The organism is Pseudomonas sp. efr-133-TYG-5, assembly GCF_030209175.1.
Classification (GTDB): domain Bacteria; phylum Pseudomonadota; class Gammaproteobacteria; order Pseudomonadales; family Pseudomonadaceae; genus Aquipseudomonas.
In genome coordinates this window covers 564,697-621,041 of the sequence record NZ_JARVSM010000004.1, presented here as the reverse complement: position 1 = coordinate 621,041, position 56,345 = coordinate 564,697, and the positions used below count along the sequence as shown (strand labels likewise).

Sequence of the window (56,345 nt, the reverse complement as noted above, 5' to 3'; positions counted from 1 at the left end):
GAGACCGAAGAAGAAGTGATCCGCCGCGCCAACGACACCGACTTCGGCCTGGCCGCCGGTATCGTCACCAAGGACCTGAACCGCGCACACCGCGTGATTCATCAACTGGAAGCCGGTATCTGCTGGATCAACGCCTGGGGCGAGTCCGACGCGAAAATGCCGGTGGGCGGTTACAAGCAGTCGGGCGTCGGCCGTGAGAACGGCATCAGCTCGCTGGCCAACTACACACGCATCAAATCGGTACAGGTCGAGCTGGGCGATTACGTCTCGGTTTTCTAAGCCCCGAGTCTTGTATTGCCTGCGAGGGCCTCTTCGCGGGCAAGCCCGCTCCCACAGGTTTGGAGTCGTCCCGCAAGTCTGTGGCTACTCCCAATCCTTGTGGGAGCTGGCTTGCCAGCGACTCGAGTGCGCAGCACTCGCTGAGGTCCTGCCTGACCACATCTAAAGAGGGTGCATTCAATGTCCCAAGAATTCGATTACATCATCATCGGTGCCGGCTCGGCCGGTAACACACTTGCGACCCGTCTGACTGAAGACGAAGGCGTCACCGTGCTGCTGCTCGAAGCAGGCGGCCCTGACTACCGTTTCGACTTCCGCACACAAATGCCGGCCGCCCTGGCGTTCCCGCTGCAGGGCCGTCGCTACAACTGGGCCTACGAAACCGATCCGGAGCCGCACATGGACGGTCGCCGGATGGAATGCGGTCGCGGCAAGGGCCTCGGCGGTTCCTCGCTGATCAACGGCATGTGCTACATCCGTGGCAACGCCATGGACTACGACGGCTGGGCGAAACTGCCAGGCCTGGAAGACTGGACCTATCTGGACTGCCTGCCGTACTTCCGTAAAGCGGAAACCCGCGACATCGGCCCGAACGACTACCACGGTGGCGACGGCCCGGTCAGCGTGACCACGCCGAAGGCGGGCAACAACCCACTGTTCCACGCCATGGTCGAAGCCGGCGTGCAGGCCGGTTACCCGCGCACCGAAGACTTGAACGGTTACCAGCAGGAAGGCTTCGGCCCGATGGACCGCACCGTCACGCCGAACGGCCGTCGTGCTTCCACCGCCCGTGGCTACCTCGACATCGCCAAGAAGCGTTCGACCCTGACCATCGTCACCCACGCCCTGACCGACAAGATCCTCTTCGAAGGCAAGCGTGCGGTCGGCGTGCGTTACCTGGTCGGCTCGGCCGAAGAGCGCGTTGAAGCCAAGGCACGCAAGGAAGTCCTGCTGTGCTCCGGCGCCATCGCTTCGCCGCAGATTCTGCAGCGCTCCGGTGTCGGCCCGGCAAAACTGCTGGAAAGCCTCGACATCCCGGTCGTCCACGACCTGCCGGGCGTCGGTGAAAACCTCCAGGACCACCTCGAGCTGTACCTGCAATACGCCTGCACCCAACCGGTTTCGCTGTACCCGTCGCTGCTCTGGTACAACCAGCCGGCCATCGGTGCCGAGTGGCTGTTCAACGGCACCGGCATCGGCGCCAGCAACCAGTTCGAAGCCGGCGGTTTCATCCGTACTCGCGAAGAGTTCGAATGGCCGAACATCCAGTACCACTTCCTGCCGGTGGCGATTAACTACAACGGCAGCAACGGTGTGAAAGAGCACGGGTTCCAGGCGCACATGGGTTCCATGCGTTCGCCGAGCCGTGGCCGCATCCAGGTCAAATCCAAGGATCCGCGCCAGCACCCGAGCATCCTGTTCAACTACATGGCCACCGAGCAGGACTGGCAGGAATTCCGTGACGGCATCCGCCTGACCCGGGAAATCATGCAGCAGCCTGCCCTGGACGCCTTCCGCGGCCGTGAAATCAGCCCGGGCATCGAAGTGCAAACCGATGAGCAACTGGACAAGTTCATCCGCGAGCACGCCGAAACCGCGTTCCACCCGTCCTGCTCGTGCAAGATGGGCACCGACGACATGGCGGTCGTGGATGGCGAAGGTCGCGTGCATGGCATGCAGGGCCTGCGTGTGGTCGATGCCTCGATCATGCCGATCATCACCACCGGCAACCTGAACGCGCCGACGATCATGATGGCCGAGAAAATCGCCGACAAGATCCGTGGCCGCAAGCCGCTGCCGCGCAGCACCGCCGCCTACTACGTTGCTGGCGGTGCGCCGGTGAAGGGCAAGCCGATGCGTGATGTCACGCCTGCTGCTCAGTAAGACTTGATACCGCGTCACGGCTAATCGCTGGCAAGCCAGCTCCCACAGGGTTTTGCGTCGTTCACAGATATTGTGGTCACCGAGAAACCTGTGGGAGTCTGGCTTGCCAGCGATGAGGCCCTGCAAATCTACACCTCTCTCCCTGGTTCACAGTAAATCCCCCTACACCCCCTCTTCACTTGATCCTACCCCCACGCAGGCCTACTCTAGTCCTCGCGCAATCGTTTCACCCCTCCCCGCCGAATCGCTTCGCCCCGCTACTCCATGACAAGGAGGTTTCCGAATGTTCGATTTCCACCCCCAGCTCAAGCAGCGCTTCGCTGCCTTGCGCACGGGCGCTGAATTCTTTTCCCTGCGCTATGTGCGCGAGTCCGGCCAGTACCTGTCGGTGCGCAAGAACGTTGCCGAGCCGCCGAGCCTGAGCCGCGACGAGGGGGCGATGCTGACCGTGCGGGTCAACGGTGTCGAGGCCTACGCCGCCACCAACGACCTGTCGCAGCAAGGCCTGCAGGCCGCCCTCGAGCGCGCCGAACAGCAGGCCCGGCGAATCAAGCCGTACGCCTTGCTCGACCTGCGCGACCAGGCGGTTTCCAGCGACCGCAACGATTACTTTTCACCCAATCTCGAACAACCCTTTCCGTCCCTGAGCGACTGCTTCGAGCTGCTCGGCGCGGAATCCGCCTCGGTGCCAAAGGATGAGCGCCTGGTGAACTGGGAGGTGAGCGTCGGCATCACTCACGTCGAGCAGATCTACCTGAGCAGCGCCGGGGCCGAATTGCGCCAGGCCCAGCGCTTCGTCTACCCGGGCCTGAGCGTCACCGCCTACGACGGCAGCGACAGCCAGACCCGCAGCCTCGGTCGCGAAAACTTCGGCCAGCAGGGCGGCGCGGACGTCATCAGCCGCTGCGGCCTGGTCGGCGCCGGTCCGCAGGTGGCTGACCAGGCGCTGCAATTGCTGCTTGCCCCGAACACCCCGCAAGGCGCGCGCGACCTGCTGCTGATGCCCGACCAGATGATGCTGCAGATCCATGAGTCCATCGGTCACCCGCTGGAACTGGACCGCATCCTCGGCGACGAGCGCAATTACGCCGGCACCAGCTTCGTCAAGACCAGCGACTTCGGCAGCCTGCAGTACGGCTCGCCGTTGCTCAACGTGACCTTCGATCCGGGCATCCCGGAAGAACTTGCCAGTTACGCGCATGACGACGATGGCAGTGTCGCCAGCAAGCAATTCCTGATTCGCCAGGGCCTGCTGCTGCGGCCGCTGGGTGGCGCGCTCTCGCAACACCGCGCCGGCCTCGACGGCGTGGCCAACAGCCGCGCCTGCGGCTGGAACCGCGCGCCGATCGACCGCATGGCCAACCTCAATATCGAGCCGGGCGACCAGAGCCTGGGGCAACTGGTCGAGGGCATCGAGCACGGCATCCTGATGAGCACCAATCGCTCGTGGTCGATCGACGATGCGCGCAACAAATTCCAGTTCGGCTGCGAATGGGGCCAGTTGATCGAAAACGGTGAGCTCAAGGGCGTGGTGAAAAACCCGAACTACCGGGCCATCTCTGCCCAATTCTGGAAAAGCCTGCGCGCCGTCGGCGATGCCAGTACCGTCAAGGTGCTGGGCACGCCGAACTGCGGCAAGGGCGAACCGAACCAGGTGATCCGCGTCGGCCACGCTTCGCCGGCCTGCGTATTCAGCAACGTTGATGTGTTTGGGGGAGACGCCTGATGGCTAACGTAAAGAGTCAGGCCGAGGCCTTCAAGGTACTGGTCAACTGGCTGCAGGACACCGTGCGCGAGCCGGAGCAATTCACCCTCAGCCACGCCGCCGAATCCTCCGCTTTCGTGCGCTTCAATCACGCCAGGGTGCGCCAGGCCGGGCAAGTGCAGCAGGCCAGCGTCAGCCTCAAGCTGATCAACGACGGTCGCCATGCCGACCTGCAGATCACCCTCTCGGGCGAACAGGAAACCGATCTGCAACGCCTCGCCGAAGGCTTGCAGCAACTGCGCGAAACCCTGCCGCTGCTGCCACAGGATCCGTACCTGCTGCTCAACCACAACGGCTGGCAGAGCCGGCACGTGCAGGAGCATCCGCTGCCGGACACCGAACAGGTCGTGGCGCAGATCGCCGAGGCGGCGCAAGGCCTCGATCTGGTCGGCATCTACGCCGCCGGCCCGATTGCCCGCGGTTTTGCCAGCTCTTCGGGGGCCTTCGGCTGGCACCAGGCCAACAGCTTCAACTTCGACTTCAGCCTGTTCCACGACAACGGCCAGGCCGTGAAGGCCAGTTATGCCGGGCACGACTGGAACAGCGCTGATTTCGCCCGCCGCATCCAGCAGGCGCGCGAGCAACTGGAGTTCCTCGGTCGCCCGCTGCGCACCCTGGCGCCGGGGCAGTACCGCGCCTACCTGGCACCGGCGGCGCTCGAAGAAATCATGGGCATGCTGTGCTGGGGCGGGTTTTCCGCGCAGTCGATTGCCAGCAAGAGCAGCCCGTTGCAGAAGCTGTACGCCGGCGATCAGGCGTTCAGTGCGCTGGTGTCCCTCGACGAAAAAGTCAGCGACTCGCTGAGTCCGGCGTTTTCCGGCGAAGGCTATCCACGCAGCGATCTGCGCCTGATTGTCGAAGGCAAGGCGGGCGCGCAACTGGTCGGTTCGCGCAGCGCCGCCGAGTACGGCCTGACGGCCAACGGCGCCAGCGGCGGGGAAGCGCCGAGCGCGCTGACCATGGCCGCCGGTGACTTACCGCAGGCGGATGTTCTCAAGCAGTTGGGTACCGGGTTGTACATCAGCAACCTGTGGTACCTGAACTACTCGGATCAACCGGCGGCACGCCTGACCGGCATGACCCGCTTCGCCACGTTCTGGGTGGAAAACGGCGAGATCCAGGCGCCGGTCAGCACCATGCGCTTCGACGACAGCGCCTACAGCCTGCTGGGTTCGCAACTGGAGGCCCTGACCGCCGAGCGCGAGTTGCTGCTGTCGGCGAGCACCTATAGCCAGCGCAATACCTCGTCGGCATTGCTGCCGGGGGCGCTGGTGAGCCGACTGACCTTGACCCTGTAACACCGCAAATACCTGTGGGAGCTGGCTTGCCAGCGATGAGGACATCAGATTCAACATAACTTTGTCTGAAAGTCCGCCATCGCTGGCAAGCCAGCTCCCACAGGGTAGTGTTCCGCCTGACCCACACTCTCAGAGGTTCCATGCCCAACCGCCCACCGCTCGACGCCATCACCGCCCGCTGGTTGCCGTGGGTCGTCGCCATCGCCTTCTTCATGCAGTCCCTCGACGGGACCATCCTCAACACCGCCCTGCCCGCCATGGCCCGGGACCTGGCCGAAGACCCGCTGCGCATGCAGGGCGTGGTCATCGCCTACATGCTCACCGTGGCATTGCTGATTCCGGCCTCGGGCTGGATCGCCGATCGCTTCGGCACGAAGAAAATCTTCTTCGGCGCGATCCTGCTGTTCAGTTTCGGCTCGCTGCTCTGCGCCCTGTCCAGCAGCCTGACCATGCTGGTCGGCGCGCGCATCATCCAGGGCCTCGGCGGTGCGCTGATGCTGCCGGTCGGACGCCTGGTGGTGCTGCGCGCCTATCCGCGTTCGGAACTGGTGCGGATCATGGGTTTCATCACCATCCCCGGCCTGCTCGGCCCGTTGATCGGCCCGACCATGGGCGGCTGGATGGTGCAGTACCTGACGTGGCACTGGATCTTCCTGATCAACCTGCCGGTGGGCGTCATCGGTTGCTACGCGGTATGGAAATTCATTCCCGACCTGCGCGGCAGCGAGCGCACGCGTTTCGATAGCCTGGGTTTCCTGCTGTTCGGCGCGGCGATGATCCTCATCACCATCGCCATGGAAGGCCTGGGCGAACTGCACCTGCCGCACCTGCGGGTGATGTTGCTGCTGTTCGGCGGTCTGGCCTGTCTCGCGGCGTACTGGCTGCGCGCCGGACGTGTCGAGAACCCGCTGTTCGCGCCTTCGCTGTTCAAGACCCGCACCTTCGCCGTCGGCATTATCGGCAACCTGTTCGCCCGGCTGGGCAGCGGTGCCCTGCCGTTCCTGGTGCCGTTGCTGCTGCAGGTGGCGCTGGGTTACTCGCCGTCGCAGGCGGGGATGAGCATGCTGCCGCTGGCTGGCGCGGCGATGTTCGCCAAGTGGATGGCGCGCCCGCTGATCGAACGCCTCGGCTATCGCATCGTGCTCACCGGCAACACCCTCGCGCTGGGCATCATGCTGGCGAGCATGGGCCTGGTCAGCGAGCAGACGCCGTACTGGCTGCTGCTGTGCCTGTTGGCGATTCTCGGTGCGATCAACTCGCTGCAATTCACCGCGATGAACACCGTGACCCTGATCGACCTCGACGATGCCAGCGCCAGCAGCGGCAACAGTCTGCTCTCGGTGGTGGCGCAGTTGTCGTTGAGTCTTGGGGTGGCCTGCGCCGGTGCGCTGCTGGGCGGCTTCACGGCGGAGATCGGCAACGACGGCGTGGAAACCGTGCTGGGCGCGTTCCAGCTGACCTTTGTCACGGTGGGGATCATGGCGATGCTGGCGGCGACGATTTTCTCGCAGCTGTCGAAAGAAGACGGCCGGCGCGCCAAACGTGCGCAGGAACACCCGGACGAACACATCGAGCACTGAACAAACGCCGAACTGGGGACGGCGGGTGCGGCGCGCGAGCCCGTTCCCTCGCCAGCGGTTTGATCGCCAGGTGCTGGTGATCGAGTCGCTGTTCGTCCAGAACTTTCGAGGAAAGTGGCACGGGGCTGCTACACTGCGCGACATTTTGTTTTGCAGGCCAGTCCCGTGACCACCATCGCCACCGCTTTTAATACTTTGCCGCTGTCCGCCGCCATGCTGGCTAACCTCGAATCTCTCGGTTATGCGCAGATGACGCCGATCCAGGCGCAAAGCTTGCCGGTGATCCTCAAGGGGATGGACCTGATCGCCCAGGCCAAGACCGGCAGCGGCAAGACCGCCGCGTTCGGCATCGGCCTGCTCAACCCGATCAACCCGCGCTACTTCGGTTGCCAGGCGCTGGTGATCTGCCCGACCCGCGAGCTGGCCGATCAGGTCGCCAAGGAAGTCCGGCGTCTGGCCCGTGCCGAAGACAACATCAAGGTCCTGACCCTGTGCGGCGGCGTGTCGTTCGGCCCGCAGATCGCTTCGCTGGAGCACGGCGCGCACATCATCGTCGGCACCCCGGGACGCATCCAGCAGCACCTGCGCAAGGGTTCGCTGGTGCTCGACGGCCTCAATACGCTGATCCTCGACGAAGCCGACCGCATGCTCGACATGGGCTTCTACGACGCCATCGAAGACATCATCGAGCAGACCCCGGCGCGCCGGCAGACCCTGCTGTTCTCCGCCACCTACCCGGCGGGCATCAAGCAACTGGCCTCGAAGTTCATGCGCGACCCGCAGACGGTCAAGGCCGAAGCGTTCCACGACGACACGCAGATCGAACAGCGCTTCTACGAGATTGCCCCGGAAGAACGCATGAGCGCCGTGACCAAGGTCCTGCACCACTTCCGCCCGGCCTCCTGCGTAGCGTTCTGCTTCACCAAGCAGCAAGTTCAGGAAACCGTCGATCACCTGACCGCCAAGGGCATTTCCGCGGTCGGCCTGCACGGCGACCTGGAGCAGCGTGACCGCGATCAGGTGCTGGCGATGTTCGCCAACCGCAGCACCTCGGTCCTGGTCGCCACCGACGTCGCCGCTCGCGGCCTGGACATCGATGCGCTGGACATGGTGATCAACGTCGAACTGGCCCGCGACTCGGAAATCCACATTCACCGCGTTGGCCGTACCGGGCGTGCCGGCGAGAAAGGCATCGCGGTCAGCCTGGTGGCGCCGTCCGAGGCGCATCGCGCGCAGGCCATCGAACAACTGCAGAAAGCCCCGCTGAACTGGGATCAGGTCGACAACCTCAAGTCCCAGGGCGGCGCGCCGCTGCAGCCGCCGATGAGCACGCTGTGCATCGCCGGCGGGCGCAAGGACAAAGTGCGTCCGGGCGACATTCTCGGCGCACTGACCGGCGATGCCGGCATCCCGGGCGCGCAGGTGGGCAAGATCGCGATCTTCGACTTCCAGTCGTATGTGGCGGTTGAGCGCACCGTGGTCATGCAGGCGCTGCAGCGCTTGAACAACGGCAAGATCAAGGGCCGTTCGCTGCGTGTTCGCGTCCTGTAAGCGATCTTCCAACAAAAGTTGATCGTTCCCACGCTCTGCGTGGGAATGCATCCTGTGACGCTCCGCGTCACGATTTAAAAGCGGACGCAGAGCGTCCATGGCGGCATTCCCACGCAGAGCGTGGGAACGATCTGTGTGAGGACACCGTTTTGCGCTCTACCGAAGTCGTGATCATTGGCGCCGGCGCCGCTGGCTTGATGTGTGCCCTGACCGCGGCCGGCCGCGGGCGTCAGGTGTTGCTGCTCGACCACGCCAACAAGCCCGGCAAGAAAATCCTCATGTCCGGCGGCGGTCGCTGCAATTTCACCAACATGTACACCGAGCCGAGCAATTTCCTTTCGCACAATCCGCATTTCTGCAAATCGGCCCTGGCGCGCTACACCCAGTGGGATTTCATCGGCATGGTCGGCAAGCACGGCGTGCCGTACCACGAGAAGAAACTCGGTCAGCTGTTCTGCGACAACAAGGCCAGCGACATCCTCGGCATGCTGCTCGACGAGTGCGACCAGGTCGGCGTCGAGCTGCACCTGGACACCTCGATCCAGACCATCGAGAAGGTCGACAGCGGCTACCTGCTCGACACCACCCTCGGCCAGTTGCAGTGCCAGTCGCTGGTGATCGCCACCGGCGGCCTGTCGATCCCGACGCTGGGCGCCAGCGGTTTCGGTTATCAGGTCGCCAAGCAGTTCGGTCATGAACTGCTGCCGACCCGCGCCGGGCTGGTGCCGTTCACCATCACCGACCAGCTCAAGGACTTGTGCAGCGAGCTGTCCGGCACGTCGGTGGATTGCCTGGTCAGCTGCAACGAGCAGAGCTTTCGCGAAAACATCCTGTTCACTCACCGAGGCCTCAGCGGCCCGGCGATCCTGCAGATTTCCTCGTTCTGGGAGCCCGGCGACACGGTGGAAATCAACCTGCTGCCGGATCACGACGCGGCGAGCTGGTTGCAGCAACAAGTCGCCGAGCGTCCGAACAGCGAGCTGAAAACCCTGCTCGGCGAGATTTTCACCAAGAAGATGGCCAACCTGCTGGCGGACAACTGGTTCGTTTCCAAACCGATGAAGCAGTACACCCACGCCGAACTGGCGCAGATCGCCGACAGACTCGGCAGCTGGAAAGTCGTGCCGGCCGGCACCGAGGGCTACCGCACCGCCGAAGTCACCCTCGGCGGCGTCGATACCCGCGAAGTGTCGTCCAAGACCATGGAATCGCTGAAAAGCCCGGGCCTGTATTTCGTCGGCGAAGTGCTCGACGTCACCGGCCACCTGGGCGGCTTCAACTTCCAGTGGGCGTGGGCGTCGGGTTACGCGGCGGCGCAGTACGTCTGATCCCGCTGTTCAAATTTGAAATGCAATCCCTGTGGGAGCTGGCGTGCCAGCGATGGCGGGCTGACATTCAACATGTGATGTTGGAGCTGCCGGCCTCATCGCTGGCAAGCCAGCTCCCACAGTTTTTTTGTCCAACCTGGAAATTGAGATCGGCACAATGGTCCAAAGGAACACTTTTTGCTGTCAGATGTGATCGACGCCATTGCGTCGGCGTCATTACTGGCTCAATTTAGCGGCATCGCCTCGGAAGGCCTTCGCACTTCATGTCCTCGACCTCGTTTCGTCAGTCTTTGCGGCGCCTGTGGGCGCTGGATAAATTCAGCTACAGCGTGCGGGTATTCATCGCCCTGACCGGCAGCATGGCGCTGTGCTGGTATCAGGATGAAATGGGGCTGCTGATCCCGCTGTTCCTCGGGATCATCGCAAGCGCCCTGGCCGAAACCGACGACAGTTGGCAGGGCCGCCTCAATGCCCTGGCGGTGACCCTGGTGTGTTTCAGCGTCGCCGCCCTGTCGGTGGAGCTGCTGTTCCCCTATCCCATCCTGTTCGTGATTGCCCTGGCGCTGGCCAGTTTCAGCCTGACCATGCTCGGCGCCCTCGGCGAACGCTACGGAGCGATCGCCTCGGCGACCTTGATTCTGTCGGTCTACACCATGATCGGCGTCGACCAGCGTGGCGGCGCGGTCAGCGATTTCTGGCACGAACCGATGCTGCTGGTGGCCGGCGCGGCCTGGTATGGCCTGCTGTCGGTGCTGTGGCAGGCGCTGTTTTCCAACCAGCCGGTGCAGCAGAGCCTGGCGCGGCTGTTCCGCGAACTGGGCTATTACCTGAAGCTCAAAGCCTCGCTGTTCGAGCCGATCCGTCAGCTGGATGTCGAAGCGCGACGCCTGGAACTGGCGCAGCAGAACGGTCGCGTGGTCGCCGCACTGAACAGTGCCAAGGAAATCATCCTGCACCGGGTCGGCAACGGGCGTCCCGGCTCGAAAGTCAGTCGCTATCTCAAGCTGTACTTCCTCGCCCAGGACATCCACGAACGCGCCAGCTCCTCGCACTACCCGTACAACGCCCTGGCCGAGGCGTTTTTCCACAGCGACGTACTGTTCCGCTGCCAGCGCCTGCTGCGCCAGCAGGGCAAGGCCTGTCGGGCGCTGGCCGAATCGATCCAGATGCGTCAGCCGTTCATCTACGACGCTACGTTCGCCGAAGCCCTGAGCGACCTGCACGCCTCGCTCGAACACCTGCGCATCCAGAGCAACCCGGCCTGGCGCGGCCTGCTGCGATCATTGCGCGCCCTGGCCGCCAACCTCGGCACCCTCGACCGCCTGCTCAGCGACGCCAGCAACCCCGACGCCCTCGCGGATGCCACCGACAGCAGCCTGCTCGACCGCTCGCCGCGCAACCTCAAGGACGTGTGGATGCGCCTGCGCACCCAGCTGACGCCGACGTCGCTGCTGTTCCGCCACGCCCTGCGCCTGCCGCTGGCGTTGAGCATCGGCTACGGCATGGTGCACCTGATTCACCCGTCGCAGGGCTACTGGATCATCCTCACCACGCTGTTCGTCTGCCAGCCGAACTACGGCGCCACCCGGCGCAAACTCGGTCAGCGGATCATCGGCACCGCCATCGGCCTGACCATCGCCTGGGCGCTGTTCGATCTGTTCCCGAGTCCGTTGGTGCAGTCGTGCTTCGCCATCGCCGCCGGGGTGGTGTTCTTCACCAACCGCACCACCCGCTACACCGTGGCGACCGCGGCGATCACCATCATGGTGCTGTTCTGCTTCAACCAGATCGGCGACGGCTACGGGCTGTTCCTGCCGCGCCTGTTCGATACCCTGCTCGGCAGTCTGATCGCCGGCCTGACAGTGTTGCTGTTCCTCCCGGACTGGCAGGGCCGACGCCTGAACAAAGTGCTGGCCAACACCCTGACCTGCAACAGCATCTACCTGCGCCAGATCATGCAGCAATACGCCGCTGGCAAGAGCGACGACCTCGCTTATCGCCTGGCCCGGCGCAACGCCCACAACGCCGATGCGGCGCTGTCGACCACCCTGGCGAACATGCTGATGGAGCCTGGGCATTTCCGCAAAGAAGCCGACGTGGGCTTCCGCTTCCTGGTGCTGTCGCACACGTTGCTCAGCTATTTGTCAGGCCTCGGCGCACACCGGGAAACTCAACTGCCGGCCGAGGTGCGCGAACACCTGATCGACGGCGCCGGGGTGAAACTGGCGAGCAGCATCGACGAAATCGCCCAGGGCCTGGCGAACAAGCAAGCCATTGCGATCCAGAGCGACGAGGAAGAAGCCCTGGCCAATGACCTGGAGCAGATGCCGGACGAGATCGACGAAGGCCAGCGCCTGGTGCAGACGCAACTGGCGCTGATCTGCCGCCAGCTCGGACCGTTGCGCACGCTGGCGGCGCACCTGATCAAAGACACAGCCGAAGATTGAGGGGGCCAGACAGGCCTCTTCGTCGGATCGCCGCCCGGAGCAAGCCCGCTCCCACAGGTAGCGTAATCCACATATTCTTTGTACTACACCGACACCGTGGGAGCTGGCTTGCCAGCGATGAGGCAATCAATCACACCGCAAATTCTGCATCAGCCCTTCACATCCCATGCTGCCTGAGCAGCTTGTCGTAGCTGCCGTCGGCCTTCATCGCCGCAATCGCCTTGTCGAACCCGGCGACAATCTGCGCGTGCTCCGGGTTCTTCAGGCTGACCAGAATGTGCAGGCTGTTCTCGCTCAGCGGCTTGGGCAGGAATTCCACGGCATTGCGCACCTTGGGTGATTCGCGGGACAGGTAATAGCGCGCGACAAACTCGTCTTCCAGGGTCAGCTTGACCCGGTCCGCCGCCAGCATGCGCACGGCCATGGCGAAGTTATGCACAGGCACTTTCTGCAACGCCGTGTCGCCATCGAAAGGCGCCGAGTAGGCGTAGCCGCGCACCACCGCAATGGGGTAGGTGTGCAGTTCTTCCAGGCTGTTGTATTCGATCGGCGTGTCTTTGCGCTTGATGAACCGCACGCGGTTGAGCAGGTACTCCGCGGAGAACTGCCCCAGCCGGGTGCGATCTTCGTTGTACCAGGCGTTGACCAGCACGTCGTAGCGGCCCTCGCCGACGCCGAGCAACGCCCGCGCCCACGGCACCTGCTCGTAGTCGCTGGCATAGCCGGCACGTGCCAGGGCCGTGCTGACGATATCCGTGGCCAGGCCACCATTGACCAGCGTGTCATCGGTAAAGGGCGGCCAGACGTCGAAGACCAGGCGCAATTTTTCCGCTGCAGCGCTTTGACCCAGCAACAGCAATCCGATCAAAGCGATGGCTCGATGCAGTCGCGGCATGCTTGAAAATCCTTAGCGGGCGGGCCGCCCGGCGTGTTTTCAGTCAAAACCCCAAGGCCCCTTACCGGCGAATCCCAGGCCCTAACATTAGCTCATTGAAGCCAGTGCACAGCGCTTACCAGCAGATTACACAAAGAACCCGGCGCCGCGAGAAAGGAATGATGGCATTTTGGCCTTTGTCACAGATTTCTTCGCCATACAGACATATTTGCCCCGGGCGCTTAGTATCGGGCGACGTTGTTCAAGGAGTCGGAAGATGACAATCGAGTGGGTCTGCAAACATCACAGCGATCTGGGCAAAGAGCAGCTGTACGCCATTTTGAAACTGCGCTCGGAGGTATTCGTGGTCGAACAGCGCTGCGCGTACCTGGACCCCGACGGCCAGGATCTGGACGGTGACACTTGCCATCTGATGGGTTGGGACGGTGATCAGCTGGTGGCATATCTGCGCCTGCTGGACCCGCAATCCCAGGGTGGCGACGTGGTGATCGGCCGTGTGCTGACCGCGCCGGCCGGGCGCGGCAAAGGCCTGGGCCACGCGATGATGGAACAGGCGTTGAAGCAGGCCGAGAAACACTGGCCGCAGGTGCCGATCTACCTGTCGGCGCAAGCGCATCTGCAGGGCTATTACGGGCGCTACGGGTTTGTCGTGGCGGGCGAGGAATACCTGGAGGATGACATTCCGCACATTGGCATGCGGCGCTCCTGAGCCTATCGCCTGGCTTATGATCGCGGCCCTCTCCCGCCGGGAGAGGGCTGGGGTGAGGGCAACGAGCCAAAGGCGAACTCACAACTCAGGGATACTCGAGAACAGCCTTGATCTGCCGCAGATTACGCTCGATCCAGCCCCGATCAATCGCTCCCCAGTCGCGAATCCGATAGGCGCCGGCATGGTTGCGCGCGCCCTCTTCCTGCTCGAACTCACAGACAATGTCCAGGTCGGCCAGCGCCGCAATCGTGTCCTGCGCCGTGCGCCGCGGCATGCCGGTGACTTCGGTCAGCGCCGGCACGCTCTTGGCCAGGCCGCTGTCGATCAGATAAGCCACGTACAAGCGCCGGTAAAAACTGCTCTTGGTCTTGCTCACGTCCATGCCTGCACCCTGCGTTGTTGAAAGACGTTTACTGCAGATCCCGCCACGTCAGGTACACCCGCAGATCGAACTCCACCTGGTGATACCCCGGCAGCATGTGCTCACACAATTTATAGAACGCCTTGTTGTGATCCGACTCCTTGAAGTGCGCCAGCTCATGCACCACGATCATCTTCAGAAAGTCCGGCGCCGCCTCCTTGAACAGCGACGCGATGCGAATCTCTTTCTTCGCCTTGAGCTTGCCGCCCTGCACCCGCGACACCGTGGTATGCAGACCCAGTGCGCGGTGAGTCAGGTCGAGACGGTTGTCGAACAGGACTTTGTCGATGGCCGGGGCATTGCGCAGATATTCCTGCTTGAGGTCCAGCGCGAAGGCGTACAGCGCCTTGTCGCTCTGCACATCGTGGCGGCCCGGATAGCGTTGGCTCAGGTACTCGCCCAGACGCCCTTCGGCGATCAGTTGACGCACCTGATCCTGCAATTGCGCGGGATAGGCCTGGAGGTATTTCAACGCGGTCATGGAACGGGCAGTACCAGTCATGGAGTGGCCGCCAGTGTAGCGAATTCAGGCGCTCAACGCGCCCCAGTCGAACGGCTCGGCGAAGCGCACGGCGTCTTCGGCCATCAGCGGCCGCGCCACCAGGAAACCCTGCACATACTCGCAGCCATGGGCTTGCAGCCATTGATACTGCTCGACGGTTTCGACACCTTCGGCGATCACCAGCAAACCGTATTCCTTGCTCAGATCGATCACGCTGCGCACCAGCGAGGCGTCCCGTGCCGACCCCGGCAATCGCGCGATCAAGTGCCGGTCAATCTTCAGCGTATCCAGTTCCAGGTCACGCAAATGCGCCAGCGAGCAGGAGCCTGAGCCGAAGTCATCCAGTGCCACCCGCACCCCGAGGTTGCGCAGCAGGCGCAGCTGTTTGCGGGTGTCGTCAGGGTTGATGGTCAGCGCTTCCTCGGTCACCTCGACTTCCATCTGCTGCGGCCGCAGGCCATGGCGCTCCAGGACCTGACGCAATTCGGTGACCAGATTCGGCAAGCCGAACTGGGTGTTGCTCAGGCTCACGCCCAGCACCAACTCTTCGCCAAACTGCCCTTCCCAGGCTTTGCGCTGGCCGGCGCTGCGGTGGTAGATCCAGCTGCCGAGGCGACTGATCAGGGTCGCCTCTTCCAGCAACGGCAGGAACAGCCCCGGCGGCACATCGCCGACGCTCGGATGCTGCCAGCGCAGCAACGCCTCGAAACCCCGGATGCGGCCGTCGGCGATCGCCACCTGCGGCTGATAGACCAGATTGAAGTCGCGGTTCTCGATGGCCGTGCGCACGCTTTCTTCCAGCATCAGCCGTGACCGCGCCCGGCCGTTCATTTCGTGATCGTAGAAGCGATACTGCTGGCGCCCGGCCCGCTTGGCCTCGTACATGGCGATGTCCGAGGCGCGCATCAGGCCATCGAGGTTGTTGCCGCAATCGGGATACGTGGCGATGCCGATGCTGGCGCCCAGGGCAATGTCCAGGCCCTCGATCTGCTGACAGATCGACACCCGTTCGATGAGTTTCTCGGCAATCTTCGCCGCTTGCTCGGGGAACTCCAGATCCAGCAACGCGGTGAATTCGTCGCCGCCCATCCGCGCGAGAATGTCGAACGGCCGCAGACACGCCTTCAACTGCTCGGACACCCAGCGCAACACGCGATCCCCAGCGTCGTGTCCAAGGGAATCGTTGACCCGCTTGAAACCGTCCAGGTCGAGGTACATCAGCACCCAGCTGCTGTCGGTGCGCTCGCCGCGCAGCAGCAGGTTCTCCACGGTCTGGTAGAAGCCGCGACGGTTGAGCAGCCCGGTCAGCGGGTCGGTCACCGCTTGAAACTCCAGTTGCTGATGCAGGTGGCGCACCACCGACATGTCCAGCACCGTCACCACCATGGCGTGCTGCTCGCTCGACAGCGGCGCGCAGGACAACGCCACCGGCACCTGCTGCCCGGGCGCCGTGCGCAGCAGCGCGTCATGCAGGCGCAAGGTTTCTCCGCGTTTATAGCTGGCGTAGAAATCGGAATCGGCCCACAGCGGAATGTGCGGTTTCTGCAAATAATCGAGAAACTCCTGCCCCTCCAGCTCCTTGACCGGAGCATTGAGCAGCCGCGAAATCGCCGGGTTGGCGAAACGGATCAAACCGTCCTCGCCCAGCACCAGAATGCCTTCGGCGGCGTTATCCAGCACCGAGGCATTGAAGGCCCGCGCCACTTCCAGGTCATGGCTCAGGCGCTGCAAGGCGCGGCGATTGCGCTGGTGTTCCAGCAACGCCTGGACTTTCGGCTTGAGGATTTGCGGATCGAACGGCTTGAACAGGTAATCCACCGCGCCGCTGGCGTAGCCCCTGATCACCGCGTCCTGGGACTGTTCGTTGGCCGTGAGGAAAATGATCGGCGTCAACCGCGTACGCTGGCTGCCACGCATCAGGCGCGCGACTTCGAAACCGTCCATGCCGGGCATCTGCACATCCAGCAGGACCAGATCGATTTCGTGTTCGAGCAACAGGCTCAGCGCTTCGAAACCCGAAGCAGCGGTCATCACCTGCCAATCCTGACGCTGCAGCAACGCGCGCATGCTGATCAGGTTTTCAGGGTAGTCATCAACGATCAAAAGGACTGAGCTGCCTTCACCTGGCTGGGGTTGCGCGCATTCCATGCTGCTTCTCTTGTCGGGACATCTCTTATCGGAGCATCGGCCGGTTTTTCGTGAAAACCGCACAGTTACTGAGCCTTCACTCTAGTCCGGGATCGCCAAAAGCAATAGCTGTCATCAGGCCATCATTTAAACAAAGCGGCGAGAAGCCGACTAACGGTCACCGTCGCAGGCCCCGAAAACCGGGAAAGATGGCATTTCGACAGGATGTTGACGCCAATCGTCCGCCGGACGGCGGTTAACAAAAAATCCCTCTACGCTTATAAAGGCCGCCCCAAAAGGCGCGGGCTAGAGCTTCTGGCACGTGCGTGCAGCGAAAACTGAGTGGAACAGACAACATGATCGACCTCGCAACCTGGAACCTCAGCGTTCCCGTTGGCAGCCCGCCGTACACCGTCGAAACCTCGAAACTGGTGAACGGCTTCAAGGATCAGTACTTCCATTCCGACACCGGCACGCTGTTCTTCTGGTCACCGGTTACCGGCTCGAAAACCGAGAACGCGATCTACCCGCGCACCGAACTGCGCGAAACCTACAGCAACGGCACCCTGCGCAACTGGTACTACCCGGACGCCGACAACCTGCTGCGGGCGACCCTCGCAGTGAACAAGGTGCCCAGCTCGGGCAAGATCGTCATCGGTCAGATCCATGCCTATGAGAGCCAGAAACCGCTGGTCAAACTCGAGTATCAGTACAAGACCAAGACCGCCACCGGCAACCTGGTGATCAAGGTGCGCATGCACCCGGACGACGAAGAGAGCCGCGTCATCACCCTCGCCACCGGGATCAAACTGGATAACGAATTCAACTACCTGATCCACCTCAGCCCGGGCGGTGCCCTGGGCGTCAGCGCGGCGGGCTATCAGTGGGACTCGCAGATCAGCGCGACCTGGCGCAACAGGCCGCTGTACTTCAAGGCTGGCGTGTATGTGCAGGACAACACCGGGTACACCAGCGAGGGTGGGCAGGTGACGTTCACCAAGCTGGATATCGATCACGACAAGTAGCGCGTCGCGCCACGCCGCAAGGACCGCGTGCGGCTGCAGGCAGCGACCTTTTGATTGTGCATTTGCCTGGGAAAAGCCATGGCCAAAAGATCGCCGCCTGCAGCAGCGCGGGCATTTTCAACAGCACGTTTAAACACGCCACGCGTAACTTCCCGAAGCCTACAACGGCTTGCGTCGCTGCCTACGGGTACGCCAGAATCCGCCGGCTTGTGCGCCTGGAGGGCGGTCGGTAACTTGGTTCGCGTCACTGATTTGCAGTGATCGGGTTTAGTAGCCCGCTATTACCTTTCCCTAAAAATGGCTGCACAAGCGTCATTCAGTCAGGCATAGCCTGCACTTGATGGTGGCTGTGCGCATGGCGCCCTCGGGTGCGCCGGATTTTGGGTTTGGTGTCCGGTCTACTAACTTGCGCACAGCTGCCACCCTTTCCGTTTAGTAGCGAAATGGGTTGCAGCCCTACGAAGAGGCTAACCATTCCCATGTTCAAACCTACACCTAACCCGCCGGACCTCGATCCGGTCTCCCCCTATGAATGCCCCAACTCGAGAAAACTCAACGAAGCCGCCGAACGCGCCCTTGATCATTACCTCTGCCCTGCCGCGCAAACCACCGCCACCGGCATCCAGCCCGAGCCCATGTACCTGGCCAACCCCAGGCACAACAGCGAATCCCTGCTGGTCAATGCCAGCGAAACCCTCGGCTCGGCCAGCGTCCTGCTCACCACCTTCGCCGACTCACTCGACCCGTCCCCACGCAAAGCCCTGCTCGGCATCGCCCAAGTGGTCATGCTCGGCGAACTCGCGGTAAACCAGGCCCTCGACCACGTCGGAGTCACGTCCTAGCCGGCCCAGCGATGAAAACCCGCCCATAAAAAACCCGCCTCTCGGCGGGTTTTTCATGATCGCGGTTTGACGCTCAGGCTCAGTTGACCTTGGCGTTCAACTCACCTTTCAGGTAACGCTGGTACATCGCTTCCAGGGAGATCGGCTTGATCTTCGAGGCGTTGCCGGCGGTGCCGAACGCTTCGTAGCGAGCGATGCACACGTCGCGCATGGCGGTGACGGTGGCGCCGAAGAATTTACGTGGGTCGAACTCGCTCGGGTTGGTGGCCATCAGGCGACGCATGGCGCCGGTGGATGCCAGGCGCAGGTCGGTGTCGATGTTGACCTTGCGCACGCCGTACTTGATGCCTTCGACGATTTCTTCAACCGGCACGCCGTAGGTTTCTTTGATGTCGCCGCCGTACTGGTTGATGATCGCCAGCCACTCTTGTGGCACCGACGACGAACCGTGCATCACCAGGTGGGTGTTCGGGATGCGCTTGTGGATTTCCTTGATGCGGTCGATGGCCAGCACGTCGCCGGTAGGCGGCTTGGTGAACTTGTAGGCGCCGTGGCTGGTGCCGATGGCGATGGCCAGGGCGTCGACCTGGGTCTTCTTGACGAAGTCCGCGGCTTCTTCCGGGTCGGTCAGCATCTGGCTGTGATCCAGCACGCCTTCGGCGCCGATGCCGTCTTCTTCACCGGCCATGCCGGTTTCCAGCGAACCCAGGCAGCCCAGCTCGCCTTCCACGGAAACGCCGCAGGCGTGGGCCATGGCCACGGTCTGCTGGGTCACGCGAACGTTGTATTCGTAGTCGGTCGGGGTCTTGCCGTCTTCGCCGAGGGAGCCGTCCATCATCACCGAGCTGAAGCCCAGCTGGATCGAACGCTGGCAGACGTCAGGGCTGGTGCCGTGGTCCTGGTGCATGCACACCGGGATGTGCGGGAATTCTTCGATGGCCGCCAGGATCAGGTGACGCAGGAACGGGGCGCCGGCGTATTTGCGGGCGCCGGCCGAAGCCTGGACGATCACCGGGGAGTCAGTCTTGTCAGCGGCTTCCATGATGGCGCGCATCTGCTCAAGGTTGTTGACGTTGAAGGCTGGAACGCCGTAGCCGAACTCGGCTGCGTGGTCCAACATCTGGCGCATGCTGATAAGTGCCATTGTGTGTCTCTCTCCCGGTTTGGGTCGTTAATCGTGCCAGCCTGCCGGAGCGGCGGCGGCTATTCAAGTGATTGCAGATCGGGGGTCGAGGCCCGGTCTGGTGATTCGGTACAGCAAATTCTCAATAACTACGCAGAACTCTGTGGGAGCGAGCTTGCTCGCGAATGCATTGCAACATTCAACATAACTGCAAGCTGAACCAGCGCTTTCGCGAGCAAGCTCGCTCCCACATTGGCATCCGCTTCCACATTAGATCTGTGGTGTGTCAATTACTGCGCCTTGCAGCCGCGGCCGATCAAGTCATTGGTGGCGACCCAGTACACCAGGCCTTCCTCACCCTTGACGTGAAACGCCAGCATGCCATCGCTGTACAGCACGCCCGAGGCGCCCGGCTCTTCTTTCAGGCGATAGACCTGATCGCCGCCGCCGAGGCGTACATCGACTTCCTTTTGCCCGGCATCGGTGTAGCGCCACAGCACCTTGGCCTGGCTGTCGCAGGTCCAGGTGGTCCAGTTATCCACAGGTGCGGACGACTGGAACAGGTTCAACTGCGCGCAACCGCCCAACAATGCCAGTGCCGCAATGGCGATCAAGCCTTTCATCCGTGTTCCTCACTGACGGCGCACGCCGCCAGCCCTGAGTTAAAGAGTCAGACCCGTCAAGGACAACCATGTTCCTTGGCCGGGGTTTGCGTCTCGTACTTGTCCAGACCTTCCGGTCCCGAGCGCTTGTTCAGCACCGGGTTGGTTTCAGCCTGCCAGTCGGCCTGGTAGCAGCCTTTCTGAGCCTCGCCGGGTGCCGGGGTCGGCTCGGCCTTGGGGTTACTCCCGCAGGCCGCCAACGTACCGGTCAGCAACAACAGCGTTAGCGACTTGACCATGTGAACACTCCTTTGCCTGGCCAATCGGGCGGCCTCAGGCCTTGGCCCGGCTTTCCAGGACTTCAACGGCTGGCAGCACCTTGCCTTCGACGAATTCGAGGAACGCGCCGCCACCGGTGGAAATGTAGGAGATCTGCTCGGCCACGCCATATTTGTCGATGGCGGCCAGGGTGTCGCCACCGCCGGCAATCGAGAACGCCGCGCTGTCCGCGATGGCCTGGGCCAGCACTTTGGTGCCGTTGCCGAACTGGTCGAATTCGAACACGCCGACCGGGCCGTTCCACAGGATGGTTTGCGACGATTTCAGCAGTTCGGCGAAGTTGGCTGCGGTCTGCGGGCCGATGTCGAGGATCATGTCGTCAGCGGCAACGTCAGCGATCAGCTTGACGGTGGCTTCGGCGCTTTCGGCGAATTCTTTCGCAACCACCACGTCGACCGGCAGCGGCACGCTGACCTTGGCGGCGATGGCGCGCGCGGTATCCAGCAGGTCCGGCTCGTACAGCGACTTGCCGACCGGGTGACCGGCAGCAGCCAGGAAGGTGTTGGCGATACCGCCGCCGACGATCAGTTGATCGCAGATCTGGCTCAGGCTGTTGAGCACGTCGAGCTTGGTCGACACCTTGGAGCCGGCAACGATGGCCGCCATCGGCTTGGCCGGCGCGCCCAGGGCCTTGCCCAGTGCCTCCAGTTCAGCAGCCAGCAGCGGGCCGGCAGCGGCGACCTTGGCGAACTTGGCGACGCCGTGGGTCGAACCCTCGGCACGGTGCGCGGTACCGAAGGCGTCCATCACGAACACGTCGCACAGGGCGGCGTACTGCTGGGCCAGTTCGTCGGCGTTCTTTTTCTCGCCCTTGTTGAAGCGCACGTTCTCGAACAGCACGATGTCGCCGGCCTTGACGTCAACGCCGCCGAGGTAATCGGCCACCAGCGGCACTTCACGGCCCAGGGCCTTGCTCAGGTAGTCGGCGACTGGCTTGAGGCTGTTCTCGGCAGAGAACTCGCCTTCGGTCGGCCGGCCCAGGTGCGAGCAGACCATCACGGCCGCGCCTTTTTCCAGGGCCAGCTTGATGGTCGGCAGCGAAGCCAGGATACGCGCGTCGCTGGTGACAACACCGTCCTTGACTGGGACGTTGAGGTCTTCGCGGATCAATACGCGCTTACCTTGCAGATCGAGGTCGGACATCTTCAACACGGTCATGGGTCGCACTTCCTACGGTTTTTTTGAAGTCGCTGTCTGCAGATAGTGTTCTGCAACATCCAGCATTCGGTTGGCAAAACCCCATTCGTTGTCGAACCAGGCCAGGATGTTCACCAGCCGCGGGCCGGAAACACGGGTCTGACTGGCATCGACGATCGCCGAATGTGGGTCATGGTTGAAATCACAACTGGCGTGAGGCAATTCGGTATAGGCCAACAGGCCCTTGAGCGGGCCGCTGGTGGCGGCGTCGCGCAGGATCCGGTTGACCTCGCCGGCGTCGGTGTCGCTCGCGGTCTGCATCGTGATGTCGAGGCAGGACACGTTGACCGTCGGCACCCGCACGGCTTTGGCCTGGATTCGCCCGGCAAGTTCCGGCAACAGGCGCTCGATGCCGCGCGCCAGACCCGTGGACACCGGGATCACCGACTGGAACGCCGAACGGGTGCGGCGCAGGTCTTCGTGGTGATAGGCGTCGATCACCGGCTGGTCGTTCATCGCCGAGTGGATCGTGGTGATCGACACATAATCGAGGCCGATCGCCTGGTCCAGCAACCGCAGCAGCGGCACGCCGCAGTTGGTGGTGCAGGAAGCGTTGGACACCAGCAGCTCGTCGCCGCTCAGGCAATTCTGATTGACGCCGTAGACGATAGTGGCGTCGACATCCGCCTCGCTGGCCATCGGCTGCGAGAACAGCACGCGCGGCGCGCCGGCATCGAGGAAACGCTGGCCGTCTTCGCGGGTGTGCCAGGCGCCGGAGCATTCGAGCACCAGATCGACGCCCAGCGACGCCCAGTCGATGCCTTCGGGGGTGGCACTGCGCAGGACCTTCACGCAGTCGCCATTAATGTGCAGACAATCGCCATCAACCCGCACTTCGCCGGGAAAGCGGCCGTGGGTGGAGTCGAAGCGTGTCAGGTATTCGATGCTGGCCATGTCGGCCAGATCATTGATCGCGACAATTTCAAACCCGGCCTTTTCGCCTCGCTCGAACAACGCACGCAAGACGCAACGACCAATCCGGCCGTAGCCGTTGAGTGCAACTTTGTAGGGACGCGGTTGAGGCATGGGGTTCTCGATTACCGTGGTGAATCAGGCGGTGCCATGTTGCCCGAACCGCCGCATTCGCGGGCAAGCCCGCTCCCACATCGGGTCAGGGTTGTGAACACTGTTTGTGTCACACAACAAATCCCTTGTGGCAGCGGGCTTGCCCGCGAAGGCGTCAGCTCAGGCGACACCTGGTCTGGATCAGTCTTCCAGCAGCTCTTCAGCCTGACCGAGGATGTTTTCCAGGGTAAAGCCGAACTCTTCGAACAGTGCCGAAGCCGGCGCCGATTCGCCGTAGGTGGTCATGCCGATCACACGACCTTCCAGGCCCACGTACTTGAACCAGAAGTCGGCATGCGCCGCTTCGATGGCGATACGCGCGCTGACCTGCAACGGCAGCACCGATTGCTTGTAGCCGGCGTCCTGGGCATCGAACGCGCTGGTGCAAGGCATGGAAACCACGCGCACCTTGCGGCCCTGCTCGGTCAGTTTGTCGTAGGCCTGGACAGCCAGGCCGACTTCCGAACCGGTGGCGATCAGGATCAGCTCAGGCTCGCCTGCGCAGTCCTTCAGCACATAACCGCCGCGGCTGATGTCGGCGATCTGGCCGGCATCGCGTTGCTGGTGCTGCAGGTTCTGCCGGGAGAAGATCAGCGCCGACGGGCCGTCCTTGCGCTCCAGGGCGTTTTTCCAGGCCACGGCCGATTCCACGGCATCGGCTGGACGCCAGGTGTCGAGGTTCGGGGTGCTGCGCAGGCTGGTCAGCTGCTCGATCGGCTGGTGCGTCGGGCCGTCTTCGCCCAGACCGATGGAGTCGTGGGTGTAGACGTGGATGACGCGCTGCTTCATCAGGGCCGACATGCGCACCGCGTTGCGCGCGTATTCCATGAACATCAGGAACGTCGCGCCGTAAGGCACCAGGCCGCCGTGCAGGGCGACGCCGTTCATGATGGCGGTCATGCCGAACTCGCGCACGCCGTAGTACATGTAGTTGCCGCTGGCATCTTCGGCGCTGACGCCCTTGCAGCCTTTCCACAGGGTCAGGTTGGAACCGGCCAGGTCGGCCGAGCCGCCCAGGACTTCCGGCAACAGCGGGCCGAAGGCATTCAGCGCGTTCTGGCTGGCCTTGCGGCTGGCGATGGTTTCGCCCTTGGCCGCGACTTCGGCGATGTAGGCCGAGGCTTTCTCGGAGAAGTCAGCCGGCAGCTCGCCGCTGAGGCGACGGATCAGCTCGTTGGCTTCGGTCGGGAACGCTGCGGAGTAGGCTGCGAAACGCTGGTCCCACTCGGCTTCGACGGCGCGACCTTTTTCCTTGGCATCCCACTCGGCATAGATGTCGGCCGGGATTTCGAACGGGCCGTAGTTCCAGTTCAGCGCCTGGCGGGTCAGGGCGATTTCCGCGTCACCCAACGGGGCGCCGTGGCAGTCTTCCTTGCCCTGCTTGTTCGGCGAACCGAAACCGATGGTGGTCTTGCAGCAGATCAGGGTCGGCAGCGGGCTCTTGCGCGCGGTCTCGATGGCAGTCTTGATCTCTTCCGGATCGTGGCCGTCGACGTTGCGGATCACCTGCCAGTTGTAGGCTTCGAAACGCTTCGGCGTGTCGTCGGTGAACCAGCCTTCGACTTCGCCGTCGATGGAGATGCCGTTGTCATCGTAGAAGGCGATCAGCTTGCCCAGGCCCAGGGTGCCGGCCAGGGAAGCGACTTCGTGGGAAATGCCTTCCATCATGCAGCCATCGCCGAGGAACACATAGGTGTGGTGGTCGACGATGTTGTGGTTCGGACGGTTGAACTGCGCCGCCAGGACTTTTTCCGCCAGGGCGAAGCCCACGGCGTTGGCCAGACCCTGGCCCAGCGGCCCGGTGGTGGTCTCGACGCCCGGGGTGTAGCCGAATTCCGGGTGACCCGGGGTGCGGCTGTGCAGTTGACGGAACTGCTTGAGGTCGTCGATCGACAGGTCGTAACCGGTCAGGTGCAGCAGCGAATAGATCAACATCGAGCCGTGGCCGTTGGACAGCACGAAGCGGTCACGGTCGGCGAACGATGGATTGCTCGGGTTGTGCTTGAGGTAGTCGCGCCAAAGCACTTCGGCGATATCTGCCATACCCATAGGGGCACCGGGATGGCCGCTGTTGGCTTTTTGCACGGCATCCATGCTGAGGGCACGAATGGCGTTGGCACGCTCACGACGGCTAGGCATCGCTGATCTCCTGGGGTTTGAATAAATAAAACGAATCGGAAAAAAGGCGAGCATTTTCCCTCACCAAGACACCTCGGGGCAATGACAGATAGTCATCCAGAGGCGTTTTTCCCCCGCTTAACGGCGGTTTCGTCAGGTGAAACCTTTCCGCTATGGATTTGTAGAGTTAACCAGCCGGTGAGAAGTGCCATCTATCGAGCAATATCAAAACTTTTTGATATTGACCTTGCGGTGTTTTCCGCCCGTCACTAGACTGCGGCCCTATGAATTTACGCGTGCCTTCCATTCGCCATGACGATTGCGACGAGCTGGCGGCCCTGTGCAAGGCCGGCGGCGATCCGCTGCGGCTGAATGTATTGCGCGCCCTGGCCAACGATTCGTTCGGCGTGCTGGAACTGGCGCAGATTTTCGGTATCGGCCAGTCCGGCATGAGCCATCACCTCAAGGTGCTGGCCCAGGCCGACCTGGTGGCGACACGCCGCGAAGGCAACGCGATCTTCTATCGCCGCGCCCTGCCCCACACCGAACTGCTGGGCGGCAAGCTGCACGCGGCATTGCTGGAAGAAGTCGACAATCTGGCGCTGCCGGACGACGTGCAGGCACGCATCGCCCAGGTCCACGGGCAACGCGAGGCGGCCAGCCAGGACTTTTTCGCCCGGGTCGCGGAGAAATTCCGCGCCCAGCAAGACCTCATTGCGGGCCTGCCGCAGTACCGCGACAGCGTGCTGGCCCTGCTCGACAAACTGAACTTCAATGGTGCTGCCACGGCCATTGAGGTCGGCCCCGGCGATGGTGCTTTCCTGCCGGAACTGGCACGCCGCTTCGGCACCGTAACCGCGCTGGACAACAGCCCGGCGATGCTCGAACTGGCGCGCCAGGTATGTGAACGTGAACGGCTGGCTAACGTCAGCCTGCAATTGGCCGATGCATTGAATGGCACCAGCCTTCAGGCCGATTGCGTGGTACTGAACATGGTGTTGCACCATTTCGCCGCGCCGGCCGAAGCGCTCAAGCACATGGCCGACCTGCTGCAACCGGGCGGTAGCCTGCTCGTGACAGAGTTATGTAGCCACAACCAGAGTTGGGCCAGGGAGGCCTGCGGTGATCTGTGGTTGGGGTTTGAACAGGACGATTTGGCCCGTTGGGCCACCGCTGCGGGACTCGTTCCCGGGGACAGCCTCTATGTAGGCTTACGTAATGGTTTCCAGATCCAGGTCCGCCACTTTCAGCGGCCGGCTGGCGACACTCACCATCGGTAAATTCAGGAAAACATCGAGATGAGCGAATACTCCCTCTTCACCTCCGAGTCCGTGTCTGAAGGGCATCCGGACAAAATCGCCGACCAGATTTCCGATGCAGTGCTGGACGCCATCATTGCCCAGGACAAGCACGCTCGCGTTGCCGTGGAAACCCTGGTCAAGACCGGCGTGGCCATCGTTGCCGGTGAAGTGACCACCAGCGCCTGGGTCGACCTGGAGCAGATCGTTCGTGACGTGATCTGCGACATCGGCTACACCAGTTCCGAAGTCGGCTTCGACGGCGCCACCTGCGGCGTGATGAACATCATCGGCAAGCAGTCCCCTGACATCAACCAGGGTGTCGACCGTGCCAAGCCTGAAGATCAGGGCGCCGGCGACCAGGGCCTGATGTTCGGCTACGCCAGCAACGAAACCGACGTGCTGATGCCAGCACCGATCACCTTCTCGCACCAACTGGTGCAGCGCCAGGCCGAAGCCCGCAAGTCGGGCCTGCTGCCTTGGCTGCGTCCGGACGCCAAGTCGCAAGTGACCTGCCGTTACGAAGGCGGCAAGGTCGTCGGTATCGACGCCGTCGTTCTGTCGACCCAGCACAACCCTGAAGTGTCGTACAAAGACCTGCGCGAAGGCGTGATGGAGCTGATCGTCAAGCACGTGCTGCCAGCCGAACTGCTGAGCAAGGACACCCAGTTCCACATCAACCCGACTGGCCAGTTCATCATTGGCGGCCCGGTGGGTGACTGCGGCCTGACCGGTCGCAAGATCATCGTCGACAGCTACGGCGGCATGGCCCGTCACGGCGGTGGCGCGTTCTCCGGCAAGGATCCATCCAAGGTTGACCGTTCGGCCGCCTACGCCGGTCGTTATGTGGCCAAGAACATCGTCGCTGCCGGCCTGGCCGAGCGTTGCGAGATCCAGGTGTCCTACGCGATCGGTGTGGCCCAGCCTACTTCGATCTCGCTGAACACCTTCGGCACCGGCAAGATCAGCGATGACAAGATCATCAAACTGGTGCGTGAAGTGTTCGACCTGCGTCCATACGCGATCACCACCATGCTCGATCTGCTGCACCCGATGTACCAGGAAACCGCAGCCTACGGCCACTTCGGTCGTGCGCCGCAGACCAAGACCGTTGGCGAAGACACCTTCACCACGTTCACCTGGGAAAAAACCGACCGCGCCGACGCTCTGCGTTCCGCCGCCGGCCTGTAAGCCTTCCCTGGCTGAATGAGAAGCCCCGCACGGTTTGCGCCGTGCGGGGCTTTTTCATGGCGGCGATTCAACGAGCATGCGCGCAACAACCGGCAAAACAACCGATCGCGGCCGTTGGCAATTCTCACCTAGCCTTCAAGCATTCCCCCTGAGCAAGGACGCTCACGATGCTGGCTACGCTGCGCCTGTTTCTCGCTGTTGTATTGGCTTTCACCCACCTGACCGCCCGCGCCGACGCCTGCCCCGACTGGCCAGCCGCCAAGGCGCAACGCGAAATCGCCACCCTGCAAAAACACATCGACCACTGGGACGACGTCTATCACCACCAGGGGCGCTCGCTGATCGCCGACGAACTCTACGATCAGTCGCGCTGGCGGCTGAGCGCCTGGCGCCAATGCTTCCAGCTGCCCGCCCCGGCCGATCCATTGCGCAGCGCTGCCGGGCCGCTCGCCCACCCCATCGTGCACACGGGCCTGGAGAAACTGCATCATGCAGCCGACATCGACGCCTGGTTGCGCGGACGTGAAGCGGTCTGGGCACAACCGAAGGTCGACGGCGTGGCGGTTACCCTGATCTATCGCGCGGGCGTACTGCAGCAGGCCATCAGTCGCGGCGACGGTGTCCACGGGCAGGACTGGACGGCGAGTGCGCAGAAGATCGACGCCATTCCTCAACGACTGACGCAGCCACTGGATCTGCAGGTCCAGGGCGAACTCTATTGGCGCTTGCACGAGCATGTGCAGGCCCGCTCCGGCAGCGTCAATGCCCGGGCCACGATTGCCGGATTGATGGGACGCAAGGTGTTGAGCGCGGAGCAGGCGCAGGGTATCGGCCTGTTTGTCTGGGACTGGCCGCAGGGGCCGAGCGACTGGCGCGAACGCACGGCGACCCTGGCCACCCTGGGTTTCGCCGCAACCGCACCCTACAGCCAGGCCATCGACAGCTTTGCCGACGCGCAGCGGTGGCGTGAGCACTGGTATCGCACACCGCTGCCGTTTGCCAGCGACGGAATTGTCCTGCGGCAGAACCAGCGTCCGCCGGCCGCGCGCTGGCAGGCCCGCGCACCGTACTGGGCGGTCGCCTGGAAATATCCGTTCGCCCAGGCCCTGGCCGAAGTGCGCCGGGTCAACTTCAAGATCGGCCGCACCGGGCGCATCACGCCCGTGCTGGAGCTGATCCCGGTGATGCTCGATGACCGCCAGATCAAGCGCGTCAGTGTCAGCTCGTTCAAGCGCTGGCAGGAACTGGATATCCGCCCCGGCGATCAGGTGGCGCTCAGCCTGGCCGGGCTGACGATTCCACGCCTCGATGGGGTGGTGCTGCGCAGCGCCGAACGCCAGGACCTGCTCACGCCCGATCCCGACGACTTCCACTCGCTCAGTTGCTGGCAGCCGACGCCAGGCTGCGAAAGCCAGTTCCTCGCGCGTCTGACCTGGCTCAGCGGCAAGCAGGGCCTGCACCTGCCCCATGTGGGCCGGGGCACCTGGGAGAAACTTCTCGAAACAGGCCGCCTGAACAGCCTGGTGGATTGGTTGACCCTCGACCCAGCAGAGCTTGCTAACATTGCCGGCCTCGGCCCTCGCAGCAGCGCGCGCCTGTTGCACAGTTTCCACAGCGCCCGCCAACGGCCGTTCGCCCAGTGGCTCAAAGCCCTGGGGCTGCCGCCGACCGGTCAGGCCCGACTCGCTGACTCCTGGCTGGCGCTGGCACAACGCAACACCGAACAATGGCAGGCAGAACCCGGTATCGGCCCGGGTCGCGCGGCGCAATTGAGCGCATTCTTTCGCGACCCGCAGGTGCTGGCCCTGAGTGAAACCCTACGCGCCGCCGGAATCGACGGTTTTTGAACAATGCAGCCCCGGTACGCCGGGAACCCAACGGCGGCAGGGGCGCTCCAACAGCGCAGTGCCTCCCCGACCGATTGCCTTTGCACATGGAGCTTTTATGAAATTTCTCGCACCGCTCGCCATGCTGACCCTCTGCGGCATGATGGCCGCGCCCGTGATGGCCGACGAAGACGCTCCAGGCCTCACCGGTTGCGCCGCCAAGAAACAGGGCATCATCAATCAGATCGAACAGGCCAAGTCCCGCGGCAACACCGACCAGCAGGCCGGCCTGGAAACCGCGCTGCGCGAAGTCACTGAACATTGCACCGACGCCGGCCTGAAGAAGGAACGCGAAAACAAGGTGCTCGACGCCAAACACGAAGTGAGCAAGCGCCAGGCTGACCTCGACAAGGCCATGAAGAAGGGCGACCCGGAGAAGATCGACAAGCGCAAGAACAAGCTCGCCGAATCGCGCAAGGAACTGCAGGACGCGCTGGACGAACTCGACAAGTAAGCGCCTGGGGCGCGGGAACCAGCGCTTGCCCGGCAGCACGGCCTCGCCTATCCGGCCGGGCCGTTTTGTCCACGATGGGTCGGTTCAATGGCCATGGGCAACTGCACAGCCCTCGCCAGCGTTGTTCAGCCGCCTCGGCAATCAGTGATCGCGAAACTCTTTATGGCAAGCACTGCAGGCATCCTCGACCTTTTGCACCGCCGGCCCCAGGTTGCTCGCCTTGGCGGGTTGAACCTGGCTGGCGATCACCAGTTCGCCGGTGGCCGCTTCAAGGTTGCGCGCCATTTCCTGGAAGCGTGCCTGGCGCTGCCAGACATCATCCCTGGCGCTGGTGTGATCGGCTTCGCGCACTTGCGGAAAGTGTTGCCACGGTTGGTGGGACAAGGCGTCGAGCCTGACCGCGCCGTCGGCGAACTTCGCGCCATCGAACGGGATGCGTCCGCGCAGCATGCCGCCGAGGTCTTCGCCGGTCTTGAGCATCTGCTTGAAGATCGCCTTGCGCTGACCCAGCGGGGAATTGGGATCGACGCCGCCGCAGGCGGACAAAGTCAGACAGGCCAGCAATACAACGGAAATTCTTTTAAGAGTCATGGTGGCTTCAGGTCGCGGAAATCGGCGGCCAGTATCCTCGCGTCACCGCCAAACACCAATAGCCCTATTAACAATAAGGGTTGCAGGCAGGCATGGAGCACGTCCGCAACCGGCACAGGAAATTCTCCATGAACAGCCGTTTCAAGGCCTGGCGACACCCGCTCATTGCCACCCTGCCACTGTTAGCGATCCTCGCCGGCTGCACCGGCGGTGACAACGCCAAGCCGAAAACCCACGCCCTGGCCACGTACTCCAGCGCCACCTGGGAAGCCCTGCCTGCGGTGTCCGACAGCGACCTGGTGGCCGGTTTCGGCTCGTGGCGCAGCGCCTGCACCCGACTCAAGGCCGACCCGGTGTGGGGCGGGACGTGTGCGGCGGCGGCCAATGTGCCGCAAACCGCCAACGAGATCCGCGCCTTCCTCAAGCAGAACCTCGACGTCTACGGCCTGCGCGCCGAACACGACAACCCCAACGGCCTGATCACCGGCTACTACGAACCGGTCTACCCCGGCAGCCTGACGCAAACCGCGACGGCGAACGTGCCGGTCTACGGCGTACCCGAGGACATGATCATTGTTTCGCTGGAAAGCATTTATCCGGAGCTCAAGGGCAAGCGCCTGCGGGGTCGTCTCGAAGGCCGTGTGCTCAAGCCCTACGACGACGCGGCGGCCATCGAGAGCAAAGGCGTCAAGGCGCCGGTCGTGGCCTGGCTGACCGATCCGATGAACCTGCAGTTCCTGCAGATCCAGGGTTCCGGGCGGATCCAGACCGATGACGGACGCCAGTTGCGCATCGCCTATGCCGACCAGAACGGCCATCCCTATCGGCCGATCGGGCGCTGGCTGGTGGAACAGGGCGAGCTGAAGAAAGAAGAGGTGACCATGGCGGCGATCAGCAATTGGGCCAAGGCCAACCCGACGCGGATTCCCGAGTTGCTCGCCAGCAACCCGAGCTACGTGTTTTTCACCCGCAACCCGGACAGCAACGAAGGCCCGCGCGGTTCGCTGAACGTGCCGCTGACCGCCGGCTACAGCGCCGCGGTGGACCGCAAGGTGATTCCCCTGGGCAGCCTGCTGTGGCTGTCGACCACGCGCCCGGACGGCACGCCACTGGTCCGGCCGGTGGCCGCCCAGGACACCGGCGGTGCGATTGCCGGCGAAGTCCGCGCCGACCTGTTCTGGGGCACGGGCGACGCAGCCGGGCAACTGGCTGGCGACATGAAGCAGCAGGGGCAGATCTGGATGCTCTGGCCCAAAGGCGCAGTACTGCCGCAAGTGCCGCAGGTCGCAGACAAGCCATAGCCAGCCACTCAGCGCCGCCGGCGCCAGTGCCTGCATGGGAATGTCTGACCCTATGCAGGCACTGCCGCCGGCGGCGAGTTTTGGCAGTTGCTTTACCTACATGGACACAAAGAAGAACGCAGCAATCAGCGCCATCCCGATAAACCACACCAGCGAGCGCAGGGCCGCCCAGTCCGCCAGATAGCAGATGATGTACAGCAGGCGACTGGTGATGAACAGCACCGCCAGCACATTCACCGTCACCAGTTCTGCGGTCCCGACCAGGTGCGCGACGATCACCGCGGCAGCGAACGCCGGGGTCACTTCGAAGCTGTTCAGTTGTGCCGCATGCGCGCGGCGGGCCACGCCATCAACGCTGTCGAGAAAGTCTCGCGGATCATGATTGTCGCGCAACCTGAAGCCGCCCGAGGCCTTGGCCACGATCGTGCACAGATACGGCAAAAAGATCGCGATCAACACGCACCACAGAGCCACCGTCATAACGCCGTCCTTTTTCCAGTCATTGAATTCGAGGCGGTCAGAACTTCATGACCAGCATGCCGATCAGCACCAGCCCACAGGCTAAGAGCCGTGGCCGGCCGAAAGGTTCTTTCAGGTAGCGCATACCGAACAGCACCACCAGGATCACGCTGATTTCCCGCAGCGCCGCCGCTTCGGCAATCGAGCCCAACTGCATCGCCCACAGCACCAGAGCGTAGCTGAACAACACGCAGAACCCGACCGCCAGGCCAAGCTTCCATTGTTCGCGCCAGAACAGCAGGAAGGCCGGTCGCTTCGCTACCCATGCCAGCAACGGGAACGGCCAGGCGCTGAGCAACGTGACCCAGACCAGGTAATCCAGCGGATGCGACCAGCGTCGCAGGGCCTGGCCATCGATGTAGGTGTAGCAGCCGATGCACAGGCCGATCAGCGCCACCACCGGCAGCATCGTCCACGGCAGACGTGCGCCGCCACCGCCCTGCCAGAGCAGGCAGACCATGCCGAACGGGATCAACAGGATGCCGAGGATCTGCTGCGCAGTGAGCACCTCGCCGGCAAAGATCAGGGTCAGGGCCAGCACCACCAGCGGCGACAATCCGCGCATCAACGGATAGACCAGCCCGAGATCGCCGACCCGGTAAGCCTGGATCAGCAGGTAGCGATACAGCAGCTCGAACGCCGCCGACGCGAGAATCCACGGCCAGATCTCCAGCGGCGGCAGGTTGATGAACGGCCACGCGACGGCGACGAACAACAGCGCCACCGTGTCCATGCAGGCCACCACCAGCAGCCGCTCGGCGCTGAATTTGATCAGGGTATTCCACGCCGCATGCAACAGCGCCGCCACCAGTACCAACCCCGTCGCCAGCACAGACACACTCCTTATTCTTATCAGCCCGCTGCAGGAGCAGCCGCTGTGAGCACCCGAAAACCGAATAGTCAGATTATTGATTCGCGATGTGTCAGCAGCTGTTTATACTGCAAAACGACCACGCCGCACTCAGTTGCGCACAGACTAATTCCAATAATTCCTGCCTGCCCAGCCCTCGCCCGAAGGGTCGCCGGCCTGCGTATGCCTGATCAAAGCGTCAAGACTACCCGACAGAGACCTTGCGCATGCCCCTCGCCTTGCTTGCACTCGCCGTCGCCGCCTTTGGCATCGGCACCACTGAATTCGTCATCATGGGCCTGCTGCCCGATGTCGCCCGCGATCTCGCCGTAAGCATTCCGCATGCCGGCCTGCTCATCACCGGTTACGCCCTGGGCGTGGTGTTCGGCGCGCCGATCCTGGCGATCGGCACCGCCAACATGCCGCGCAAGGCCACGCTGCTGGGCATGACGCTGATGTTCATCCTCGGCAACGTGCTCTGCGCCCTGGCGCCGAACTACGCCACGCTGATGGCCGCTCGCGTGGTCACCGCGCTGTGCCATGGCGCGTTCTTCGGCATCGGTTCGGTGGTGGCGGCCGGTCTGGTCGCGCCAAACAAACGCGCCCAGGCGATCGCCATGATGTTCACCGGCCTGACCCTGGCCAACGTCCTCGGCGTCCCGCTGGGCACCGCGCTCGGCCAGTACGCCGGTTGGCGCTCGACATTCTGGGCGGTGGCGGTGATCGGCGTGATCGCGGCCCTCGCCCAATGGCTGTGGCTGCCCTGGCACATCCCGATGGACAAGGCCAACCTCGCCAGCGAATTCAAGGTGCTGGGCAAGGTCAACGTGCTGCTGGCGCTGGGCATGAGCGTGCTGGCGTCGACCAGCCTGTTCAGTGTGTTCACTTACATCGCGCCGATCCTGCAGGACATCACCGGCGTCAGCCCCCATGGCGTGACTGTCATGCTGTTGTTGTTCGGCGTCGGTCTGACCGGCGGCAGCATGCTCGGCGGACGCCTGGCCGACAGTCGCCTGCTGCCGTCGCTGGTCGGTGTGGCGCTGGCGGTCGTGGTGATTCTGGCCGCGTTCAGCCAGACCAGCCGCGCAGTGATTCCCGCGGCGATCACGCTGGTGCTGTGGGGGATTTTTGCCTTCGCGCTGTGCCCGATCCTGCAATTGCTGATCATCGATCAGGCTCACGAAGCGCCCAACCTCGGCTCGACCCTGAACCAAAGCGCATTCAATCTCGGCAATGCCGCCGGGGCGTGGATCGGCGGGCTAGTGGTGGCCAGTGGCGCGGATCTGGCGGACTTGCCGTGGACCGGGGCATTGGTCGGCGTGCTGACGGTGCTGACGGCGCTGTTTTTCATCTACCTGCAACGTCGCGGTGCTGCTGCGGTCAATGTGTCCGGCTGATTTCCCCGGGGGACACAATTGTGTCCCCACCCGGCGTCAGCCCATCCAACCCTTGCGTCCATGAACGGGCGCGCTGTCTTTCCACCCCTCATCCAAAGGACCCCGGATGCTTGAACTTGTCGCCGCTTTCATCTGCCTCACCACCCTCCTGACCTTCGTCAATTTCCGTTTCATCGGCCTGCCGCCGACCATCGGCGTGATGGTCACCGCACTGATGTTTTCCCTGCTCCTGCAAGGCCTGAGCCTGCTCGGCTACCCCGGTCTGGAAGAACGCGTGCAGCAACTGATCGGCCAGATCGACTTCGGCGATCTGCTGATGAACTGGATGCTGTCGTTCCTGCTGTTTGCCGGCGCCCTGCACGTCAACCTGAATGACCTGCGCAGCTACCGCTGGCCCATCGGCCTGCTGGCGACCTTTGGCGTACTGATCGCCACCGCCGTGATCGGCAGCCTCGCCTATTACATTTTTGCCCTGTTCGGCTGGCACGTGAGCTTCCTCTACTGCCTGCTGTTCGGCGCGCTGATTTCGCCGACCGACCCGATTGCAGTGCTCGGCGTGCTGCGTACCGCCAATGCCTCGAAACCGCTGAAGACCACCATCGTCGGCGAGTCACTGTTCAACGATGGCACCGCCGTGGTGGTGTTCACCGTGCTGCTGGGCATCGCCCAACTCGGCGAGACGCCGACGATCAGCGCCACCGCCATGCTGTTCGTTCACGAAGCCCTTGGCGGCGTGCTGTTCGGCGGGCTGATCGGTTATGTGGTGTACCGCATGATCAAGAGCGTGCAGCAGCATCAGATCACCGTGATGCTGACCCTGGCGCTGGTGATCGGCGGTTCGGCCATGGCCACCGAGCTGCATGTTTCGGCGCCGATTGCGATGGTGGTCGCCGGTCTGATCATCGGCAACCTGGGGCGCAACCTGGCGATGAACGACATGACCCGCAAGTACCTCGACGGTTTCTGGGAATTGCTCGACGACATGCTCAACGCCCTGCTGTTCGCGCTGATCGGCATGGAGCTGTTGCTGCTGCCGTTCAACTGGCTGCACGTGGCGGCGGCAAGCCTGCTGGCCCTGGCCATCCTGCTGTCGCGCCTGCTCACCGTGGCCCCGGCCATTGTCCTGCTGCGGCGCTGGCGCACGGTGCCGCGCGGCACCATTCGCATCCTGACCTGGGGCGGTTTGCGCGGCGGTGTCTCGGTGGCACTGGCGCTGGCCCTGCCGCTGGGCCCGGAGCGTGACCTGCTGCTGAGCATCACCTACATCGTGGTGCTCTCGTCGATCCTGTTGCAGGGCCTGAGCATCGGCAAACTGGTCAAGCACGCCACACGCAACGAGCCGGCGCCGGTCGCTGAACCGGCGCAGCACTGATCACTTCTTGATCGACTGCGGATCGGGTTTCCGGGCCTGATCCGCAGGCTCTTTCGGCGCACCGCTTTCGCTGCGGATCTGTGCATGGCTGATCAGGGCGAAGATGAAACTGCCGCCGATGATATTCCCCGCCAGCGTCGGCCCGGCGAACACCATCCAGAAATCACTCCACGGCAGCTCGCCGGCAAACACCAGGTACGACACCTCCGCCGATCCGACGACAATGTGGGTGAAATCGCCCAGAGCCATCAGGTAAGTGATGAGGATGATGATCCACATCTTCGCGCTCTCCATGGACGGAATCATCCAGACCATGGTGGCGATCATCCAGCCGGAGACGATGCCTTTGGCGAACATCTGGCTGGCGTGGTTTTCCATGACCTTGCGGCCGATTTCGAGGAAGGCGTGATCGGTCTTGGTATCGAAGATCGGCAACTCGAGCATCACGTAGGCCACCAGGATCGTCCCGCACAAATTGCCGAACAGGACGACGCCCCACAAGCGGATCAGCCGGCCGAAATTGGCCAGGGTCGGTTTGGTCATCACCGGCAGTACGGCGGTCAGGGTGTTTTCGGTGAACAGTTGCTGGCGGGCGAGGATCACCGCGAGGAACCCCGCGCAGTAGCCGAAACTGGCAATCACCTTGAATTCGTCGCCTTCGGGCAGGCGTGAATTGAGCAGGCCCATGCCCATCAGTGAGAGGCCCATGGTCAGCCCGGCGGCGAGCGCCGACCACCACAGGGCAGCGATGCTGCGCTCCAGTTCCTGATCGCCTTGCGTGCGGATGATTTCATGCAGAACCGCCGCGCGCGGCGGCTGGTTTTTCTCGACTTCCTGTTGTTCTTCGGCCGAGAGGTCGGGGGTCTTGCCGTCTGTCGGAGTGCTCATGGCGTGTGAACCGTGGGGGTGATGTTTAGCTACGACTCCCGCGGATCACGACTGTTCAGTGGCCAGATGAATCTTCGGAGGTTGCACAACCGCTTTCGCGAGCAGGCTCGCTCCCACAGGTTCGGCCCAGTCCCTGTGGGAGCGAGCTTGCTCGCGAATGACACGCCGCCGGTGTTAGTTGCTGACCAGCTCGTCTTCCTTGAACTGGTCCTTCACGTACTTGATTTCGGTACGTCCGTGCGGCGCCGGCAAACCGTCTTCACCGAGGTTGACGAAAACCATCTTCTCGACGGTGAGGATGCTTTTGCGGGTGATCTTGTTGCGCACTTCGCAGGTCAGGGTGATCGAGGTGCGGCCGAACTCGGTGGCGGTGATACCCAGTTCGATGATGTCGCCCTGGCGCGAGGCGCTGACGAAGTTGATTTCGGAAATGTACTTGGTCACCACGCGCTGATTGCCCAACTGAACAATGGCGTAGATCGCTGCTTCTTCGTCGATCCAGCGCAGCAGGCTGCCGCCGAACAGAGTGCCGTTGGGGTTGAGGTCTTCGGGTTTTACCCACTTGCGGGTGTGGAAATTCATATTCACTCCTGAGCGCTTGCCGAAAGATGGGTGCCATCTTGGCAGACCGGACGGTCATGCTCCATGAGCCTTCTACTATGGTCGCTATTAGCGATCTTCATCCGGCCGACAGAAACCCTTTGGAAGATCAGTCTAGACAGCTATAATCGCCCCCGTTTCAAAACGGTAACGTTCACTTGCTACCGTTTTCCCGCCACCTGTCCGAGGGGCGCTGCAGCAGGTTCAACCTGTCAGGCTCGGATGGGGCGTTGACTGGCTCAGGCCAGACACTAAACGCACAACGGCGCCCATTCGCATACATTACGAATGGAGGCTCTTCATGAGCGCTGTTATCACGCCTGCCGATTTTACCGACTACAAAGTTGCCGATATGTCCCTGGCTGCCTGGGGCCGTCGCGAAACCATCATCGCCGAGTCGGAAATGCCGGCCCTGATGGGTCTGCGCCGCAAGTACGCCGCCGAGCAACCGCTCAAGGGCGCGAAAATCCTCGGCTGCATCCACATGACCATTCAGACCGCCGTGCTGATCGAAACCCTGGTTGCCCTGGGTGCCGAAGTACGCTGGTCGTCCTGCAACATCTTCTCGACTCAGGATCAGGCCGCTGCGTCCATCGCCGCTGCCGGCATTCCGGTGTTCGCCTGGAAAGGCGAGACCGAAGAAGAGTACGAGTGGTGCCTGGAGCAGACCATCCTCAAGGATGGCCAGCCATGGGACGCCAACATGATCCTCGACGACGGCGGCGACCTGACCGAGCTGCTGCACAAGAAATACCCACAGGTGCTGGACCGCGTTCACGGCGTGACCGAAGAAACCACCACGGGCGTTCACCGCCTGCTGGACATGCTGGCCAAGGGCGAGCTGAAGATCCCGGCGATCAACGTCAACGACTCGGTGACCAAGTCCAAGAACGACAACAAGTACGGCTGCCGTCACAGCCTGAATGATGCGATCAAGCGCGGCACCGACCACCTGCTGTCCGGCAAGCAGGCGCTGGTCATCGGTTACGGTGACGTGGGCAAGGGTTCGGCCCAGTCCCTGCGTCAGGAAGGCATGATCGTCAAAGTCTCCGAAGTTGACCCGATCTGCGCCATGCAGGCCTGCATGGACGGTTTCGAACTGGTTTCGCCGTTCATCGACGGTATCAACGACGGCACCGAAGCGAGCATCGACAAAGCGCTGCTGGGCAAGATCGACCTGATCGTGACCACCACCGGTAACGTCAATGTCTGCGACGCGAACATGCTCAAGGCCCTGAAGAAGCGTGCCGTGGTCTGCAACATCGGTCACTTCGACAACGAAATCGACACCGCTTTCATGCGCAAGAACTGGGCATGGGAAGAAGTGAAGCCGCAGGTGCACAAGGTTCACCGCACCGGCCCGGGCGCTTTCGACGCGCAGAACGACGACTACCTGATCCTGCTGGCCGAAGGCCGTCTGGTGAACCTGGGCAACGCCACCGGTCACCCAAGCCGCATCATGGACGGTTCGTTCGCCAACCAGGTACTGGCGCAGATCTTCCTGTTCGGCCAGAAGTACGCCGACCTGTCGCCAGCGCAGAAAGCCGAGCGCCTGACCGTTGAAGTACTGCCGAAGAAACTCGACGAAGAAGTGGCCCTGGAAATGGTTCGCGGCTTCGGCGGCGTGGTCACCCAACTGACCAAGCAACAGGCTGACTACATCGGCGTGACCGTCGAAGGCCCGTTCAAGCCGCACGCTTACCGCTACTAAGACAAAAGCGGCTGCGAGCTTCTAGTTTCAAGCGGCAAGTAAGGCCAAAAGCCGGACTTGCCGTGCGAAGCCTGAGGCTCTGCCATCATTTCAAAACAGCGTCAGGCCGCAAGCTTCAGGCACAGGAAATCAGCGCACCTCCGCTCTTCTTGCCGCTCGTAGCTTGCAGCTTGTAGCTGGAGGTCCCCTCCATGTCCCAAGACCGTCGCTACAGCTTCGAGTTTTTCCCGACCAAGACCGATGCTGGGCATGAAAAGCTGCTCAACGTTGCCCGCCAGTTGGCAACGTACAATCCCGATTTCTTTTCCTGCACCTATGGCGCTGGTGGTTCGACCCGTGATCGCACCCTCAACACCGTCCTGCAGCTGGAAAGCGAAGTCAAAATACCGGCCGCACCGCACCTGTCGTGCGTCGGCGACAGCAAGGCCGACCTGCGTGGCCTGCTGAACGAGTACAAGGCCGCCGGCATCAAGCGCATCGTGGCCCTGCGTGGCGACCTGCCGTCCGGCATGGGCATGACCAGCGGCGAGCTGCGTCACGCCAATGAACTGGTGGAATTCATTCGTGAAGAAACCGCCGATCATTTCCACATCGAAGTGGCCGCTTACCCGGAGATGCATCCGCAAGCGCGCAATTACGAAGACGATCTCGCCAACTTCGTGCGCAAGGCCCGTGCCGGCGCCGACAGCGCGATCACCCAGTACTTCTTCAACGCCGACAGCTACTTCTACTTCGTCGACCGTTTGCAGGCGCTGGGCGTGGACATTCCAGTCGTGCCGGGGATCATGCCGATCACCAACTACAGCAAGCTCGCGCGTTTCTCCGATGCCTGCGGTGCGGAAATTCCGCGCTGGATCCGCAAGCAACTGGAAGCCTATGGCGACGACACCCAGAGCATCCAGCGCTTTGGCGAGCAAGTCGTCAGCGAGATGTGCGAACGCCTGCTGCAAGGCGGCGCGCCAGGGCTGCACTTCTATTCCATGAACCAGGCCGAACCGAGCCTGGCGATCTGGAATAATCTGAAGCTGCCACGTTAAGCGATAACAGCAACATCAACGGATCGCAGCCTTCGCCAGCCCCTGCAGGGGTGTCGTGGCTGCGATCTTTTGCTTTTGATCCCCGAAGTAGAGCTTGTGCCGGCACTTTCTGGCTCTTTCGCGCTTCTCGTCGTAATCTCAAGCCATGCCTTTGATCACGCAGTTATTCGCCGTGCTGGTTTTTGCTTGCCTGAGCTTTGCGGCTCGGGGCGAGAAGCTGCGTATCGTCACCGAACCGTGGGCGCCGTACGTCTATGAACAGGGCGGCAAGAACCTCGGCCTCGACTACGAAACCACCGCGATCGTGTTCAAGCGCCTGGGCATCGAAGTCGAATGGCAGTTCCTGCCGTGGAAGCGCTGTTTGTCCATGCTCGAGACCGGCCAGGCCGACGGCGCGCTGGACATCTTCCACAGCGATGAGCGCGACGCCACCCTGCTCTACCCCAGCGAACCGCTCTCGGACGTCGAGTTCGTGCTGTTCTACGCCAACGACCGCCCGCACCCGTTCCGCTCCCTGGATGAACTCAAGGGCCTGACGGTCGGCACCTCGCCGGGCTACCTGTACAGCTCGGACTTCAGCGAATCGCCGCTGTTCACCCGCGAGCCGGCACCGACCCACGAGGCCAATTTCGGCAAACTGCTGCGCGGGCGCATCGACCTGCTGATCACCGACCGCCGCGTCGGCCAACACCTGCTCGATGAATTGGGCATCCGCGACAAGATCACTGAAAACCCCACGGTCATCAGCCGTCAGCGCCAGTATCTGGCGGTGCGGCGCAATGCCGGGATGGATTTGCTGGTGCAGCGCTTCGGCGCCGAACTCAAGCGTTTCAAGCGCGAACCGGCCTACGCCGAGCTCAGCGCGCGCTACGGCGCGGCCCCTGCGCTCGCTGCGCCGCTGGACAGCGCCACGGCCAGCGGCAAAACCGTTGAGCAGCAGGAAAGCAGCGCACAGTGATTGCTCTGTTATACTCCGGCGTTCCCGCCAGGCTCACGCCCGGACGCCCGGAACCGTAACAGGCCTCTCGACCCGCTACAGCGCAGCTTTTCAGCCCGCGCGAGCACTCCAGACGTGCCTTCGTGACCGCAGCAGGACCGGACGGGATTGCGTCCTCTTAAACGCCATTCGCGCCAGGCAAGACTCCCATTGGGCCAAGCCCTAACTAAAACAGGATTACTCATGTCCTTTGCTTCCCTCGGTCTCTCCGAGGCTTTAGTCCGCGCCATCGAAGATGCGGGCTATACCGAGCCTACTCCGGTGCAACAGCGGGCCATCCCCGCCGTGTTGCAAGGTCGCGACCTGATGGTCGCGGCACAGACAGGTACTGGTAAAACCGGCGGTTTCGCCCTTCCGATTCTGGAGCGGTTGTTCCCCAACGGTCACCCGGACAAATCCCAGCGTCACGGCCCGCGCCAACCGCGCGTGCTGGTGCTGACCCCGACCCGCGAACTCGCGGCCCAGGTTCACGACAGCTTCAAGATCTACGCCCGCGACCTGAAATTCGTCAGCGCCTGCATCTTCGGCGGCGTCGGCATGAACCCGCAGGTCCAGGCCATGTCCCGTGGCGTCGACGTGCTGGTGGCCTGCCCGGGCCGCCTGCTCGACCTCGCCGGCCAGGGCAGCGTCGATCTGTCCCACGTCGAAATCCTCGTGCTCGACGAAGCCGACCGCATGCTCGACATGGGTTTCGTGCATGACGTGAAGAAAGTCCTCGCGCGCCTGCCGGCCAAGCGTCAGAACCTGCTGTTCTCGGCAACGTTCTCGAAAGACATCACCGACCTCGCCGGCAAACTGCTGCACAACCCGGAACGCATCGAAGTGACGCCGCCGAACACCACGGTCGAGCGCATCGAGCAACGCGTGTTCCGTCTGCCGGCCAGCCACAAGCGCGCCCTGCTGGCCCACCTGATCACCGCCGGTGCCTGGGAACAGGTGCTGGTGTTCACTCGCACCAAGCACGGCGCCAACCGTCTGGCCGAGTACCTGGACAAGCACGGCCTGCCGGCCGTGGCGATCCACGGCAACAAGAGCCAGAACGCCCGCACCAAGGCCCTGGCCGACTTCAAGGCCGGTGAAGTGCGCATCCTGGTCGCCACCGACATCGCCGCCCGCGGCCTGGACATCGACCAGTTGCCACACGTGGTCAACTTCGAGCTGCCGAACGTCGACGAAGACTACGTGCACCGCATCGGTCGTACCGGCCGCGCCGGTCGTTCGGGCGAGGCGATCTCGCTGGTGGCCCCGGACGAAGAAAAACTGCTGAAAAGCATCGAGCGCATGACCAAGCAGAAAATCGCCGACGGCGACCTGATGGGCTTCGATGCCAGCACCATCGAGGCCGAGAAGCCTGAAGTGCGCGAACGTCCGGACATGCGCAACCCGCGCAATGCCCGTGGCCCGCGCGGCGACGGCCCGAATGGCGGCGGTGGCGGCGGCGGTCGCAAGGACAAAGGCAAGGACAAGGGCAAGGGCAAAGAGAAGCCGGCCGGCGAACGCGGCGAGCGCCCTGCCCGTCAGCAGAAGCCTCGCGAAGGCACTCCGGCGCGTGAACAGCGCCAGCCATCGCAGCCGCCGCGCGCCGCTGCCGATCGTGCACCGGACGAGTTCCTCGACGACGATATCGATAACTTCGGTAACCGCGTCGATTACGTGCCGAAGCAGGCTCCGGCCGGTGGCCGCGGTCGTCGCCCTGGCGCTCCGGCGCAAGGTGCAGGCGCTGGCGCTCCACGTGGCGGTCAGTCGCAAGGCCGGCAGAATGGCCCGCGCAACAGCAACGGCTCGAGCACCGGCACTCCGCCGGGCAAGCGCAGCGGCCCGCGCAACGGTGCTCCACGTGACGGCCAGGGCCGTCGTGACGAGTCCTCGCGCAACCGTCGTCCGGCCCGTGACGATCAGCAACGCGCCGAACCGGCCGTGCAGAACCCGCGTAGCAGCGGGCCGAAGATCATGCACAAGGAATCGAAAGCCGACCGCTTCCCGACACCTGAGCAGCTCGATCAACTGCCAAGCCGCCCGCGCGGTGAAAAACCGGCGCTGCTGACCCGCAATCGCTGAGTTATCGCTGCAATGAACAATGCCCCGGTTCGAAAGAGCCGGGGCATTTTTCATGGCGCCGCGAATCCCTGCATCACCCCCTCCTGTGGGAGCGAGCCTGCTCGCGAAAGCGTCGGATCAGTCGAGACCTCTGGTTACTGACACACCGCATTCGCGAGCAGGCTCGCTCCCACAGGGAATGAGTGTGTCGCAGGCAATAAAAAACGCCCCCGGCCTTGCGACCGGGGGCGTTTTTGCATGGCGGCGAACGTTACTTCGCTTTCACACCTTCGAACGAGATGTACAGGTCGACGTTGTCGGACTGTGGACCCAGGTCCATCATCTTGCCGAAATCAGAGCGCTTGATGCTGGTGGTGCCTTCGAAGCCGGCACGGTAGCCGCCCCATGGATCCTTGCCTTCACCCAGGAACACAGCCTTGACCACGATTGGCTTGGTCACGCCGTGCAGGGTCAGGTCGCCGGTCACGTCAGCCGTGTCTTTGCCAGCGGCGTTCTTGCCGGTGGATTTGACGCTGGTGGAGACGAACTTGGCGTCGGCGAATTTGCCCACGTCGAGGAAGTCTTTGCTGGCGATGTGCTTGTCGCGCTCGGCGTGGTTGGTGAACACGCTGGCGGTACGCACGTTGAATTCGATTTTGCTGTCTTCAGGCTTGGCGGCGTCGAAGCTGAACTTGCCGTCGATGTCCTTGAAGGTACCGGTGATGTAGCTGTAGCCCAGGTGGCTGATCTTGAAGTCGACGAAGGCGTGCTGGCCTTCCTTGTCGACGGTGTAGTCAGCGGCCATGACGTTGGCGGACAGCACGGCAGAACCGATTGCCAGAGCGGCCAGAGTCTTTTTCAACATGCTTTGTTTTCCTTTGAGTCGAGGTTGAACTTCAGGCTTTGCGACCGAGCATTCGCGTCAGGGTCGCATCACGATCGATAAAGTGGTGCTTCAATGCTGCCAACGCATGGAGACCGGAAAAAATTACCAGCGCCCACGCCAGCCAGAGATGAATCACCCCAGCGGTATCTGCCTGATCCGGTAGCCCGGAAATCAGTGCAGGGACTTCAAACAGGCCAAACACCGGGATCCCGACACCGTCTGCGGTGGAAATCAGGTAACCGGCAATCATCACAGCGAACAGCGCGAGATACAGGAACCCGTGGCCGAATTTGGCGCCGATACGGGTCATGCGGCTGTAGCTTTGCAGCGTCGGCGGCGGTGGGCTGATAAAGCGCCACAGCACCCGCAGCACCATCACGCCCAACAGCACCAGACCGATGCTCTTGTGCAGATCCGGCGCGTCTTTGCGCCAGGTGCTGTAGTAATCCAGCCCCACCATCCACAGGCCCAGCGCGAACAGTCCGAAGACCGCCAGCGCCACGCCCCAATGCATGAAGATGCTGACCCAACCATAACGCGAAGAAGAGTTACGTAGCTGCATTGCCCAAATCCTGTGAGAACTGCGAACCAAGACTAGCGAGTTATCTATCGAATTAAAGCGGAAAATTTTGCTTTGAAATATCGAGAAATACGATCAAGAGTCTTGAACAAGGGTGTTAAGGAAAGATTAACGGCGAAAGTGTGGCTGGATGTGGTTGCCGGCAATGGATTTGCGCTGTTTGAAACGGCCCTTTCGCGGGCAAGCCCGCTCCCACAGTGGTCTGTGGTGTTTACAAATTTTGCCTTCACTGCAAAACCTGAGGGAGCGGGCTTGCCCGCGATGAGGCCCTCACACGCAAAAAAAAAGCGCGGCCGGAGCCGCGCTTTTCATTCACCGCAAAGCCTTACTGCGCTTTGCTATCGGTGCTTGCCGCCGGAGCCGGCGCTGCTGCCGGCTTGGCCGCCGGCTTCTTCGCCGGTTCGGCTTTTTTCGCCGCAGGCTTGGCCGGGGCCTTTTTCGCCTCGGTTTTCGCCTCGGTTTTCGCTGCAGGCTTCTTCGCCGCAGGCTTGGCTGGCGCTTTCTTCGCCGGCTCGGCTTTCACTGGAGCGACTGGTTTCGGCGCCTCCACCGGTGCAGGAGCTGGCGCAGGGGCTGGGGCCGGTGCAGGTGCTGGGGCCGGCGGGGCTGGAGCTGGCTCAGGTGCCTTCACAGGCTCTGGCTTCTTGTCGTCATCCGAGCCGCCGAACAGGTTGCTGAAGAAGTTGCCCTTCTTCGCCGCCACGGCACCCGCCGCGCCTGCCGCTGCTGCGGTTGCCGCCGCCGGGCCAACTTTGACCGGTTCGAACGACTTGCCCGCCGCCAGATCTTCAACCTGGCTGGCCGCACGCTGGCCAGTGCGCAGCGCGCCTTCCAGAGTGCCCGGGTACAGGGTGTCGGTGTGTTCGCCGGCAAACGTCACACGTTGCAGCGGACGCTCCCACAGGCGCCAGAACTTGCTGATCTGCCCAGGACCGAAGGCCAGGTACGCACCACCCGTCGACGGGTCGGTGCTGTAACGACGGATTTCATAGCCGGTGAACGAGCCACGCGCCTGTGGATAAAACGCGTGCAGACGGATCAGCACCTGATCGACCATCTGCTTGTCGCCGAACGCCTGCATCACCCGGGCGTTGTCGCCGGACAGGTTGATCACCACGTTGGCGCCGCCCTTCAGGGCCGGCTCGATCCAGAGCATGCCCAGACCGGCGTTGCTGTAGATCTCGCCGGACATGCGCGCCTTGCTCTCCCACACCGGCGTCTTGAACTTGAGCATGATCTGGTCGCGCCAGCCGTAGTTGGTGCCTTTGATCGCGGCCAGGTGCTGGGCATCCAGGGCCGGGGTCAGCGCAATCTTGTTCAGTGCGCGCAGCGGCACGGCGAGCACCACGTAGTCGGCCTGGTAGCCGACGCTGCCGACCTTGACGGTGACGCCGTCCTTGTCCTGGGTGATGGCGGACACCGGCGAGTTGGTCTTGATGGTCTTGATCTGTTTGACGAAGGCCTGCGCCAGCACCTGGCTGCCGCCGACCAGACGCGAAGCGCGCAGGTCACGGTCGGAGACGCCGCGGTACACACGGTTCTGCTGCGCGAAATACAGCAGCGACAGGCGCGACGGCTCGTCGTAGTGGGTGCGGATGTCCTGGTTGATCAACTGGCGCGCGGTGGCCGGCAGGTTCTGCTTGTCGAGCCAGCTCGACACGTTGATCTGATCCAGCGCGTGCAGGGTGCTGGTCGCGGCCGGGTTCTGCGGATCGTCGATCGAGCGCGCCAGATCGTCGAGGGTTTTCTGGTAGCGCTTGAGGGCCTCGGCCGTGGCCGGTTGCTTGGTTGCCAGGTCGGCGGCGGAGAAATACTCGCCGTCGATCAGATAACCCGGAGTACGGACGAATTCCGGAGCCGGGGTGGTGCTCAACTTGAACGTCGAGACGTACTTGTTCAGCACCGGCTGGGTCTTGTCGTTGCCGATCCACTCGCTGGTGGCCATGCCCGAACGACCGCCCATGCTCGGCTTGGCTTCCAGCAGCGTCACCTGCCAGCCCTTGTTCTGCAGCTCGTAGGCCGCGGTCAGGCCCGACAGGCCGCCGCCGATCACGATCGCGGTTTTATCCTTGGCCAGCGCCGTAACGCTGAACAGCCCCAACATCACCAGCGCACAGGCGCGCAGCCAACCGACAGACATTCAGCGAACTCCGGAAATACACGTAGGAAGAAGCAGTTTTGCGGGTCAGACGACCCAAAGAACCGCGAAGAATACGTCAGCCATCAAAACGCCGCCAGCGACGTCTATCGGCCCATACAAAGTAGCTCAATCGACACAATGGGTTGTCCCCGCGCGATGCATTGCATAGGCTTGCGCGATTGTTAGCCCGCGCCCGACGCGAGCCGCCTCGAGGAGACTGTAAATGGGCCTGAATAACCAGTGGATGCAACGCGACCTCGCGGTGCTGTGGCATCCCTGCACCCAGATGAAAGACCACGAACAGCTGCCGCTGATCCCGATCAAACGCGGTGAAGGCGTCTGGCTGGAAGACTTCGAAGGCAAGCGCTACCTCGACGCGGTCAGCTCCTGGTGGGTCAACGTGTTCGGCCACGCCAACCCGCGCATCAACCAGCGCATCAAGGATCAGGTCGATCAACTCGAACACGTGATTCTCGCCGGCTTCAGCCATCAGCCGGTGATCGAGCTGTCCGAGCGTCTGGTGCAGATGACGCCCGAGGGCCTGAACCGGGTGTTCTATGCCGATAACGGTTCCTCCTGCATCGAAGTCGCGCTGAAAATGAGCTTTCACTACTGGCTCAACCGTGGTCAGCCAAACAAGAAGCGCTTCGTCACCCTGACCAACAGCTACCACGGCGAAACCATGGCGGCGATGGCGGTCGGCGACGTGCCGCTGTTCACCGAAACCTACAAAGCGCTGCTGATGGACACCATCAAGGTGCCGAGCCCGGATTGCTACCTGCGCCCCGCAGGCATGAGCTGGGAAGCGCATTCACGCAACATGTTCGCGGCCATGGAACAGACACTGGCAGAACATCATGACAGCGTGGCGGCAGTCATCGTCGAGCCGTTGATCCAGGGTGCCGGCGGCATGCGCATGTATCACCCGGTGTACCTCAAGCTGCTGCGCGAGGCCTGCGACCGCTACGGCGTGCACCTGATCCACGATGAAATCGCCGTCGGCTTCGGCCGCACCGGGACCATGTTCGCCTGCGAGCAGGCCGGCATCCGCCCGGATTTCCTCTGCCTGTCCAAGGCCCTGACCGGCGGCTACCTGCCACTGGCAGCGTGCCTGACCACCGATGAGGTCTACAGCGCCTTCTACGACGACTATCCAACCCTGCGCGCCTTCCTCCACTCGCACAGCTACACCGGCAACCCGCTGGCGTGTGCGGCGGCGCTGGCGACGCTGGATATCTTCGAGCAGGACAACGTCATCGAGAACAACCAGGCGCTGGCCCGGCGCATGGCTTCGGCGACCGCGCATCTGGTCGATCACCCGAATGTGTCCGAAGTGCGCCAGACCGGCATGGTCCTGGCCATCGAGATGGTCAAGGATAAAGCCAGCAAAGAGGCCTACCCTTGGCAGGAACGCCGTGGCCTGAAGGTGTTCCAGCATGCCCTGGAGCGTGGCGCGCTGCTGCGGCCGCTGGGCAGCGTGGTGTATTTCCTGCCGCCGTATGTAATCACCCCGGAGCAGATCGACTTCCTCGCCGAAGTCGCCAGCGAAGGCATCGACATCGCCACCCGCGACAGCGTCAGCGTGGCGGTGCCGAAGGATTTCCACCCCGGTTTCCGCGATCCGGGCTGATCTATCTCACTTAAGCTTCAGCGGTGACCGGACTACCGCCATCGCTGGCAAGCCAGCTCCCACAGGTCCTGCGCAAAACCCTGTGGGAGCTGGCTTGCCAGCGATGGGGCCGCCAGACTTCTACAAATTTTACAGAGACCCCGCATGAGACTGTCCCGCTTCTTTATCGACGCCCCCCTGAGCACCGGCGAACACGAACTGCCGGAAGCCCAGGCGCATTACATCAGCCGCGTGCTGCGCATGGCCGAGGGCGATGCAGTGCAGTTGTTCGACGGTTCCGGCCATGAGTTTCGCGGATCGCTGGTGGAAGTCGGCAAGAAACGCGTGGTGGTGCAGATCGACGAGCAGCTCGCCGGGCAGATCGAGTCGCCGCTGCAGATCCACCTCGGCCAGGGCCTGTCCCGGGGCGAGCGGATGGACTGGGCGATTCAGAAAGCCACTGAGCTGGGCGTGAGCGAAATCACCCCGATCTTCAGCGAGCGCTGCGAAGTGCGCCTCAAGGACGAACGCGCCGACAAACGCCTGCTGCACTGGCGCCAGGTAGCGATCAGCGCCTGCGAGCAGTGCGGTCGTTCACGGGTACCGGTGATTCACCCGCCGGTATTGTTGGCGGACTGGATCAAGCAGACCGAAGCCGAACTGAAGCTGGTGTTGCACCCGGTGGCGGAACCGTTGGTAAGCCATGCCAAACCGGCGACGCTGGCATTCCTGATCGGCCCGGAGGGTGGTTTGTCGGATGCCGAGGTCGAGCAGGCCAAGGGTAACGGCTTCCATGCCGCACGCCTTGGGCCGCGGGTGTTGCGCACCGAGACGGCGCCGGTGGTGGCGCTGGCGGTGGCCCAGCAGTTGTGGGGTGACTTCTAGGGCCTCTTCGCTGGCAAGCCAGCTCCCACGGGAATGAGGTTGGCGCACGCTGATGTGTTCGACAGAAAGACCTGTGGGAGCTGGCTTGCCAGCGATGGGCCGCGCCTCGGTCTACAGGACATAAAACAGGATCGCGACAAAGTGCAGCAGGCTGCCGGCGATCACGAACAGATGCCAGATCCCGTGTGCATGCCGTAACCGGTGGTCGAGGGCAAAGAAGATGATCCCCACGGTATACAGCACCCCGCCCGACGCCAGCCAGGCAAAGCCTGTCGTGCCCAGCGCCGCAATCAACGGCTTGACCGCCACCAGCACGATCCAGCCCATCACCGCGTAGATCACGATCGACAGGATTCGCGCCTCCGAGCGCGGCTTGATCTCTTGCAGGATGCCGATCAGCGCCAGCCCCCAGACAATCCCGAACAACGTCCAGCCCCATGGCCCGCGCAAGGTCACCAGGCAGAACGGCGTGTAACTGCCGGCGATCAGCAGGTAGATCGAAAAGTGATCGACCTTCTTCATGATCGCTTTCTTGCGCCCGCGCACGCTGTGGTACACGGTCGACGCGCTGTAGAGCACCAGCAAGGTGAAGGCGTAGATCGCTACGCTGACAATCTTCCATGGACTGCCGTCGAGGCTGGCAATCACCAGCATCCACACGCCGCCGATAAATGCTGCCACGGCCCCGACCAGATGCGTCCAGGCGTTGAGTTTTTCCCCGTGATACATGTGTCGCTCACCTCAAGATTCGTTACCGCAACGCGCAAGGCTCGGGCCTCGAGCGTAAAAGCGCAATGTTTCTGTTCAAAGCCAGGACCAAAAGATCGCAGCCTGCGGCAGCGCCTACAGGAAAGTCGCATTCCAAAGGCAGGAGCTGCCGAAGGCTGCGATCTTTTGATCTTCAAGGCACAATCGACGCATTCGAAAAAGAGTCCGCGCCATGCTGATCGACGAAGAATTGACCCTGAAAAAACTCGAGGTGTTCCTCGCGTTCATGCGCACCGGCAATCTGGCGCGTGCCGCCGCCGAGTTGCAGACCAGCAACGTCAGCGTGCACCGGGCGATCCATTCGCTGGAAAGCGCCCTGCGCTGCCCGCTGTTCAAGCATGAAGGGCGCAACCTGACACCGCTGGAAAGCGCCTACGTGCTCGAAGAGCGGGCGCAGAAGCTGATTCAGGACGTGGTCGAAAGCGTACGCCTGACCCGCGAAGCCGCCGGTTTCTCCGCTGAACGCTTCAAACTCGGCTCGCTGTATTCGCTGACGGTGAAAACCGTACCGCAACTGATCATGGGCCTGAAGCTTCGCCGCAGCGAACTGAATATCGACCTGATCCTCGGCTCCAACATCGACCTGCTCTACAAGCTGAAAAACATGGAAGTCGACGCGATCCTGGTGTCGCTGGACGACAGCGTCAACGACCCGGACTGCGAGCAGATCCCGCTGTTCTCCGACGATATTTTCCTCGCCACGCCGGCGGACTCGCGCTTCGCCCAACGCAGCGAAGTCGATCTGGCGGAAGTGCGCGACGAGACCTTCATCACCCTGACCCAGGGCTTCGCCACCCATCAGGACGGCATTCGGGTGTTCAGGCAGGCGGGGTTCGAGCCGAAGGTGGCGATGCAGGTCAACGACATCTTCACCCTGCTGAGCATGGTCAGCTCCGGGGTCGGTTATGCGTTGCTGCCGGGGCGGATTGCGGCGGTATACGAGAACCGCGTGAAGCTGATTGCGCTGCAGGAGAAGTACCGCTTGCAGCAGCACATTGGCGTGGTGTTTTTGAAGGCCAAGGAGCGCGATCCGAATCTGCTGGCGTTGTTGGCGGAGTGTCGGATGTATGCCAATCGCCAGGCCTGAAACCGAGCCGCCTGCATCGCTGGCAAGCCAGCTCCCACAGGGTTTTGTGCTGATTCGGAAATCTTCTTACAACACAAAACCTGTGGGAGCTGGCTTGCCAGCGATGGCGTTAGACCCGACAACACAGAATCCGAAAGTCAGCCCACAATCCCGCGAACGATGAAGAACAACAGCGAAGGCCCCAGCAGACAGCCAAGCCCAGTGTGGAACGTCGCCGTCAACGCGCCATAAGGCACCAGGCGCCGATCCGTCGCCGCCAGCCCCGCCGTCACCCCGCTCACCGTCCCGGCCAGACCACCGAACACCATCGCCGAACGCGGATTATCCAGGCCCATCCAGCGCGCCGCGACTGGCGTGCCGACCATCACCAGAATCGCCTTGATCAACCCGGTGGCAATCGACAGCGCCATCACATCCGAGGTCGCGCCAATCGCCGCGCCGGTCACCGGACCGACGATGTAGGTCACCGCCCCGGCGCCGATGGTAGTCATGCTCACCGCGTCGCGGTAACCGAAGGCCCAGGCCATGCTGGCACCGACAATGAACGGCAGGATCGTGCCCAGCAGCAATGCAATCACGCCGATCAGCCCAGCCTTCTTCGCCTCGGTCGCCTGCACTTCGAATGCGGTGGCGACAATCGCGAAATCACGCAGCATCGCCCCGCCCATCAGGCCGATGCCGGAGAACAGCGTCAGGTCGGCCAGGCCTTTCTGGCCGCCGGTCATGGTGCCGCCGACCCAGGCCAGCACCAGACCGATGACGATGGCAATCGCCGAGCCGTGAATGCGCCCGAAGGTCAGGCGTTTGGAGAGAATCACCGATACCCACATGATCACGCCGACGAAGGCGAACGCGGTGATCAGGCCGTTGTGTTCCAGACCGTTTTCAATGAGAGCCCACATGTCAGCGACCTCCTACCGGGGTGCCGACCGGAGTGACTTCCACCGGTTCGTCAGGCAACGGTTCGCCCTTGTGGGTGCGGCTGATCAGGGCAATGGTGCAGCCACAGACCAGCACCGAACCGATGGCCGCCAGCACCGCTACCGGGCCGCCGTGCAGGGCGGTGACGACGTTCTGTTGCGCGGCCATCGCCACCACCACCGGAATGTACATGGCGCCCCAGAAGCCGACGCCCATTTCGCAATCCTTGGTCATGCCGCCGCGTTTCTGCATCCACAAGCGCGCGCAGATCAACAGGATCATGGCGATGCCGACCCCGCCGACGTTGGATTTGACGCCCAGCAACACGCCGAGCATGTCACCCATGATCACCCCTGCCAGCGTACAGATCGCCAACAGCGCCACACCGTAAATAATCATTGTTGTAGTCCTCAAAGTGCATCGTCGAATGTTGTTTTTGTTGTTCGAAGCCTGAGTCGCGGCGGTTTATGGTCGGCGGCCACCCTCCTCTCGCAACAGCGCCTGCAAGGTGTCCAGACGCGCACTGTCGAAGGCAGTGACGGTGCCCGATTCGAACACCCGGCGCGCCAGCCCGGTCAGCACCGCAGCGGGCGGCAGTTCGATCTGTAGCCGCACGCCGCGCTCGTAAGCGCTTTGCACGGTGCCGCGCCAGTCCACCACGCGGCACATGTTGAAAGCGAGGTCGTCGCGCAACGCATCAGGTTTGATCAGCGGACGCGCGCGACTGCCACTCAGGTAAGCGATTTTCGGTGTCTTCAGTGCAACCTTGGCGAAGGCTTCGGCGAGGGTTTGCGCCGGTGCTTCCAGCAGCGGACAGTGCGACGGCACACTGACCGCCAGGCGCTTCGCCAGCCCGGCGCCACGGCTGCGCGCCAGTTCCGCCACCGCCTGCATGGCCTTGTCGCTGCCGGCAATCACCACCTGGTCATCGGCATTGATATTGGCCAGGTACACCGGCGACTCCGTGCTGTGCACCTGCGCCAGCAGGGTTTCGACGGTGGCCAATTGCAGGCCGATGATCGCGGTCATGCCATAGCCCTGTGGATACGCCTGCTGCATCAACTCACCGCGCAGGCTGACCAGGTGCAATGCGTCGCTGAAGCGCAAGGCCCCGGCAACCACCGCCGCCGGGTACGCACCGATGGACAGCCCGGCGACGTAATCCGCTGCTAATTCACCCTGCAGCAACTGGCGTGAGGCAGCGACCCCGGCGATCAGCAGGCACAGCTGCACCGCCCGGGTGCTGCGCAACGCTTCGGGGGAATCGAGCAGCGAGACATCCTCGCCGAGCACATCGCTGGCCTCGGTCAGCGTTTCCCCAGGCACACGCCGGAGCATGCCCGGTTGCTGCGCACCCTGGCCGGGGAACACCAACAGACTGCTCACGCTGCCTGCTCCTGCGGGTTCCACGGATCGCTGACCAGGCAAGCCTGATGGGCGTTTTTCAGCAGAACCCGTGCGGACCCACTGGCCCATTCGCGCAAGGCGACTGCACCGAACGGGGTCTGCAATTGCATGTCCACTCGGCACACGGTTTGATCAAACAGCTCGACCAGTTTGCGTGCCTGGTTGCGGGTAATCAGCTGCGGGGTACGCAGAATCAGATCGAGATCGCTGGCGGCGTGCATCGCAGTAAAACCACTGGCCAACTCAAACCCGACACTGCCGCTGATGCCCCAGACCCAACCGCAATCGTCGAGCATCGGCCGCAGTTGTTTGAGTGCCTGCATCACCGCTAAATCACGCTCGCAAGCGACATGACAAAGCGCTTCCGGGCTGACCCGACGCACAATCGCTTCAAGTGCCATGAACGCCGCCAGACGCTGCTCACGCAACACGCCGCGCACGCCCACCGCCACAAAACCTTCAGCGCTCACCGCCCGCCGCACCACCACCGGCTGCCCGGCAGCCAGCGACTCGAACGCCCACTGCGGCGCATCCGCCGGCAGCTGCGCCGGAGTCATGCCCCACAGCAGATCGTGGGCCAGTGGCATGTTCACCACTGCGCCCTCAGCAGTTCACGCACACGGCTGGACGCCTCACGGTTTTTCGCGCCGAGACGGTTGCTCAAGTCAGTGCTGGAGATATCGCCGATAGCCTGTTTCAGGCATTCGCTGACCCGCGCCAGATCCTCCGCCGTCGGCTGCTCGATCTGCTGCACCGACAAGGTCTCCCAAAGCAATCCGAGACTGCCATAGCTGTCGATGTCATAGGCCATCGGCGGCACGCTCGACGCCAGCGCTTCCAGTTCTTCGACACTGCGCAAAGTCACCCGCGCTGCCGAGGCCTTGCCCATCGCATGAACCATCACGCCGGGATCGCGCAGGGCAATCAGACGATTGGCCTGATAACCGTGAGCGAGAAACGCCCCGGACATCGCCTTGCCCACCAGCAGCGCAATCAGCGGATGCCCGGCCAGACGGGCGCGGGCATAACTGTCCGCCGCACCGGCCAGGGCCTGATGAATGCCCAGGGCTTCTTCGCGGCGACCGTAAGCCTGGCTCGGTACATCGACGATGGCGATGAGCGGGCGCTTCTGCGTTTTGTCGCGATCAGCGCTGATCGCGTCATCCACAGCCTTGGCCAGCCCCCAGCCTTCGAGCAAACCGACTTCGCCGTTGCGAGCACGTGGAAAACGATTGTCCGGGTCAGCGACCACGGCGATAAAACGCCCGAGCTCGCCATCGGCCACTTTCAACGAGGGCGGCAAACCTTCCACCGCTTTCGCGCCTGCGCTCAGGGCATTGAACCAGTTCAAACCGCGCACGGAATAACCACTCATGAGCGCTCTCCTTGATACAGATTGCGAACCAGCGCAGGCTCGATTTGCTTATCGGTGTCCAGGCTCGCCAGACGTTGCAGAAACCATTCGGCGCGCTGACTGCGCGGTTGCGCCGGCAAACCTTGCTGCAACAGTTCGCTGACCTGCTGGCGAATCTGCGCCACGTCATCGGCGACATAGCGATCCACCAAGCCGCTGGCGAAACGCTGCTCGCCACCGGTCAGGCTCCAGATGAAGGGCCGGTCGCGCGAGTCGTATTCCTCGATCCCGGCTTCCTGCTCGATCACCTGCGGTCCGTTCAGGCCCAGGCGGGCTTCCTGGGTCACCAGCAAATAGCTGCACAGCGCGGCGGCAATCGACATGCCGCCGAAACAGCCGACGCTGCCCGCCACTACACCGACCACCGGTTGGTATTGCTGCAAGTCGACAATCGCTGCGTGGATATCGGCAATCGCCGCCAGCCCGAGATTGGCTTCCTGCAAGCGCACACCACCGGTTTCCAGCAGCAACACGGCGCGGGTCGGGATGCCTTTGCGGTTGTCTTGCGCGGCCAGTTCTAGCGCGCCAGCAATTTTCGCCCCGCCGACCTCACCGAGGCTGCCGCCCTGGAACGCACCCTCGATAGCGGCGATCACCAGCGGCAAACCATCGAGGCTGCCCTTGGCGATCACCACGCCGTCGTCGGCCTGCGGCACCACGCCCTGGCGCTCGAGCCACGGCGACATGAGCCGTTGAAACGGGTCGAGCAGTTCGCGGAAGGTCCCGGCATCGAGCAAGGCTTTCGCCCGTTGCCGCGCACCGAGTTCGACGAAGCTGTGTTTGTGCAGAAGGGCTGCGCTGTCAGTCATGGCCGATCTCCTCGAAACCCTGTTCCAGACGCAGGCGCACCACACCCGGCGTGGCGCCGAAATCGTGGATATCGATGGCCATTGCCGGCGGCGTAGTGCCGTCGAACATCCGCGCAAACAGATGCTGCCAGCGCAGCTGGGCGCCATTGACCGAGGTCTGCACGTTGATCGTCAGCTTGCCGGCCAGCCCCGGTTCGATCAGCACTTCCAGATCGCCCGAGCCGACACAACCGACCAGGGCGCGTCCGCGTGGCGGCTGTCCGGCGGCGAATTCAAAGGATAAGGTTTCCATCAAAACGCTCCCTGAAGGATGCCGTCGCGCTCTATTCGATCGAGCAGCAGCGTGGCGGCGAGCAAGTCGGCGGCGCCACCGGGCGAGGCATTCAATGCGATGAGTTGTTGATCCAGTTCGTGCAGGCGCCGACGGCCGCTGAGGCTGGCACTGCCGCCAGCGTCGAGCACCGCTTGCGCGCCCTGCTGCATGGCGCGCAGGCCCGGTTCACCGGCGCGGTAGAGCACGCAGGTGTCGGCCAGGTCGGTCATGATCGCCAGCAGCGCGTCGAGCCGGGCGTTCTGTTCGCCGTGGCCGTTGGCGCGGCTGCGCTTGAGCTGC

52 protein-coding genes and 1 riboswitch (2 of these 53 only partly in view) are annotated in these 56,345 nt (G+C 62.9%); of the genes, 25 read left to right on the top strand and 27 right to left on the bottom strand.

Annotated features, from left to right (window positions below; translation table 11 throughout):
• From betB to yccS, 8 genes are all read left to right on the top strand, one after another.
• Window positions 1–279, top strand: partial view of a betaine-aldehyde dehydrogenase gene (gene betB / locus QRN70_RS17685; protein WP_285419227.1) — the end only. The gene continues 1,194 nt to the left of window position 1, outside the view; only the last 279 of its 1,473 coding nucleotides appear in the window; its start codon lies beyond the left edge, outside the window; it ends in the stop codon at window positions 277–279.
• 180 nt (window positions 280–459) lie between these two features.
• Window positions 460–2,163: a choline dehydrogenase gene (gene betA / locus QRN70_RS17680; RefSeq protein WP_285419226.1), complete on the top strand. Its 1,704-nt coding sequence runs from the start codon at window positions 460–462 to the stop codon at window positions 2,161–2,163.
• Window positions 2,164–2,446: 283 nt separating this feature from the next.
• Window positions 2,447–3,889, top strand: coding sequence for a TldD/PmbA family protein (locus tag QRN70_RS17675; protein WP_285419225.1), 1,443 nt, complete (start codon window positions 2,447–2,449; stop codon window positions 3,887–3,889).
• Entirely contained in the window at window positions 3,889–5,226 is a 1,338-nt protein-coding gene (locus QRN70_RS17670; protein ID WP_285419224.1) for a TldD/PmbA family protein, read from the top strand. Before QRN70_RS17675 ends, QRN70_RS17670 begins: the two co-directional genes overlap by 1 nt.
• 140 nt (window positions 5,227–5,366) lie before the next feature.
• Window positions 5,367–6,806, top strand: a complete 1,440-nt coding sequence (gene mdtD, locus QRN70_RS17665; protein ID WP_285419223.1) for a multidrug transporter subunit MdtD — start codon at window positions 5,367–5,369, stop codon at window positions 6,804–6,806.
• Window positions 6,807–7,019: 213 nt separating this feature from the next.
• On the top strand, window positions 7,020–8,357 hold the full coding sequence (gene dbpA, locus QRN70_RS17660) for an ATP-dependent RNA helicase DbpA (RefSeq protein WP_285419372.1): 1,338 nt from the start codon (window positions 7,020–7,022) through the stop codon (window positions 8,355–8,357).
• Window positions 8,358–8,506: 149 nt separating this feature from the next.
• Entirely contained in the window at window positions 8,507–9,685 is a 1,179-nt protein-coding gene (locus QRN70_RS17655) for a BaiN/RdsA family NAD(P)/FAD-dependent oxidoreductase (protein WP_285419222.1), read from the top strand.
• 263 nt (window positions 9,686–9,948) lie between these two features.
• Window positions 9,949–12,132, top strand: coding sequence for a YccS family putative transporter (gene yccS / locus QRN70_RS17650; RefSeq protein WP_285419221.1), 2,184 nt, complete (start codon window positions 9,949–9,951; stop codon window positions 12,130–12,132).
• A gap of 157 nt (window positions 12,133–12,289) precedes the next feature.
• On the opposite strand, the gene QRN70_RS17645 is transcribed toward yccS, so the two are convergent.
• Window positions 12,290–13,027 (bottom strand): substrate-binding periplasmic protein, encoded by a 738-nt coding sequence (locus tag QRN70_RS17645; protein WP_285419220.1) that lies wholly within the window; start codon window positions 13,025–13,027, stop codon window positions 12,290–12,292.
• 256 nt (window positions 13,028–13,283) lie between these two features.
• Between QRN70_RS17645 and QRN70_RS17640 the strand changes: the two genes are divergently transcribed.
• On the top strand, window positions 13,284–13,736 hold the full coding sequence (locus tag QRN70_RS17640) for a GNAT family N-acetyltransferase (protein WP_285419219.1): 453 nt from the start codon (window positions 13,284–13,286) through the stop codon (window positions 13,734–13,736).
• A gap of 85 nt (window positions 13,737–13,821) precedes the next feature.
• On the opposite strand, the gene QRN70_RS17635 is transcribed toward QRN70_RS17640, so the two are convergent.
• From QRN70_RS17635 to QRN70_RS17625, 3 genes are read right to left on the bottom strand one after another with little or no spacing between them, the layout of a single operon-like run.
• The gene (locus QRN70_RS17635) at window positions 13,822–14,118 is read right to left on the bottom strand and encodes a winged helix-turn-helix domain-containing protein (protein WP_285419218.1); all 297 of its coding nucleotides are present in this window, start codon (window positions 14,116–14,118) and stop codon (window positions 13,822–13,824) included.
• A gap of 28 nt (window positions 14,119–14,146) precedes the next feature.
• Window positions 14,147–14,638 carry a M48 metallopeptidase family protein gene (locus QRN70_RS17630; protein ID WP_285419371.1) on the bottom strand — a complete coding sequence of 164 codons (492 nt, stop codon included), beginning with the start codon at window positions 14,636–14,638 and terminating at the stop codon, window positions 14,147–14,149.
• A 45-nt stretch (window positions 14,639–14,683) separates the two neighbouring features.
• A complete protein-coding gene (locus QRN70_RS17625) occupies window positions 14,684–16,807 on the bottom strand; it encodes a putative bifunctional diguanylate cyclase/phosphodiesterase (protein ID WP_285419217.1) in 2,124 nt (707 codons plus the stop codon).
• A gap of 335 nt (window positions 16,808–17,142) precedes the next feature.
• On the opposite strand from QRN70_RS17625, the gene QRN70_RS17620 reads away from it, so the two are divergent.
• Window positions 17,143–17,811, top strand: coding sequence for a polysaccharide lyase family 7 protein (locus QRN70_RS17620; protein ID WP_285419216.1), 669 nt, complete (start codon window positions 17,143–17,145; stop codon window positions 17,809–17,811).
• Between the two features lie 479 nt (window positions 17,812–18,290).
• Entirely contained in the window at window positions 18,291–18,653 is a 363-nt protein-coding gene (locus tag QRN70_RS17615) for a DUF6124 family protein (RefSeq protein ID WP_285419215.1), read from the top strand.
• Window positions 18,654–18,732: 79 nt separating this feature from the next.
• Here QRN70_RS17615 and fba read toward each other — a convergent pair whose 3' ends face one another.
• From fba to tkt, 6 genes are all read right to left on the bottom strand, one after another.
• Window positions 18,733–19,797 carry a class II fructose-bisphosphate aldolase gene (gene fba / locus QRN70_RS17610; protein ID WP_003177554.1) on the bottom strand — a complete coding sequence of 355 codons (1,065 nt, stop codon included), beginning with the start codon at window positions 19,795–19,797 and terminating at the stop codon, window positions 18,733–18,735.
• A 269-nt stretch (window positions 19,798–20,066) separates the two neighbouring features.
• Window positions 20,067–20,399, bottom strand: a complete 333-nt coding sequence (locus QRN70_RS17605; protein WP_285419214.1) for an MliC family protein — start codon at window positions 20,397–20,399, stop codon at window positions 20,067–20,069.
• 56 nt (window positions 20,400–20,455) lie between these two features.
• Window positions 20,456–20,677: a hypothetical protein gene (locus QRN70_RS17600; RefSeq protein WP_285419213.1), complete on the bottom strand. Its 222-nt coding sequence runs from the start codon at window positions 20,675–20,677 to the stop codon at window positions 20,456–20,458.
• 34 nt (window positions 20,678–20,711) lie between these two features.
• Window positions 20,712–21,875: a phosphoglycerate kinase gene (locus QRN70_RS17595; RefSeq protein WP_285419212.1), complete on the bottom strand. Its 1,164-nt coding sequence runs from the start codon at window positions 21,873–21,875 to the stop codon at window positions 20,712–20,714.
• Between the two features lie 12 nt (window positions 21,876–21,887).
• Complete coding sequence (epd, locus tag QRN70_RS17590) at window positions 21,888–22,940, bottom strand: erythrose-4-phosphate dehydrogenase (RefSeq protein WP_285419211.1); 1,053 nt, start codon at window positions 22,938–22,940, stop codon at window positions 21,888–21,890.
• 180 nt (window positions 22,941–23,120) lie between these two features.
• On the bottom strand, window positions 23,121–25,118 hold the full coding sequence (tkt, locus tag QRN70_RS17585) for a transketolase (protein WP_285419210.1): 1,998 nt from the start codon (window positions 25,116–25,118) through the stop codon (window positions 23,121–23,123).
• 263 nt (window positions 25,119–25,381) lie between these two features.
• Here tkt and QRN70_RS17580 point away from each other — a divergent pair, with 263 nt between their 5' ends.
• The 4 genes from QRN70_RS17580 to QRN70_RS17565 all read left to right on the top strand — a co-directional run bounded on the left by QRN70_RS17580 (window position 25,382) and on the right by QRN70_RS17565 (window position 29,926).
• Window positions 25,382–26,377 carry an ArsR/SmtB family transcription factor gene (locus tag QRN70_RS17580; RefSeq protein WP_285419209.1) on the top strand — a complete coding sequence of 332 codons (996 nt, stop codon included), beginning with the start codon at window positions 25,382–25,384 and terminating at the stop codon, window positions 26,375–26,377.
• Window positions 26,378–26,395: 18 nt separating this feature from the next.
• Window positions 26,396–27,586 carry a methionine adenosyltransferase gene (gene metK, locus QRN70_RS17575; protein ID WP_003229025.1) on the top strand — a complete coding sequence of 397 codons (1,191 nt, stop codon included), beginning with the start codon at window positions 26,396–26,398 and terminating at the stop codon, window positions 27,584–27,586.
• Between the two features lie 167 nt (window positions 27,587–27,753).
• Entirely contained in the window at window positions 27,754–29,433 is a 1,680-nt protein-coding gene (gene ligB, locus QRN70_RS17570; protein WP_285419208.1) for an NAD-dependent DNA ligase LigB, read from the top strand.
• Window positions 29,434–29,530: 97 nt separating this feature from the next.
• Window positions 29,531–29,926: a DUF1090 domain-containing protein gene (locus QRN70_RS17565; protein ID WP_285419207.1), complete on the top strand. Its 396-nt coding sequence runs from the start codon at window positions 29,531–29,533 to the stop codon at window positions 29,924–29,926.
• 141 nt (window positions 29,927–30,067) lie between these two features.
• On the opposite strand, the gene QRN70_RS17560 is transcribed toward QRN70_RS17565, so the two are convergent.
• Window positions 30,068–30,517, bottom strand: a complete 450-nt coding sequence (locus QRN70_RS17560) for a c-type cytochrome (RefSeq protein ID WP_285419206.1) — start codon at window positions 30,515–30,517, stop codon at window positions 30,068–30,070.
• 128 nt (window positions 30,518–30,645) lie between these two features.
• Between QRN70_RS17560 and mltA the strand changes: the two genes are divergently transcribed.
• On the top strand, window positions 30,646–31,818 hold the full coding sequence (mltA, locus tag QRN70_RS17555) for a murein transglycosylase A (protein WP_285419205.1): 1,173 nt from the start codon (window positions 30,646–30,648) through the stop codon (window positions 31,816–31,818).
• 96 nt (window positions 31,819–31,914) lie between these two features.
• On the opposite strand, the gene QRN70_RS17550 is transcribed toward mltA, so the two are convergent.
• On the bottom strand, window positions 31,915–32,298 hold the full coding sequence (locus tag QRN70_RS17550; protein WP_285419204.1) for an MAPEG family protein: 384 nt from the start codon (window positions 32,296–32,298) through the stop codon (window positions 31,915–31,917).
• 37 nt (window positions 32,299–32,335) lie between these two features.
• Window positions 32,336–33,169 (bottom strand): EamA family transporter, encoded by an 834-nt coding sequence (locus QRN70_RS17545; RefSeq protein ID WP_285419203.1) that lies wholly within the window; start codon window positions 33,167–33,169, stop codon window positions 32,336–32,338.
• A gap of 245 nt (window positions 33,170–33,414) precedes the next feature.
• Between QRN70_RS17545 and QRN70_RS17540 the strand changes: the two genes are divergently transcribed.
• Complete coding sequence (locus QRN70_RS17540) at window positions 33,415–34,584, top strand: MFS transporter (protein WP_285419202.1); 1,170 nt, start codon at window positions 33,415–33,417, stop codon at window positions 34,582–34,584.
• A 106-nt stretch (window positions 34,585–34,690) separates the two neighbouring features.
• Window positions 34,691–35,956, top strand: a complete 1,266-nt coding sequence (locus QRN70_RS17535; protein ID WP_285419201.1) for a cation:proton antiporter — start codon at window positions 34,691–34,693, stop codon at window positions 35,954–35,956.
• Here the strand turns inward: QRN70_RS17535 and QRN70_RS17530 are convergent, their stop codons facing one another.
• Both QRN70_RS17530 and QRN70_RS17525 read right to left on the bottom strand, forming a co-directional pair.
• Entirely contained in the window at window positions 35,957–36,844 is an 888-nt protein-coding gene (locus tag QRN70_RS17530) for a formate/nitrite transporter family protein (RefSeq protein ID WP_285419200.1), read from the bottom strand.
• 174 nt (window positions 36,845–37,018) lie between these two features.
• Window positions 37,019–37,426: an acyl-CoA thioesterase gene (locus QRN70_RS17525; RefSeq protein WP_095137509.1), complete on the bottom strand. Its 408-nt coding sequence runs from the start codon at window positions 37,424–37,426 to the stop codon at window positions 37,019–37,021.
• Window positions 37,427–37,623: 197 nt separating this feature from the next.
• Window positions 37,624–37,722, top strand: a riboswitch (S-adenosyl-L-homocysteine riboswitch).
• A gap of 23 nt (window positions 37,723–37,745) precedes the next feature.
• On the opposite strand from QRN70_RS17525, the gene ahcY reads away from it, so the two are divergent.
• The 4 genes from ahcY (at window position 37,746) to rhlE2 (ending at window position 43,247) form a co-directional block, all read left to right on the top strand.
• Complete coding sequence (gene ahcY, locus QRN70_RS17520; protein ID WP_285419199.1) at window positions 37,746–39,155, top strand: adenosylhomocysteinase; 1,410 nt, start codon at window positions 37,746–37,748, stop codon at window positions 39,153–39,155.
• A gap of 191 nt (window positions 39,156–39,346) precedes the next feature.
• A complete protein-coding gene (metF, locus tag QRN70_RS17515; RefSeq protein ID WP_285419198.1) occupies window positions 39,347–40,192 on the top strand; it encodes a methylenetetrahydrofolate reductase [NAD(P)H] in 846 nt (281 codons plus the stop codon).
• A gap of 145 nt (window positions 40,193–40,337) precedes the next feature.
• On the top strand, window positions 40,338–41,150 hold the full coding sequence (locus tag QRN70_RS17510) for a substrate-binding periplasmic protein (RefSeq protein ID WP_285419197.1): 813 nt from the start codon (window positions 40,338–40,340) through the stop codon (window positions 41,148–41,150).
• 222 nt (window positions 41,151–41,372) lie between these two features.
• A complete protein-coding gene (gene rhlE2 / locus QRN70_RS17505; protein WP_285419196.1) occupies window positions 41,373–43,247 on the top strand; it encodes an RNA helicase RhlE2 in 1,875 nt (624 codons plus the stop codon).
• A 250-nt stretch (window positions 43,248–43,497) separates the two neighbouring features.
• Here the strand turns inward: rhlE2 and QRN70_RS17500 are convergent, their stop codons facing one another.
• The 3 genes from QRN70_RS17500 to QRN70_RS17490 all read right to left on the bottom strand — a co-directional run bounded on the left by QRN70_RS17500 (window position 43,498) and on the right by QRN70_RS17490 (window position 46,832).
• Window positions 43,498–44,091, bottom strand: coding sequence for a YceI family protein (locus QRN70_RS17500; protein ID WP_285419195.1), 594 nt, complete (start codon window positions 44,089–44,091; stop codon window positions 43,498–43,500).
• A gap of 31 nt (window positions 44,092–44,122) precedes the next feature.
• Complete coding sequence (locus QRN70_RS17495) at window positions 44,123–44,674, bottom strand: cytochrome b (protein ID WP_285419194.1); 552 nt, start codon at window positions 44,672–44,674, stop codon at window positions 44,123–44,125.
• A gap of 343 nt (window positions 44,675–45,017) precedes the next feature.
• On the bottom strand, window positions 45,018–46,832 hold the full coding sequence (locus QRN70_RS17490; protein ID WP_285419193.1) for a flavin monoamine oxidase family protein: 1,815 nt from the start codon (window positions 46,830–46,832) through the stop codon (window positions 45,018–45,020).
• 223 nt (window positions 46,833–47,055) lie between these two features.
• On the opposite strand from QRN70_RS17490, the gene QRN70_RS17485 reads away from it, so the two are divergent.
• Both QRN70_RS17485 and QRN70_RS17480 read left to right on the top strand, forming a co-directional pair.
• The gene (locus QRN70_RS17485) at window positions 47,056–48,462 is read left to right on the top strand and encodes an adenosylmethionine--8-amino-7-oxononanoate transaminase (RefSeq protein WP_285419192.1); all 1,407 of its coding nucleotides are present in this window, start codon (window positions 47,056–47,058) and stop codon (window positions 48,460–48,462) included.
• Between the two features lie 144 nt (window positions 48,463–48,606).
• On the top strand, window positions 48,607–49,326 hold the full coding sequence (locus tag QRN70_RS17480) for a 16S rRNA (uracil(1498)-N(3))-methyltransferase (protein ID WP_285419191.1): 720 nt from the start codon (window positions 48,607–48,609) through the stop codon (window positions 49,324–49,326).
• Window positions 49,327–49,437: 111 nt separating this feature from the next.
• Here the strand turns inward: QRN70_RS17480 and trhA are convergent, their stop codons facing one another.
• Window positions 49,438–50,055: a PAQR family membrane homeostasis protein TrhA gene (gene trhA, locus QRN70_RS17475; RefSeq protein ID WP_047596560.1), complete on the bottom strand. Its 618-nt coding sequence runs from the start codon at window positions 50,053–50,055 to the stop codon at window positions 49,438–49,440.
• 211 nt (window positions 50,056–50,266) lie between these two features.
• Here trhA and QRN70_RS17470 point away from each other — a divergent pair, with 211 nt between their 5' ends.
• Window positions 50,267–51,181 (top strand): LysR family transcriptional regulator, encoded by a 915-nt coding sequence (locus QRN70_RS17470; RefSeq protein WP_285419190.1) that lies wholly within the window; start codon window positions 50,267–50,269, stop codon window positions 51,179–51,181.
• Between the two features lie 137 nt (window positions 51,182–51,318).
• Here the strand turns inward: QRN70_RS17470 and madM are convergent, their stop codons facing one another.
• The 8 genes from madM to QRN70_RS17430 form a co-directional block, all read right to left on the bottom strand.
• A complete protein-coding gene (gene madM, locus QRN70_RS17465; protein WP_202369061.1) occupies window positions 51,319–52,083 on the bottom strand; it encodes a malonate transporter subunit MadM in 765 nt (254 codons plus the stop codon).
• Window position 52,084: 1 nt separating this feature from the next.
• Window positions 52,085–52,501, bottom strand: coding sequence for a malonate transporter subunit MadL (gene madL, locus QRN70_RS17460; RefSeq protein WP_027610595.1), 417 nt, complete (start codon window positions 52,499–52,501; stop codon window positions 52,085–52,087).
• A gap of 66 nt (window positions 52,502–52,567) precedes the next feature.
• Window positions 52,568–53,488 carry a malonate decarboxylase subunit epsilon gene (gene mdcH, locus QRN70_RS17455; RefSeq protein ID WP_285419189.1) on the bottom strand — a complete coding sequence of 307 codons (921 nt, stop codon included), beginning with the start codon at window positions 53,486–53,488 and terminating at the stop codon, window positions 52,568–52,570.
• Window positions 53,485–54,105, bottom strand: a complete 621-nt coding sequence (locus QRN70_RS17450; RefSeq protein ID WP_285419188.1) for a malonate decarboxylase holo-ACP synthase — start codon at window positions 54,103–54,105, stop codon at window positions 53,485–53,487. Before QRN70_RS17450 ends, mdcH begins: the two co-directional genes overlap by 4 nt.
• The gene (mdcE, locus tag QRN70_RS17445; RefSeq protein WP_285419187.1) at window positions 54,099–54,884 is read right to left on the bottom strand and encodes a biotin-independent malonate decarboxylase subunit gamma; all 786 of its coding nucleotides are present in this window, start codon (window positions 54,882–54,884) and stop codon (window positions 54,099–54,101) included. The genes QRN70_RS17450 and mdcE overlap by 7 nt, the downstream gene beginning before the upstream one ends.
• Entirely contained in the window at window positions 54,881–55,732 is an 852-nt protein-coding gene (locus QRN70_RS17440; RefSeq protein WP_285419186.1) for a biotin-independent malonate decarboxylase subunit beta, read from the bottom strand. The genes mdcE and QRN70_RS17440 overlap by 4 nt, the downstream gene beginning before the upstream one ends.
• Window positions 55,725–56,024: a malonate decarboxylase subunit delta gene (locus QRN70_RS17435; protein WP_285419185.1), complete on the bottom strand. Its 300-nt coding sequence runs from the start codon at window positions 56,022–56,024 to the stop codon at window positions 55,725–55,727. The genes QRN70_RS17440 and QRN70_RS17435 overlap by 8 nt, the downstream gene beginning before the upstream one ends.
• Window positions 56,024–56,345: the 3' end of a triphosphoribosyl-dephospho-CoA synthase gene (locus QRN70_RS17430; RefSeq protein ID WP_285419184.1), read on the bottom strand. The gene runs 551 nt beyond the window's last position; only the last 322 of its 873 coding nucleotides appear in the window; its start codon lies beyond the right edge, outside the window; its stop codon occupies window positions 56,024–56,026. Before QRN70_RS17430 ends, QRN70_RS17435 begins: the two co-directional genes overlap by 1 nt.

Excerpts from the sequence above, each read along its gene's own strand:
- QRN70_RS17480 (WP_285419191.1), top strand. The coding sequence starts at position 48,607 with ATGAGACTGTCCCGCTTCTTTATCGACGCCCCCCTGAGCACCGGCGAA.
- ligB (WP_285419208.1), top strand. The coding sequence starts at position 27,754 with ATGCTGGCTACGCTGCGCCTGTTTCTCGCTGTTGTATTGGCTTTCACC.
- QRN70_RS17485 (WP_285419192.1), top strand. The coding sequence starts at position 47,056 with ATGGGCCTGAATAACCAGTGGATGCAACGCGACCTCGCGGTGCTGTGG.
- QRN70_RS17615 (WP_285419215.1), top strand. The coding sequence starts at position 18,291 with ATGTTCAAACCTACACCTAACCCGCCGGACCTCGATCCGGTCTCCCCC.
- rhlE2 (WP_285419196.1), top strand. The coding sequence starts at position 41,373 with ATGTCCTTTGCTTCCCTCGGTCTCTCCGAGGCTTTAGTCCGCGCCATC.
- mltA (WP_285419205.1), top strand. The coding sequence starts at position 30,646 with ATGAACAGCCGTTTCAAGGCCTGGCGACACCCGCTCATTGCCACCCTG.
- QRN70_RS17670 (WP_285419224.1), top strand. The coding sequence starts at position 3,889 with ATGGCTAACGTAAAGAGTCAGGCCGAGGCCTTCAAGGTACTGGTCAAC.
- QRN70_RS17490 (WP_285419193.1), bottom strand. The coding sequence starts at position 46,832 with ATGTCTGTCGGTTGGCTGCGCGCCTGTGCGCTGGTGATGTTGGGGCTG.
- QRN70_RS17435 (WP_285419185.1), bottom strand. The coding sequence starts at position 56,024 with ATGGAAACCTTATCCTTTGAATTCGCCGCCGGACAGCCGCCACGCGGA.
- metK (WP_003229025.1), top strand. The coding sequence starts at position 26,396 with ATGAGCGAATACTCCCTCTTCACCTCCGAGTCCGTGTCTGAAGGGCAT.
- tkt (WP_285419210.1), bottom strand. The coding sequence starts at position 25,118 with ATGCCTAGCCGTCGTGAGCGTGCCAACGCCATTCGTGCCCTCAGCATG.
- QRN70_RS17470 (WP_285419190.1), top strand. The coding sequence starts at position 50,267 with ATGCTGATCGACGAAGAATTGACCCTGAAAAAACTCGAGGTGTTCCTC.
- QRN70_RS17500 (WP_285419195.1), bottom strand. The coding sequence starts at position 44,091 with ATGTTGAAAAAGACTCTGGCCGCTCTGGCAATCGGTTCTGCCGTGCTG.
- QRN70_RS17440 (WP_285419186.1), bottom strand. The coding sequence starts at position 55,732 with ATGACTGACAGCGCAGCCCTTCTGCACAAACACAGCTTCGTCGAACTC.
- metF (WP_285419198.1), top strand. The coding sequence starts at position 39,347 with ATGTCCCAAGACCGTCGCTACAGCTTCGAGTTTTTCCCGACCAAGACC.
- QRN70_RS17600 (WP_285419213.1), bottom strand. The coding sequence starts at position 20,677 with ATGGTCAAGTCGCTAACGCTGTTGTTGCTGACCGGTACGTTGGCGGCC.
- QRN70_RS17530 (WP_285419200.1), bottom strand. The coding sequence starts at position 36,844 with ATGAGCACTCCGACAGACGGCAAGACCCCCGACCTCTCGGCCGAAGAA.
- QRN70_RS17630 (WP_285419371.1), bottom strand. The coding sequence starts at position 14,638 with ATGACCGCGTTGAAATACCTCCAGGCCTATCCCGCGCAATTGCAGGAT.
- QRN70_RS17510 (WP_285419197.1), top strand. The coding sequence starts at position 40,338 with ATGCCTTTGATCACGCAGTTATTCGCCGTGCTGGTTTTTGCTTGCCTG.
- QRN70_RS17550 (WP_285419204.1), bottom strand. The coding sequence starts at position 32,298 with ATGACGGTGGCTCTGTGGTGCGTGTTGATCGCGATCTTTTTGCCGTAT.
- QRN70_RS17540 (WP_285419202.1), top strand. The coding sequence starts at position 33,415 with ATGCCCCTCGCCTTGCTTGCACTCGCCGTCGCCGCCTTTGGCATCGGC.
- QRN70_RS17675 (WP_285419225.1), top strand. The coding sequence starts at position 2,447 with ATGTTCGATTTCCACCCCCAGCTCAAGCAGCGCTTCGCTGCCTTGCGC.
- QRN70_RS17620 (WP_285419216.1), top strand. The coding sequence starts at position 17,143 with ATGATCGACCTCGCAACCTGGAACCTCAGCGTTCCCGTTGGCAGCCCG.
- QRN70_RS17625 (WP_285419217.1), bottom strand. The coding sequence starts at position 16,807 with ATGGAATGCGCGCAACCCCAGCCAGGTGAAGGCAGCTCAGTCCTTTTG.
- mdtD (WP_285419223.1), top strand. The coding sequence starts at position 5,367 with ATGCCCAACCGCCCACCGCTCGACGCCATCACCGCCCGCTGGTTGCCG.
- trhA (WP_047596560.1), bottom strand. The coding sequence starts at position 50,055 with ATGTATCACGGGGAAAAACTCAACGCCTGGACGCATCTGGTCGGGGCC.
- QRN70_RS17605 (WP_285419214.1), bottom strand. The coding sequence starts at position 20,399 with ATGAAAGGCTTGATCGCCATTGCGGCACTGGCATTGTTGGGCGGTTGC.
- yccS (WP_285419221.1), top strand. The coding sequence starts at position 9,949 with ATGTCCTCGACCTCGTTTCGTCAGTCTTTGCGGCGCCTGTGGGCGCTG.
- madL (WP_027610595.1), bottom strand. The coding sequence starts at position 52,501 with ATGATTATTTACGGTGTGGCGCTGTTGGCGATCTGTACGCTGGCAGGG.
- QRN70_RS17495 (WP_285419194.1), bottom strand. The coding sequence starts at position 44,674 with ATGCAGCTACGTAACTCTTCTTCGCGTTATGGTTGGGTCAGCATCTTC.
- QRN70_RS17645 (WP_285419220.1), bottom strand. The coding sequence starts at position 13,027 with ATGCCGCGACTGCATCGAGCCATCGCTTTGATCGGATTGCTGTTGCTG.
- QRN70_RS17535 (WP_285419201.1), top strand. The coding sequence starts at position 34,691 with ATGCTTGAACTTGTCGCCGCTTTCATCTGCCTCACCACCCTCCTGACC.
- QRN70_RS17560 (WP_285419206.1), bottom strand. The coding sequence starts at position 30,517 with ATGACTCTTAAAAGAATTTCCGTTGTATTGCTGGCCTGTCTGACTTTG.
- ahcY (WP_285419199.1), top strand. The coding sequence starts at position 37,746 with ATGAGCGCTGTTATCACGCCTGCCGATTTTACCGACTACAAAGTTGCC.
- QRN70_RS17565 (WP_285419207.1), top strand. The coding sequence starts at position 29,531 with ATGAAATTTCTCGCACCGCTCGCCATGCTGACCCTCTGCGGCATGATG.
- QRN70_RS17595 (WP_285419212.1), bottom strand. The coding sequence starts at position 21,875 with ATGACCGTGTTGAAGATGTCCGACCTCGATCTGCAAGGTAAGCGCGTA.
- QRN70_RS17635 (WP_285419218.1), bottom strand. The coding sequence starts at position 14,118 with ATGGACGTGAGCAAGACCAAGAGCAGTTTTTACCGGCGCTTGTACGTG.
- betA (WP_285419226.1), top strand. The coding sequence starts at position 460 with ATGTCCCAAGAATTCGATTACATCATCATCGGTGCCGGCTCGGCCGGT.
- fba (WP_003177554.1), bottom strand. The coding sequence starts at position 19,797 with ATGGCACTTATCAGCATGCGCCAGATGTTGGACCACGCAGCCGAGTTC.
- epd (WP_285419211.1), bottom strand. The coding sequence starts at position 22,940 with ATGCCTCAACCGCGTCCCTACAAAGTTGCACTCAACGGCTACGGCCGG.
- QRN70_RS17640 (WP_285419219.1), top strand. The coding sequence starts at position 13,284 with ATGACAATCGAGTGGGTCTGCAAACATCACAGCGATCTGGGCAAAGAG.
- mdcE (WP_285419187.1), bottom strand. The coding sequence starts at position 54,884 with ATGAGTGGTTATTCCGTGCGCGGTTTGAACTGGTTCAATGCCCTGAGC.
- dbpA (WP_285419372.1), top strand. The coding sequence starts at position 7,020 with ATGCTGGCTAACCTCGAATCTCTCGGTTATGCGCAGATGACGCCGATC.
- madM (WP_202369061.1), bottom strand. The coding sequence starts at position 52,083 with ATGTGGGCTCTCATTGAAAACGGTCTGGAACACAACGGCCTGATCACC.
- QRN70_RS17525 (WP_095137509.1), bottom strand. The coding sequence starts at position 37,426 with ATGAATTTCCACACCCGCAAGTGGGTAAAACCCGAAGACCTCAACCCC.
- QRN70_RS17580 (WP_285419209.1), top strand. The coding sequence starts at position 25,382 with ATGAATTTACGCGTGCCTTCCATTCGCCATGACGATTGCGACGAGCTG.